This window comes from Schauerella aestuarii (assembly GCF_009866805.1).
GTDB lineage: Bacteria > Pseudomonadota > Gammaproteobacteria > Burkholderiales > Burkholderiaceae_B > Schauerella > Schauerella aestuarii.
Window position 1 is genome coordinate 742,282 of sequence record NZ_SIZW01000041.1, and the last position, 54,499, is coordinate 796,780.

A 54,499-nucleotide genomic window follows, 5' to 3' on the forward strand; every position below is an offset into this window, starting at 1 on the left:
GGCGTATTTCAGCGCCTTGAGTTCATCGGGCAGATTCGATTGCGGGGCTTCGTATTTCTTCTTCGACGATTCGGCCGCCAGTTTGGCCACGTCGTCAAAGGAGAATGCGCTGGCCAGCCCTGGAGCGAGGAGGGCGGTCAATGTTGCGGCGCAAAAGAATCGGGCAAAGCGAAACGATCCGGATGTTTGATATTTAGCGAGCACGTAAATCCCCGTAGCTTTCGGCTGTGAAAGCAGATTTGTTCAACATTCTTGCACAGTGTGGAAACAGAAGTGCCAGGGACCCCTTATCCCTGTCCCTCATTTTGGTATGCGATGTGATCTGGCGTCAGTTTATCGCCACATCCCAGCCAGGTCTGCAACAGGAAGTTGACAGCTTCGGCTTGTTCGAACTGAACCCAGTGGCCGGCGCCTTCAACGATGCGATAGTCGGTCTGCGGCATCTCGGCCGCGAGCGCCGGGGCGATTCTGGCCGGATCGGCAGTCACGTCGTGTTCGCCCCATATTAATAAAGTGGGTCCGCCATAAGCCTTCAAGGCCTCGGCGAGTCCCCCGCCTTGCGAGAGATTCTTACTGCGAAAACGCGTGTGTTGGCACGACAAAAGATGGACGCGCGTGGCCAGATCGTCGACGGCTTTTGACGACGACAGCATGAATACGCTCAAGTTATGCCGCATTGCAGCGTCGAGTTCCGCATCGGTGGCCGCCTCACGCCAGTTCACCATCGGTTCGGCCTGGCGGCGGGGCGATGCGTGCCCACCCGGCCCGAGCAAGGCAAGCCGTTCGACCGGACGCGTGGCAGCCAGGTGGGCGGCGACCAATCCGCCGAAGGAGAAACCGGCCAAGGATATTCGCGTGCGCGGGCCAACCAATTGATTGAGTGTTTTGCCCAGAAACGTGACCAAGGTGTCGAGGGTGTCGCCATCGGGCAGATCGGAGTCGCCGTAGCCCGGCATGTTGGGCACCCACACGGTGTGCCTGGCCGCAAGACTTTCGATATTGCGTACCCAATGCATCCAACTGCCGTGCCCCCCATGCAAGAGCACCAGTGGGGCACCATTGCCGAAACGCCGCCATTGGACGGTTTTGCCTTCGTGCGTCACCGCGTGGCGGGTGGCTCGGGCGTCGAGTACGGCGATCTGCTGTTGTGCGGCAAGGGAATTCGGCATCGATGCGATAAAACGGGACGGTCGATAACGGGACGAGAGGCTACCATTTTCCGCCGTTCTGCCTCGCGAAGAAGCACAAAATTCTTTCCTTTGGGTACCCAAACCAGAAAATGTTGCAACTTTGCTGCGTTGGGTGTCGATACGGGCGACTATTCGCCGCAATGCGAAGGTTTTGTGGCGGTTGTGTGCCTGATGTGTCCGGGCGTCAGGTTGGCATTGTCAGCCGGCAGCGCTCATCGGCGTCGAACGCTGTAGCACGCGGCCTGGAACCAGACCGCTTTTACCGGTCTTGCCATCCCACACCGGTTGCCCATTGACCCAGACCTGTTCGATGCCGGTGCTCACCTGGATCGGCGCTTCGAATGTAGCGTTGTCCGCCACGCGCTCGGCATCGAGCAGGACAAGATCGGCGAAATAGCCGGCCTGCAGCAGGCCGCGCTGGGCGATGCCGTAATTACGGGCCGCCAGACCGGTCATCTTGTGAATGGCGGCTTCGAGTGTCATCACCTGCGATTCACGCACCAGTTTGCGCAGCACTTGGGTGAACGTGCCCCATTGCCGCGGATGGGGATGAGGATCGAACGGCAAGCCGTCGGATCCCACCATGGCGAGCGGATGCGTGATGATGCGTTCCACGTCGCGTTCGTCCATCAGAAAATAGATGGCGCCGGCGGGTGCGAGGCGTTTGAGCGCAGCCTCGTCGTCCAGGGCCAATTCGGCCATGACGTCGCTGAAGTCTCTTCCGGTGGCGGCGGGATAGCCTTTCGACCAGGTGATCATCGTACGGCGCGAGATGCGCACGCGATCCAGCCGCAGCATGGTCGACGTGGCGGGGTAGGGATGGCAGTCGAGGCACACGGGCTGGCGGGCGGCTGCCTGTTCGATCAGGGCCAGCGTTTCTTTCGAGCGGCCATGGTTTTTTTCGCCCGCCAATTTGTGGTGCGAGAACACGACGAGGGCATTCAGGGCGCGGCCGATCGTCAGTGCCTCTTCCATGGCATCGACGATCAGATCGGCTTCGTCGCGCAGGTGGGTGGCATACACGCCGGCATATTCGCGCAGCGGCGCGCCGACGGCGATGATCTCGTCCGTGGTGGCGTGTGCGGCGGGGGGGTAGAACGTACCCGTCGACAGGCCGAAGGCACCCGCGTGCATGGCGTCATCGAGCAGCGCACGCATGCGCGCGATTTCGTTCTCGTCCGCCGGCCGGTCCAGGTCTGCCATGCATTCGACCCGCAGGGTGGTGTGCCCTACCAGGGGAATGACGTTCGTGGCCGCAGGCGTGGCGCGCAGTGCGGCCAACCAGCCCGCAAAGGAATCAAAGCGAAAGAGTGCAGGGGGCCCCAAAAGATCGAGGGGCTGCGGGATGTCGCGTGGGGAAAGGGGGGCGAGGCTGATGCCGCAGTTGCCGGTCACGACCGTGGTAATGCCTTGGGACACCTTTGGCGTCATGTCCGGATGGGCCAGCAGATAACCATCGTCGTGCGTATGGGAGTCGATGAACCCCGGCGCGATGACCAGGCCGGTGGCATCGATGATGTGCGCATCGGACGGCGCATCGAGCGTACCGATGGCGGCGATGCGGTCGCCTTGCACGAACACGTCGGCGCGAAAGGGTGGGGCGCCCGATCCGTCGACCACCATCCCACCGCTCAATATGAAGCTGTTCGCCTCGAGGTTCACGTGCGGCAATGCGGGTGCATGTTGAACTGGCTTGCGTTCTGGCATCGTCCCTACCTTTTCGGTGGTGCGGTAAGCGTTAAGGGTGCGGATTGTCCTGGCTGGCCACGATCCCGGCCCACAGCCGGTTCAGGGCCAGCGCGCCATTGGTTCGATCGCGATAAGCCACCAGCGATAGGGTCATGGACCACTTTTCGTCGCCCAGGGGGGTAAGCAGATCGCCTTTCTGAATCGCCGTGCAGTCCGGGAGCCAAGCAACACCTTGGCCCGACACCGCCACATTGGCCAGCACATCGGCCATGTCGCTTTCGAACACGCCCTGGCCGACCAGGGGCTCCGGCGCGCTTTGCGCTATCAGGTCGACCATGCGGCCCAGGTACGTGCCGGCCGAATACATCAGGAGCGGCGCGGGCGGCTTGCCGCGCACCTTGGTCAACGACCAGTACTCGGCACGATCGGTGGCCACATAGGGCCGCAGGCGTTCGGTGCCGATCACCAGCCGGTCGAAACGGTCGGTGTCGAGATGAATCGGTTGCTGGGCATGATGAAAGCAAAGCAGGACATCGGCTTCGCCTGCCGCCAGCGACGTCACGGTGTCGTGCACATTGCCCGGAACGGCTTGGCAACTCAGCGAGCGGCCGTTCGACCACGTCGCCCACCAGGTTGGCAAGCGTCCCAGCGCCAGCGCGTGCGGCAAGGCGATGCGCACCTTGTCTCGCCGGGAGAGTGAGGGATCGGTCAGGCCCGCCTTGGCCTCCAGCAGCTTTTCAAGAATCTCAGCAGCCTGGCCGCGAAACTGTTCCCCTTCGGGCGTGAGCCGGGTGGGAAACACGCTGCGATCGATCAGCGCCACTCCCAGCCAGGCCTCCAGGGCCTGAATGCGCCGACTGAATGCGGTCTGCGACGTGTGCCGCTCCATGGCGGACCGGGTGAAATTGCCCAGTTCCGCAACCGTCAAAAAGTCTTGCAGCCAGCGCATATCCATCAGGCAGCAGCCTCCATTTCAGGCAGCGGGTGATCCGCAACACGGCCACTCACCGACGCCACGACGCACGCTCGGGCGAGCGCGTCCGTGCAGTCTACTGCCGATGCGCCCATCATCTCGCGTGTGAGCACCACCGGCAACTCGGTGCAGGCAAGCAGGACACGTTCGGCGCCTTGCGCAAAAAGCCGTGCGGCCGCGCGCTGGGCGCTCTCGCGGCCCAGGGCGATGTTGCCGGCCTTCACCGACCAGATCGCGGTATCGATCATTTCTTGCTCGGCCTCGTCCGGCACGATGAATTCGTCGACCTGATGTTCGAGACGCGACTGGTACATCCGCGTGCCAACGGTGCCGCGCGTGCTCATCAGCGCCACCCGCCCGGGAGGCTGGCCCCCGGCAGTGAGGGCGTCGGCGGTGGCTTGCGCAATATGAAGGATCGGCACGCGCGCTGCAGCGGCCAGCCGCTCATGCCAGAAGTGCGCGGTATTGCAGGGGATGGCGATGTAGTCCGCGCCTGCGGCTTCCAGCTTGTGCAGGCCATCGAGCAGCCAGGCGAACGGTTCGTCGGTGCCGGCGCGAATGGCCGTCGAGCGATCGGGGATTTGCGGAATGCAATGCACCAGCATCGGCACATGCTCCTGATCGCAGGCGGCAGAGGTGTGGGCGACGATCTTGGCCATGAAGTCGATCGTGGCGGCAGGGCCCATGCCGCCCAGGATGCCGATGCATCCATATTGATTGGGAGTATTCATGGGCAAAGCATGCCCCAGCGTGTCGCGCATGCCCAATGCAAAATACGCATTGCCTGCGACGGCCCAGCCGCGCAAGAGAAGATGACGAACAACGCAAAAGCGGCGGACGAAAAAAAGCCCCCGGTGAAGGAGGCTTTTTCGACTGCGTTGCTGGATCGGCAATCCAGCAAAAATACTTTGGTGGCCCGGGGCGGAATCGAACCACCGACACAAGGATTTTCAATCCTCTGCTCTACCGACTGAGCTACCGGGCCAACGAGAGAGCCGCATATTACACAAAAAATTGAAGTCGTGCACGCAACGCAGCAAAAAGATCACGCTTTCTGCGTCGTACCGGGGTACGACCGGGACGGATCGGGCCTCAAGCGCTATACTTTAAGTCTAACTTCGTTGCAATCCCTGTTTACGCGTGAACCACGCTGTGTGCAGCACTTACGATGTCGATTGATGTCCTGACCTTCGGTTTGAACCACACGTCTGCGCCCGTTTCGGTGCGCGAGCGGGTGTCCATGCCCGTCGATCTGATCAAGCCGGCCATCGAGGGATTACGCGCGGCCTTCGGCGGTGCGGTACGCGAAGCGGCCATTCTCTCTACCTGTAATCGCACCGAGGTGTACTGTGCGGCCGAGCCGCAAGTCGCCGAGCAATTGCCCGCGTGGCTGGCCGATTACAACAAGATCGAGGCTGGCGCGCTGCAGCCCCATTTGTACCGTCACCAGCAAGGCGATGCCGTGCGTCATGCGTTTCGCGTGGCCAGCGGCCTCGATTCCATGGTGTTGGGCGAGCCGCAGATTCTGGGTCAGATGAAAGACGCCGTCCGCACCGCGGGCGAGGCGGGTTCGTTGGGCACGCTGTTGCATCAGCTCTTCCAGCGCACGTTCTCGGTCGCGAAGGAAGTGCGCTCGCAAACGTCGATCGGCGCGCATTCGGTATCGATGGCTGCGGCGGCGGTGCGTTTGGCCGAGCGGGTGTTTGGCGACATGAGCCAGACGCGTCTGCTCTTCATCGGCGCCGGCGAAATGATCGAGCTCTGTGCCACGCACTTTGCGGCGCAGAAGCCGCGCAGCATGGTGGTGGCCAACCGCACGCTGGCCCGCGCTGAAACGCTGGCCGATCGCTTTTCCGCCCAGACCATGAAGTTGGCCGATCTACCCGATCGTCTGGCCGACTTCGACGTGATCGTCTCCTGTACGGCCAGCTCCTTGCCCATCCTCGGCCTGGGGATGGTCGAGCGGGCGACCAAGCTGCGCCGGCACCGCCCCATCGTCATGGTGGATCTGGCCGTGCCGCGCGACATCGAGCCCGAAGTGGGCCGCCTGGACGACATTTATCTGTATTCGGTCGACGATCTCGGCAAGTTCGTGCAAAGCGGCACCGATGCGCGTCGCGCAGCAGTGGTGCAAGCCGAAGCCATCATCGATACGCGGGTGGACAACTTCATGCACTGGATGCAGTCCCGTGCCGTGGTTCCCGTCATCCGCGATCTGCATCAGTCGGCCGAGGCCTTGCGGGTGCAGGAGCTCGATCGTGCCCGCCGCGCGCTGGCGCGGGGCGAGTCGCCCGAGGCCGTGATGGAGCAGTTGGCCCATGGGCTCACGCAGAAGTACCTGCATGGTCCGCTGGCGGCGCTCAACCGCAGCGAAGCCGGTGAGCGCGAGCAATTGCTGACCTGGGTGCCACGCCTTTTCCCGACCTCCGACTCGCGTCGGTAGCGGCGGTCGCGTCGCAGGTCGCGCGGGATCTTCGCGTGGCGCATCGTCTGGACGTCCTCCGTCCGGTCCTGTCTCCCTTCTGGTTTATTCGTTATGAAATCCTCCATGCGCAGCCGGCTCGAGCAATTGTCTCGCCGTCTGATCGAAGTCGACGCCTTGCTGGCCGATCCGGATGCGGCCAACGATATGGATCGTTTTCGCAAGTTGTCGCGTGAGCGCGCTGAACTCGATCCGGTGGTCGCCGCCTTCAGCACCTACACGCAAGCCGAAGACGATCTGTCGACCGCACAAGAGATGCTTGGCGACCCGGAAATGAAAAGCCTGGCCGAAGAAGAAATTCGTGCCTCGAAGGGCAAGCTCGAAACGTTGGGGGCCGATCTGCAGCGGTTGCTGTTGCCGCGCGATCCCAACGACGGGCGCAGTCTGTTTCTGGAAATCCGCGCCGGCACGGGCGGTGACGAGAGTGCGCTGTTTTCAGGCGATCTGCTGCGCATGTATTCGCGCTATGCCGAAAACCGCGGATGGAAGGTCGAGCTGATGTCGGAAAGTGCGTCGGAGCTGGGCGGCTACAAAGAAGTCATCGTGCGCGTGGATGGCGACGGCGCCTACGGCCGCTTGAAGTTCGAGTCGGGCGCGCACCGCGTGCAGCGGGTGCCAGCGACCGAAGCGCAGGGTCGAATCCACACCTCGGCGTGCACGGTGGCCGTGCTGCCCGAAGCGGATGCGGCGACCGAAATCGTGATCAATCCGTCGGATCTGCGCATCGACACGTTCCGTGCCAGCGGCGCGGGCGGCCAGCACATCAACAAAACCGATTCTGCCGTGCGCATCACGCACTTGCCCACGGGGTTGGTGGTGGAATGCCAGGACGATCGCTCGCAGCATCGCAACAAGGACAAGGCGCTGCAAGTATTGGCCGCGCGGTTGAAAGACGCCGAAATGCGCGAACGCCAAGGCAAGGAAGCCGCCGAGCGCAAATCACTGGTGGGCACGGGCGATCGCTCCGAGCGCATCCGCACATATAACTTTCCGCAGGGCCGTCTTACCGACCACCGCATCAACCTCACGCTCTACAAACTGGGGCAGATCATGGAAGGCGATCTCGAAGAGCTTACCGGCGCCCTGATTGCCGAGCACCAGGCCGAGTTGCTGGCGGCGTTGGGCGACGACGTCTGATCGCCATGACCGACCGCAAAGCGTTCTCGCCGCGCGCGCTTCAGGCGACAAGCGGTCTGCCGCGTCTGGAAGCGCGCATGTTGCTTGAAGCGGCGCTCGATAAACCACGCAGTTGGCTGCTGGCGCACGATACCGACCTGCTGCCCGACGCTGCAGTGCAGGCGTTTACCGCTGCCGCCGCCCGCCGGCTCGCAGGCGAACCCATGGCCTACATTCTGGGTTGGCGCGAGTTCATGGGCCACCGATTCCGCGTGACCCCCGACGTGCTCATTCCGCGTCCGGACACCGAGTTGCTGGTGGAAACGGCGATTGCCGAAGTCGAGGCTGCCGTCGCTCGCCGAGCGCCGTGCGCGGCTGAGCCCGGCAACGCAACACCGGGCACGGCCCAACACGCCACCACGTGGCCATCAGACCGCGTTTCCGTGCTGGATCTGGGCACCGGCAGTGGTGCCATCGCCGTCAGTGTGGCCCTGGCGTGCCCGCACGCGCAGATGGTTGCCGTCGACGAGAGTCCCGCCGCATTGGCCGTGGCGCGCGATAATGGTGCGGCGCTGGGGGCGGCCGTGGAGTGGCTCACCGGATCCTGGTTCGAGCCGCTGGCTGCCGAGCGCCGATTTGACGTTATCGTGTCGAACCCCCCTTACATTGCCGCCGACGATCCCCATCTGCAAGCGGGCGATCTGCGCTTCGAGCCGGCAGGCGCGCTGACGGATCATGCCTGCGGCATGGCCGATCTGATTCAGATCGTGGCCGGTGCCGTGTGGCGATTGAACCCGGGTGGCGCGTTATGGGTCGAACACGGTTGGACCCAGGCTGAGGCCGTGCGGTCGCTGCTTATTGAAAACGGTTTCTCCCGTGTGGAAAGCCGGCGCGATCTGGCTGGAATCGAGCGGATTTCCGGCGGATACCTATAATTGATTCATTCACCAGATTTCGAGGTCACCATGAGCGACGTTCAAACCTTTATCCGTGACACCGTCACGCAACATCCCGTCGTGCTGTTCATGAAGGGCACGGCACAATTTCCGCAGTGCGGCTTCTCCGGCAAGGCCATTCAGATCCTGAAGGGCAATGGCGTGAAGAAACTCGTCACCGTCAACGTGCTGGAAGATGACGATGTCCGTCAGGGCATCAAGGAATTCTCCAGCTGGCCGACCATTCCCCAACTGTATATCTCGGGCGAGTTCGTAGGCGGTTCGGACATCATGAATGAGATGAACGAAAGCGGCGAACTGAAAACGATGCTTGACGGTTCGGGCGCGACGGCCTGATGTCGCTGCCGGAAAAGGCGCCACCGACACGCCGGTTGGTGATCGGCATCACGGGGGCGACCGGCTCCATCTATGCGGTCCGCATGCTGCAGGTGCTGCGGGACGTGCCGGATGTGGAAACGCATGTGATCATCTCGTCGTCCGGCGTGCTGAATATCAAGCATGAGCTGGATATTTCGCGCCACGAGGTGCAGGCGTTGGCCGATCATGTACACAGCGTGCGTGATGTGGGGGCAACCCTGGCAAGCGGCGCCTTCGCAACCGCGGGCATGGTGATCGTGCCGTGCTCGATGCGCACATTGGCGGCCGTGGCGATCGGGCTGTCGGATAACCTGATCACGCGTGCGGCCGATGTCACGTTGAAAGAACGGCGGCGGCTGGTCATGCTGGTGCGCGAAACGCCGTTCAATCTTGCGCATCTACGCAATATGACGGCCGTCACCGAAATGGGCGGCATTATTTTTCCGCCGTTGCCGGCGTTTTACCATCGGCCTCGCACCATCGAAGAGATGGTCGATCACACCGTAAAACGTGTGCTTGAAATGTTCGAGATCGACGTGCCCGGTCCCACCTGGGAAGGGACTTAACGTGTTGTGTGATGGGTCATGAAAGCCTCGAATAATTTCAATCGTCTTGAAAACCGGCTTCAATCCGAAACCGGCAAAGCGATCGCGGCTTTCAACATGATTGAAGACGGCGACACCATCCTGGCGTGCATGAGTGGCGGTAAAGACTCCTACACGATGCTTGCGGTGCTGATGGCCTTGCAAAAGCGCGCGCCGGTCGATTTCAAGATCATCGCGATGAATCTCGATCAGAAGCACCCCGGTTTTCCGGAAGACGTGCTGCCCGATTATCTCGAAGCGGTGGGCGTGCCGTATCGCATCGTCGAGGCCGATACGCATGCGATCGTCAAAGAGAAAGTGCCTGAGGGCAAGACCACCTGTTCGCTATGCTCGCGGCTGCGCCGGGGCGTGATCTATCGCACCGCCAAGGAACTGGGGGCGAACAAGATCGCGCTGGGCCATCATCGCGACGATATCGTCGAAACGTTTTTCCTGAATATGTTTTTCGGCGGCAAGATGAAAGCCATGCCGCCCAAACTCGCCACCGACGATGGTGCGCATGTGGTGATCCGCCCGCTGGCGTTTTGCAAAGAGTCGGACATTGCGACGTACGCCCGTGGCAAAGCGTTTCCGATCATTCCCTGCAATCTGTGCGGCTCGCAGGAAAATCTGCAGCGCCAGAAAGTGAAGGAAATGCTGCATCAGTGGGAGCGCGAGACGCCAGGCCGCGTCGATAACGTATTTCGTGCGCTGTCCAATGTGGTGCCCTCGCATCTCGCCGACACCGATCTGTTCGACTTCAAAGGACTTGCGTCGGATCTGGCCACTGTCAGCGAAGATGCGCTGTTCGGCGACGCGACGTTTGCACCAACACCGCTGGTGTTCGCCGGCGGCACGGAAACGCGCATGTCATTCATTCGTCCCGAGGCGCGTCCCGCGCCGCCATCCGGACTGGCGCCGGAGACGACGCGTGCTGCAGGGCAGGAAGCCGCACGGTAAGCGACGCGCTATACGGCGAGTCGCACCGATGCGCCCTCCACAACCCGCATCGCATTTACTTCGCAGCCGCGTGGGTGGTCACCCACTTCTCGAACGTTGCGAGAATTTTCTCGAGGAACGGCTTGATCGAATCGGACAGCTCGCCTTGCTCATTGAAGAACGTGCCGGCATTGCTCAGATAGGCCTCGGGCTGCTGCATGCAAGGCATATCGAGAAACACCAACGACTGCCGCAAGTGATGATTGGCGCCGAAACCGCCGATTGCGCCGGGCGAGGAGCTGACCACGGCGGCCGGCTTGCCGCTGTACACGCTCTTGCCATAGGGGCGTGAGCCTACGTCGATCGCGTTCTTCAGTGCGCCGGGTACGGAACGGTTGTATTCCGGTGTGACGAACAGCACGGCATCGGCGGCACCCACGCTGTCGCGAAAGGCTTTGTAGGACGCGGGGCCGGGCGTGCCGTCGATATCCTCGTTGTAAAGCGGAAGGTCACCGATTTCGACGATGTCGAGCGACAACGAGGCGGGTGCCAGGCGTTTGAAGGCCAATGCGAGTTTGCGATTGATCGAGTCACGGCGCAAACTGCCCACGAGTACTGCAACCTTGTAAACCTTGCTCATAGCGCTTCCTTATGTGAGAGGGTCAGCGCAAATCCTAACCGATAGATGTGGTTATGAGGGTGAACGTGTGATGAAGGTTTCCACGCCCACCGCCGCGCAGTCGGAAAACGCCATCGGCTTGCTGATCCGGATGCGCACGGCGCGAATCTCGGAAAAATCCCGCATCAGCCGGTCCGCCACCTGCTCGGTCAACGTTTCAATCAAATTGACGTGTGCCTGCGTGCACTCTTCGACAATGGCCTCGCGAATCTGCCGGTAGTCGAGCACGGTATGAATGTCGTGATCGTCGACCTGCCGCTGAATGTCCACATCGATTTCTGCATCGATGTGCAGCGGCTGCGTGGCGCGTCGCTCATGCTCGAGAATGCCGATGCGCGCGTCGAGCGCCAGGCGATTGAAAATGATGCGGCGAGTAGGCATGGCAAAAACACCAGGAACGGAATGAGCGGGCATTGTAAGGCCGTGCGTGAAGGATTCCCTATCGATCGGCGGGGCTTGCCGGGAATGGGATGCGCGCGTCGCTACAATCGGAGCAGTATGAAGGAGTCCCGGTGAGCGATGTCGCCCCTCAAACCAATACGATTCACGACGCCATCATTGTGGGTGGCGGCCCTGCGGGCGCGTCTTGCGCCATTTGGCTCAAGCGGCTTGGCTTTGCGCCCCTCCTGATCGAAACGGCAGGTGCGTTGGGCGGCTTGGCGCGGGTCAACCCGTTTCAAGACGACTGGACGCCGCTGGTGCAAGGCGAGACGGGGCATGAAATCGCCGGGCGCATCGCGCGCGGCGTGGTCGACGCAGGCGTCGCGATGCGATTGCAGAGCGCCGTCAGCGCGGTCGAGCGGCGCGGCAGAACGTTCGAGGTGACCGTGCGCGACGCACAGGGCGTGACCCAAATCTTGCATGCCCATACGGTGGTCATTGCGTCGGGCGTGACCGCGCGCGGTCTGGATGGGGCAGGGCCCACGCCCGTGCCCGGCATCCTGGTCGGCCCCGGTTCGGACGTGGCCGATCGAGATTACCGCGGGCTGCGCGTGGCCATCCTTGGCGGTGGCGACAACGCGTTCGAGAACTATACGTTCGTGCGCGAGCGCGATCCGGCGGTGGTGCATCTCTACGCGCGGCATGTGCGTGCCCAACAGCAATGGATTGACCGCACGCGTCCCGAGGATGTGCGCATCGGGGCCTACGATGTCGATATCAATGCGCGGCGCGTGAATGGGTTGCCGTACGATCTACTGCTGGTCTTTTACGGCTGGGTGCCGCAAGTGCCTTATGCCGAGGGCCTGGGACTCGTGCGCGACGCGCGCGGCTTCGTGCGCACCGCCCGCGAAACGGCCGAAACCAGTGTCGAAGGGATCTACGCTATTGGCGAAGTCGCCCATCGCATGCATCCGTGCGTGGTGACGTCCCTGGCCGATGGCGTCGTGGCCGCGAAAGCGATTCAGGCGCGGCTCGAGCCGCGCCCTTAGGGGGAGGGGCCGTGGATGGGCGGCCTCCAGGCCGCCACCTGCGCCGTCAACTCACAGTCCAGAGCCACCGGTGCTGCGAGCTTCACACGAAAAGCGCGCAATTCGTCGCGACGGAACACATGCACCGTCAACGACGTGCCCGCTTTGTATCGCGCCAGCATCGCGTCCAGCGTGGTGCTCGTGTCCACCCGCAAGCCGTCGATGGCCACCAACACATCGCCGGCCGACAGGCTCGCACGGTGCGCCGCGCCGCCTTCCATCACCGTCGCCAATACCCACTGATCCTGTTGTTTGCGCACGCGCACATCCAGTGTGGGGGCGGGTGTGGTGGCTTTCCAGCGCACATTCACGCCATGCTCGGGCAGCAGGGTGTCGAGCGGCACATCGCTGCGGCCTTCCACATGCCGGGCGATGAAGCGCGTCGTATCCACGCCGGTGGCTTCCTTGATCAAGCCCGCCATGGCATCTTCGGGGATGCCCTGGCCCTGGCCCGTATAGAAGTCGCGGCCATAACGCGTCCACATCAGGCGCATCGCATCGTCCAGCGAGTGGCGGCCGCCTGATTCCTTGCGGATGGTCAGATCCAATCCCAGCGCGACCAGCGCACCTTTGGTGTAGTAACTCACCAAGGCATTGGGCGAATTCTCGTCTTGCTTGTAGTAGCGGGTCCAGGCATCGAAGGCACTTTCGGCAATCGATTGCTTGTGTCGGCCAGGTGTGCGTGCGACGCTGGTGATGGTCTTGCCCAGCATCTTCAAGTAGTGATCGCGCGAAATCACGCCGGATCGCAGCAAGAACAGGTCGTCGTAATACGAGGTAAAGCCTTCGAATACCCACAGCAGGCGCGTCAGGTCCGGCTGGCGCAGATTGTACGGAGCAAAGGCCGCCGGCTTGATGCGCTTGACGTTCCAGGTATGAAAATACTCGTGACTCACAAGACCGAGAAAGGTGCGATAGCCCTCATCCTGTCCGGGCAGTCCCAATACGGGCAGGTCTTTGCGGGACGCCATCAGTGCGGTCGACGCGCGGTGTTCCAGGCCGCCGTAGCTGTCGCCTGTGACCATCGTCATGAACACATACCGATCGCTGCTGTCGAGAAACGGCGCGCGCTTGCTGCGCGGTTCGAAAAACGCAATCTGTGCCTCGCAAATGCGCTGGGTATCGTCGGCAATGCGCACCAGATCCAGCTTGGGAACGACGCCCGTAAACACCATTTCGTGCAGGGCGCCGTGTGCTTCGAATTGCACGACCTGCGGCGTACCCATTTCGACCGGATGATCGATGAGGGCATCGTAGTTGGGCGCGCGGTACAGCCCAAACCCATGGCGGCGCGCGGCGCCGGACTGGCCGCGCGCTTCCGGCAGGCTGGTATAGACCTTCCACTCGGCGTGATCCGGCGGAACCAGATCGAGCAGGCAGGGCCGATCCGTTTGCCCGTGCACACTCAGGAACACGCTGGTGCCGTTGAAAAAGCCGTGCGACTCGTCCAGATGCGCACCGCGCACCGACAGATCCCAGGCGTACACGATGTACTCGACGGTCAATGGGCCTTCGCAGGGCGCGGCCTGCCAAGTGTGGTTGTCGACCTTGACGACGTTCACGCGCCGGGTGCCGCATCGCGCGGACAACGTTTCGACCTGGCGCGAGAAATCGCGGATCAGGTAGCTGCCCGGGATCCAGGCAGGCAGCGAGAGGTGTTGCCCCTGGGGGTCGGGGCGGGCCACTTCGAGTGTGATCCGAAAGCGGTGTCCGGCGACGTCGAAGGGTTCGAGGCGGTAAAGTAGGGCGGTATCGTTCATCGGCTTAGTTTACTTTCGAAGATCAGAGGAGACATTTATGAGTGAAGCTCTCGTATTACAAGAAACGCGCGGTCGCGTCGGCATCCTGACACTGAATCGCCCCAAGGCGCTCAACGCGTTGAACGATGCGCTGATGGACGAGCTGGGGGCAGCCTTGCTTGCCTTCGATGCCAATGACGAGATCGGAGCGATCGTCATTACCGGCAGCGAGAAGGCATTCGCCGCCGGCGCCGATATCGGCGCGATGAAGGACTGGGGTTACATGGATGTTTATCGCAGCGATTACATCACCCGCAACTGGGAAACGCTCAAGCGCGTGCGCAAGCCGGTGATCGCTGCAGTGGCGGGCTACGCACTGGGTGGCGGCTGCGAGTTGGCGATGATGTGCGACATCATCATCGCGGCTGACACGGCGCGTTTCGGCCAACCGGAAATCAAGCTCGGCGTGATTCCCGGCGCCGGCGGCACGCAGCGCCTGCCGCGCGCCGTAGGCAAGGCGAAGGCCATGGATCTCGTGCTTACCGCGCGCATGATGAAGGCCGATGAGGCCGAGCGGTCCGGGCTCGTGTCGCGGGTTGTTGCGGCCGATAAGTTGATGGACGAGGCGCTCGATGCGGCCACGATCATCGCCTCGATGTCGTTGCCTTCGGTGCTGATGGCCAAGGAAACGGTCAATCGTGCTTTCGAATCCGGACTGAACGACGGGCTGCTCTTCGAGCGGCGCGTCTTCCATTCGCTGTTTGCGACCGAAGACCAGAAAGAGGGCATGGCGGCATTTGCCGACAAGCGGCCCGCGCAGTTCAAGCATCGCTGATGGGAGAGCGCCGGGGGTTCCCAAACCCTCGGCGTATGTTCTATGTTCGGCCGAGCGTTGGAGAAACGCGCGGCCGAATACGCGCTATCCGACCTGCGACGATGCCCGCGGCGGCTCGATGATCGAACGAGCTAGCCAGGTGCGCGCAGCGGTCGAAGCGCGTGGCAGTCTGGGGCAGTGCATAGGTCCACAATGAGATCGGCCTTCGATTTATCAAGCATTTCGACTCGGATCGATTTCGTGCCGATGCGCTGATAATTCAGGCTCTTTAACGTCATTTACAAATGCTGCAACGCGCACCCGTGCCCGCAGCAATTGCTGTGCATTGGTTGCGCTTTGACACGCTGATGGAAACGCCCGTTTCACACGTGAGGCCTATCCTGAGCAACTTGGGTGTCGGCGCGTGGGAGTCGCGTTCGACGCCGGTTGAATAACGATAAGGATGGATCCATGCGCAAAACAAACCAATCTCGTCAATGGCCAGTCGCCGTTTTGTCCAGCGCACTGGCGCTGTGCTTCGTGACTGCAGCGCAAGCTCAAACCACGGCGCCGCGTTCCGAGTTGCGCCTGGTGTCCGAAACGCCGATGCAAATGCAGGCGGCGCCTGCACGTGCCGCTGCGCCCGTGACGGCTGCTGAGTTGAATGACATCGCCAGCGATGCCTATGTGTATGCCTATCCGCTGGTGCTGATGGAAATGACGCGCCGCGCCGCGACCGGCGTGGGCTCGGCGGCGAACGGCAAGGCCCCGATGAATCAGTTTTCGCATCACACCGCGTTGCCCGATGCCACGACGGCAGATGCGCGCTGGCCCAGCACGGATGGTGTGAATTCGAACCTCTGGTTTGACGTATCGCGCGCACCGCTCCTGATCGAAGCGCCCGATGCCGGTGAGCGTTACGTCTCGCTGACCCTGTTCGATATGTGGACCGACGTGTTTGCCTCGCGCGGCACGCGCACGGCAGGTGCCGGTCCGCAACGGTTCTTGTTGGTGGGTCCGTACTGGCAAGGTTCGGTGCCGCAGGGCGTTGATGTTGTGCGCAGCCCCACTTCGATGGGATGGTTGATCGCGCGCGCACAGATTACGGGTCAAAACGACTTGGCCGGCGCCAATCAGTTTCAGCAAGGGTTGAAAGCCACGCCGTGGCTGCAGTCCGACGTGCGTCCGACCGCCGGCGATACCGCCCAGGGCAACGTGCGCCCCATGCGCGATGGCCGTGTGAGCAACCCGCGTCCGATGGCCGAGTCGAATCGCGATGCCCGCATGCGTGCCGGTTTGACGCCGGGCGCAGCCGCCGGCGCACAAGGCGCGACGAGCAATCCGCAAGGCGTGTCGCCGTTTGCCGGCGCCATGATCAACAGTGCGCCAACGTACACCTATCAGCCGAATGTGGATCCCAGCCTGACGCCGGCGCAGCAAGTTGCGCAGATGGACGCGGCCACGTTCTTCAGCGTTTTTGCCGACGTAGCGCGCACCAATCCGCCGCACGCCAACGACAACCCGATCCTCGATCGCCTGCGTCGCGTAGGCATCGGTGGCACGTATCGGCCGTTTTCGTTCCCGTCGCTGGATCCGGCGGTCCAGCAAGCGCTTACCAACGCGGCGCCGTTGGCCAGCCGCCGCATTACCGATTCGGCGCAACGTCTTACTGCTCCGGTCAACGGCTGGAATACAGTCACGGGCGGCATCGGAACGTACGGTACGGACTACTCGCGCCGTGCAGCGATCGCAGCCTTGGGCTTGGGCGCCAGCGTGCCTGAAGATGTGATCTATCCGGTCACCATGGTCGACGCCGACGGCGAGTTGCTCGACGCGCGTGAAGACTACGTGCTGCATTTCGACAAAGCCCAACTGCCCCCGGTGGACGGTCATTGGTCGCTCTTCCTGTACAACGCCGATCGTGGTTTTGCGCGCAACGAGGCCAATCGTTATGCGATTTTGAGCACCGACAACCTGACCTACAACAAGGACGGCTCGCTGGATATCTATATCCAGAAGCGCCAGCCGCGTGGTGACAAGCAGGCGAACTGGCTGCCGACCCCGGCGGAAGGCAACTTCATGTTGAACATGCGTCTGTATTCGCCCAAGAATATTGCGCTGGATGGTCTGTGGGCGCCGCCTGCAGTGCGCGAGAATTGATTTTTCGCGGCTGACCCTGCTCCCGTCTACGGGCGCAGGCGCCAAAAGGGACCGCCAGGCGGTCCCTTTTTCATGACCCTTCATAAAGCATTACAATGCGCTGAACGAGATTGCGTAAGCCTGAGCGTCGGCTCATGTGTGCGTGAATGCCACTAACCCGATGGGGCGCGATTGTCAGGTGTTTTCGATTCACGCTATACTCGTTGAGTTTGACGCTTGCGGGATAAAGAAGGCGCGATGGGCGACGTTCAGCTTCGCTTGCCGTGTAGTTTCCTCATGTCGATGCGTCGTGATGAGTCTGTCATGATCAAAGTCGATACCGATACAGCAAGTCCTGTCCAACTTACCGAAGCTCAGCGCAAATCAATGAATGCGCGGGCGGTGCGGGGGATGATGCGGGCGCTGGCGGCACAGGGAGCGATGGCGATTGCGGGGGCAATCATTGCGTGGGCGGTTGGAGGCACTGCGGCGGCGGCATCGGCATTGGCGGGAGCGGGGGCGTACTGGTTGCCCAACGCTGCTTTCGGCCTGCGTCTGATGTTTGGCCTGCTTGCTGGTCGCTCAGCGAGTCCAGTCTTTTTCTTTCTAGGCGAAATGCTCAAGTTGGCTGCAACAGTCTTTCTGTTGTGGTTGCTGTCGCGGTTCGCTAGTGAATGGTTGGTGTGGCCGGCGGTGATCGGGGGGTTGATCCTCACGCTCAAGGGCTACTTTCTTCTGATGATGTTCCGCAAGTTGTCGTAGTCGCACAAAATTAACGTGCATGGTGAACGTCCTGACGTTCTTCATCTAGCAAAAAGGGTAGGATTTTCATGGCAGCCGCCAACGCCGACATTTCGCCTCAGTCCGCTTATATTCAGCACCATCTGGTGCACCTGAATAACACGGGCGAAAAGCAATCGATCATTGCCCAATTCAACATCATCAACTACGACTCGCTGTTCTGGTCGGCACTGATGGGATTGATCGTCGTCGGCGTGCTGGCCTTCGCCGCCCGTCGCGCCACGTCCGGCGTACCGGGCCGCTTCCAGGCGCTGGTCGAGTCGATCGTCGACATGGTCGATCAACAAGCCAAGAGCGTCGTGCCCAATGCCAAGAGCCGCTTGTTCGTCGCCCCGCTCGCCCTGACCGTATTCCTCTGGATCGTGTTGATGAACGCACTCGATCTGGTGCCGGTCGATCTGATGTCCTGGATCTTCATCAATACCGGTGTGGGCGCCGAGCATGGCGATCCGCTCTATTACCACCGCATTCTGCCGACGGCCGATTTGAACGTGCCGATGGGTATGTCGCTGGGCGTGCTGCTCCTGATGTTCTATTACGGCATCAAGATCAAGACCCCGGTCGGCTTTACAAAAGAACTCTTCACCGCGCCTTTCCATGGGCACGGCGTCATGGCCATCATACTGGCACCCGCCAACTTTGCGCTCAACCTGGTCGAATACGCGGCCAAGTCGGTGTCGTTGGGTATGCGGTTGTTCGGCAACATGTTTGCCGGCGAGCTCTTGTTCATGCTTATCGCCTTGATGGGCGGCGCTTGGACAGGTTTCAATGCTTCCAGTATCGGATTGGGCGTAGGCCAAGTCCTGGCGGGATCGGTGTGGGCCATCTTCCACATCATGATCGTGTTGTTGCAAGCCTTTATCTTCATGATGCTGACGCTGGTTTACATCGGCCAGGCTCACGAAGGTCACTAAGGATTTTCCGGTCAGGCGTGCGCGTCTGGCCGGGATGTAAGGCCCTTTTGTAAAGCATGTACGACGTGTACGGCATGTACGACGTGTTTGTCTCTTTCTAATTTTTGCATTTCGATTTTTAATCAAGGAGTTGTCATGACCAACGTTGCTTTCGTTGCTCTCGCTTGCGCTTTCATCATCGGTCTGGGTGCTATCGGCGCTTGCATTGGTATCGGCATCATGGGTGGTAAATACCTCGAGGCTTCGGCTCGTCAACCTGAGCTCATGAACGCTTTGCAAACGAAGATGTTCCTGTTGGCTGGTCTGATCGACGCGGCCTTCCTGATCGGCGTCGGTATCGCCATGCTGTTCGCTTTCGCCAATCCGTTCGTCTGATTGCGCACTGCCCGCAGGCTCGACTTGCGGGCGCTTTCGGCCGTATCGCGTGACGCCCCGTCGGGGCGACATGCTGAGACGGCTACATATTCGTTGACCCCGCCGTACACGTTTGGTGCGGCAGGGTTCCAAGGTATTAGAGGGAAACGACCGTGAATTTAAACGCGACGATCTTTTTCCAGATGCTTGTGTTCTTCGTCTTGGCCTGGTTCACGATGAAATTCGTGTGGCCGCCGCTGACGAAGGCGATGGACGAGCGACGCCAGAAAATCGCCGACGGCTTGTCCGCCGCCGAGAAAGGCCGGGCCGATTTGGCTCAAGCCCAGGCGCGTGTCAGTCTGATCGAAGCTTCTGCGAAATCGGAAACGCATGCTCGCATCGTTGAAGCTGAAAAGCAGGCTGCCGGTTTGATCGACGAAGCTCGTCGTGAAGCCGAAGTCGAACGTGCCCGCATCGTGGCGCAAGCCAAGCAGGAAGCCCAGCAAGAAGCCCAACGTGCGCGTGCCTCGTTGCGCGACGAAGTGGCTGCCTTGGCAGTCAAGGGCGCCGAGCACATCCTCAAGCGCGAGGTTGACGCCTCCGCCCATGCCGAGCTGCTCACCCAGCTCAAGGCGCAGCTTTAATCCGGGAACGTCATGGCTGAATTTTCGACAGTTGCCAGACCCTACGCCGAAGCCTTGTTCGCCGCCGCGCGCGACGACAAGACGCTCGGTACGTCGGGCTGGCTCGACCTGATCAAAGAAATGGATCAGATCGCTGCGCATCCCGATGTGCAGCGCCTTCTGTCCGATCCGAAGGTAAGCGACGCCCAGCGGGCCGAGATTTTCCTTGGTCTGGTCCGGTCGCAGCTGCCGCAATCCGCGCGCAACTTCATTCAGTTGCTGGTCGAGAACGACCGCCTGATGTTGGTGCCCGAGATTGCGACACAGTTCGAGACGCTCAAAAATCGTCACGAAGGCGCCGCCGCGGCCGAGATCACCAGTGCATTCCCGATGTCCGACGCTCAGGTCGCAGATTTGATCACGGCGTTGGAAAAGAAGTTCGGTCTTAAGCTCAAGCCCCACGTTACTGTCGACCCGTCGCTGATCGGCGGCGTGCGCGTGGCAGTGGGCGATCAGGTGCTCGATACATCCGTGCAAGCCCAGTTGGCCCGCATGCGCGACACGCTGGCTGCATAAGCCAGGCACTCAACAGGATTCCAGGAGTCTCCACATGCAACTCAATCCCTCCGAGATCAGCGAACTGCTCAAGAGCCGCATCGAGGGCTTGAGCGCTTCGAATGATATCCGTACGCAAGGCACGGTCGTATCCGTGAGCGACGGTATTACCCGCATCCACGGCCTGTCGGACGTGATGCAGGGCGAAATGCTCGAATTCCCCAACAACCGTTTCGGTCTTGCACTCAACCTCGAGCGCGACTCCGTCGGCGCCGTGATTCTGGGCGACTACACCAGCATTTCGGAAGGCGACCAGGTCAAGACGACCGGCCGCATTCTGGAAGTGCCGGTCGGTCCCGAACTGCGCGGCCGCGTGCTTGACGCACTCGGTACGCCGATCGACGGTAAAGGTCCCTTGGGCAATACCCAAACGGACATCATCGAAAAAGTCGCTCCCGGCGTGATCGCGCGTAAGTCGGTGTCGCAGCCGCTGCAAACGGGTATCAAGGCTATCGATTCGATGGTACCGGTCGGCCGCGGTCAGCGCGAGCTGATCATTGGCGACCGTCAAACCGGCAAGACCGCTGTCGCCGTCGACACGATCATCAGCCAGAAAGGCAAGGGCGTTACCTGCGTGTACGTCGCGATCGGCCAAAAGGCCTCGACGATCAACAACGTGGTGCGCAAGCTCGAAGAACACGGCGCGATGGAATACACCATCGTCGTGGCCGCTTCGGCTTCCGACTCCGCTGCCATGCAGTATCTGTCGGCTTACGCCGGTTGCACGATGGGCGAATATTTCCGCGACCGCGGTGAAGACGCGCTGATCATTTATGACGATCTGACCAAGCAAGCCTGGGCTTATCGCCAAGTGTCGTTGTTGCTGCGTCGTCCCCCGGGCCGCGAAGCGTACCCCGGCGATGTGTTCTATCTCCACTCGCGTCTGCTCGAGCGTGCCGCTCGCGTGAACGAAGAGTACGTTGAGAAGTTCACCAACGGTGCGGTCAAAGGCAAGACCGGTTCGCTGACGGCACTGCCGATCATCGAAACGCAAGCCGGCGACGTGTCCGCCTTCGTGCCGACCAACGTGATTTCGATTACCGACGGCCAGATCTTCCTGGAAACCGACCTCTTCAACGCAGGCGTGCGCCCGGCTATCAACGCCGGTATCTCGGTCTCGCGAGTGGGTGGCGCGGCGCAAACCAAGGTCGTGAAAAAGCTGTCGGGCGGTATTCGTACCGACTTGGCGCAGTACCGTGAATTGGCCGCCTTCGCGCAGTTCGCTTCGGATCTGGACGACTCGACCCGTCGCCAGCTCGAACGCGGCAAGCGCGTGGTCGAACTGCTCAAGCAGCCGCAGTATCAGCCGCTGCAAGTGTGGGAATTGGCCGTTACGCTGTACACCGTCAACAACGGCTATCTGGACGACGTCGAAGTCAGCAAGGTGCTGGCATTCGAAAAGGCGTTCAAGGATCAGTTGAAGTCCAAGCACGCGGCAATGATCGAGCGCATCGAATCCAGCAAAGAACTTTCGAAGGACGACGACGCCGAATTGGCCGCCGCTCTGCAAGAGTTCAAAAAGCACGGTGCGTTTTAAGGCATTCGGACAGCAGTAGGACGTCGGGCAAGCGGGGCCATCCCCGTTTGCTTTACGCACCACACCGGGCGGGGCAGACCGTCAGTCGATCCATCCCGTCCAGCCGTCTCTACAGGAAAGCGTAATGCCCGGAATCAAGGAAATCCGAACCAAGATCAAGAGCGTGCAAAACACGCGCAAGATCACCAAGGCGATGGAAATGGTCGCCGCATCCAAGATGCGCAAAGCGCAGGAACGGATGCGCGCAGGCCGTCCGTATGCCACGAAAGTGCGCGAAATTGCGTCGCACTTGATGCAGGCCAATCCCGAGTACAGCCATCCTTACCTGAAGAACCGCGAGCATCACAAAGCGGTGGGTATCGTCATGGTCACGACGGACAAGGGCTTGTGCGGCGGCTTGAACACCAACATCACGCGTGTGGTGCTCAACAAGCTGAAAGAATTTCAAGCCAGCGGCGTTTCCGTGCAGACGACGGCTTTCGGCAACAAGGGCGTCGGTCTGCTGACGCGTATTGGTGCCAATCTTGTCTCGCAGGAAGTGCAGTTGGGCGACAAGCCTGATCTGACCCGTTTGTTGGGCGCGATCAAGGTGCAGTTGGACGACTACCTCGAAGGGCGTATCGATGCCCTGTACCTGGCCAGCACGCGCTTCGTCAACACGATGCGTCAGGAACCCGTGTTCCTGCGTGTGTTGCCGTTGCCCGATGGTCTGGACGATCCGTTTCAATTGGGCGTGACGGCGGCCGAGAAGAGCACTGAGATCAAGAGCAATTACGGCTGGGACTATATCTACGAGCCTGACGCGAAGTCGGTGATCGACGATCTGCTCCAGCGTTACGTCGAAGGTCTGGTGTTCCAGGCGGTGGCCGAGAATATGGCGTCCGAGCAATCGGCCCGTATGGTCGCGATGAAGTCGGCGTCGGACAACGCCAAGAAGGTGATCGGCGAACTGCAACTGGTCTACAACAAGACCCGTCAGGCTGCGATCACCAAAGAAATTTCAGAAATCGTGGGGGGGGCTGCCGCCGTCTGATGAATCGGACGACGCAGCGACCCTTAGAACGTAATTAAGCAAGGACTCGACATGAGCAACGGAACCATCGTTCAGTGTATTGGCGCCGTGGTGGACATTCAGTTCCCCCGCGATCAAATGCCCAAAATCTATGCGGCACTCAAGCTGGCTGACACTAGCTCGGCGTTCGCTGAGAAAGATCTGACCTTCGAAGTGCAGCAACAGCTGGGTGACGGCGTCGTACGCACGATCGCCATGGGCTCGTCCGACGGCTTGCGCCGCGGCATGTCCGTCTCCGACACGGGCGCGCCCATTTCGGTGCCGGTCGGTGAAGCCACGCTTGGTCGCATCATGGACGTCCTCGGCCGTCCGATCGACGAAGCCGGTCCGATCCCGACCGAAGAACGTCGCAGCATTCACCAGGACGCGCCGCGTTTCGACGAACTCTCGCCTTCGGTCGAGCTGCTCGAAACGGGTATCAAGGTTATCGATCTGGTGTGCCCGTTTGCCAAGGGCGGTAAGGTTGGCCTGTTCGGCGGCGCCGGCGTGGGCAAGACCGTGAACATGCTCGAACTCATCAACAACATCGCCAAGCAACACAGCGGTCTGTCGGTGTTTGCAGGCGTGGGCGAACGCACTCGTGAAGGCAACGACTTCTATCACGAAATGGCCGAAGCCGGCGTTATCAACCTCGATAACATCAAAGAATCGAAAGTGGCGATGGTGTTCGGTCAGATGAACGAACCCCCGGGCAACCGTCTGCGCGTGGCGCTGTCGGGCCTGACGATGGCCGAGAAGTTCCGTGACGAAGGTCGCGATATCCTGTTCTTCGTCGACAACATCTATCGCTACACGCTGGCCGGTACCGAAGTGTCGGCACTGCTGGGCCGTATGCCTTCGGCCGTGGGCTATCAGCCGACGCTGGCTGAAGAAATGGGCAAGCTGCAAGAGCGCATCACGTCCACCAAGACCGGTTCGATCACCTCGATCCAGGCCGTGTACGTGCCGGCGGATGACTTGACCGATCCGTCGCCTGCCACCACCTTCTTGCACTTGGACTCGACCGTCGTGCTGTCGCGTGACATCGCCGCGCTGGGTATCTATCCCGCCGTCGATCCGCTCGACTCGACCAGCCGTCAGCTCGACCCGCAAGTCGTGGGCGAAGAGCACTACGCCGTTGCGCGTGGCGTGCAGCAAACGCTGCAACGCTACAAGGAATTGCGCGACATTATCGCGATTCTGGGCATGGACGAATTGTCGCCCGACGACAAGCAAGCCGTTGCTCGCGCTCGCAAGATCCAGCGCTTCCTGTCGCAGCCTTTCCACGTCGCCGAAGTGTTTACCGGCGCGCCTGGCAAGTATGTGCCGTTGGCCGAAACGATCCGTGGTTTCAAGATGATCGTTGAAGGCGAGTGCGATTCGCTGCCGGAACAAGCGTTCTACATGGTCGGCGCGATCGACGAGGCCTTCGAGAAGGCCAAGAAACTGCAATAAGGACGTATACATATGGCTACCCTGCAAGTAGACGTCGTCAGCGCAGAGGAAGCGATCTTCACCGGTGAGGCGAAGTTCGTGGCTCTGCCTGGCGAGGCGGGTGAACTGGGCATCTTGCCCGGGCACACCCCGCTGATTTCGCGCATCCGGCCTGGTATCGTCAAAGTCACGCGTACCGACGGTACCGAAGAGTCGATCTTCGTGGCCGGCGGCATTCTCGAAGTGCAGCCTGGCATGGTTACCGTGCTGGTCGACACCGCGATTCGTGCTGGCGATCTGGACGAAGCCCGCGCCGAGGAAGCCCGTAAGAAGGCTGAGGAAGCATTGCGCAATGCCAAGGACCGTGCAGACATCGCCCAGGTCGAGGCAGAGCTCGCCATGCTGACGGCAGAGGTTCACGCCGCTCGCTTGCTCAAGGGCAAATCGAGTTCGCACTGAGCGCATCGGCGCCGCATCGCTTGCGGCGACGCTGGAAAAGCAGCCTTCGGGCTGCTTTTTTCATGCCCGTTCGATTTGCATTGGGTAGGGCTGCGCGCTCGGCCGTGGCGCGTCGGGGCCGCCGCTGCCTGTCGCCGCGCACGTAGTTGCCGCAATGTGGCTTGTGCGAATAGTCAGGGCCTCAGGGCTTCCGTAGTCTGAGGTTTTTGCCGCGACAGGAGGCCCCGATGCGAGAGCAATTGGAGTGTGCGTTTCTCTTCGATCCTCATCATCATGACGACCCACTTGCGGCCGTGGATGTCCAGATGCTCGTCATGCAGCGTGTGGCATGGTCGCCGGTGCGTCTGGAGGCGCCAGAGGCCTCCGAGCAGGCGCCCAGTCCTCAACTGCTCGCGCGCCTGGCTACGGCGCTGATGCGATTCGATGTGTGCGTGCTGGCAGTGACGCCGGCCACGTTGGGTTGGGCGCGCACCGCACTGGCGGCCGCGCGCAGCACGCTGCGCACGCCGGTCGTCGGCTATACCCGCGACCTCCGGGCGGTCGGACTGCAGGATCTGTTCGATCTTGGTATGGCCGATTTCATCACTGCGCCGTTCAGTCTGGACGAGTTACGCATGCGTTGGCAGCGGCTGCCGCGCGATATCGGCGGGGCGTTCAACGCGGCCAATGGGATCGGTCATGGCGCGGCGAAAGGCATTGGCATCGCACCCCCGATCACGTCAGGCATTGGTGAGCCGCCAAGGGCTTACGGTGGCGCTGCAGGCGCACTGCCGACACTCATGGGTGCCGGATCCTTCGGCGGGTCGCAGGAGGGCGCTCCGGCGCCGCTGCATGCTCGGGTGCGGGTCAGCAGCAGCGATTTCGATGCCACGCTCCGCGCGTTGTCGCAGGCGCCGCAGGTGCGTGACGATGAGCCGTTCCGTCAGGCAAAATCGCGCGTGGTCGCACAATTCGAGCAAGACTATCTGCGGCTTGCGCTGTCGCGCCACGCCGGCAATGTGGCTCGGGCTGCGCGCGCGTCCGACAAACACCGCAGGGCCTTCTGGGCATTGATGCGCAAGCACGGTATCGATGCCGCCACTTTCCGGCGCGATACCGCTGACGATGCTTTTACCGAACGCGCTGGTCGCAGTCTTGCGTCGAGGCAGTAAAATCCCCCGTTGAAGCTCTTCAAGGATCGCCGTGTCTGCCCCTGTTCTGCAAAATGATGTGTTCTTACGTGCGCTGATGCGCGAACCTGTGCCCTACACGCCGATCTGGCTGATGCGCCAAGCGGGACGCTATCTGCCCGAGTACAACGAAACGCGTGCGCGAGCCGGTTCCTTCATGGAACTTGCGCAGAATCCGCAGTATGCGAGCGAAGTCACGTTGCAGCCGTTGGAGCGTTTCGATCTCGATGCGGCCATTCTGTTTTCCGACATCCTCACCGTTCCGCATGCCATGGGATTGGGGCTCGACTTTGCGATCGGCGAGGGGCCGCGCTTTGCGCATCCCGTGCGCACCGAAGCCGATGTGAAGGCGCTGGCCGTACCCGATATGGACAAGCTGCGCTACGTGTTCGACGCGGTCGCGACCATTCGCCGCGACTTGAACGGCCGTGTCCCGCTCATCGGCTTTGCAGGTAGCCCCTGGACGATCGGTTGCTACATGGTCGAAGGCAAAGGCTCCGACGACTACCGTCTGATCAAGACGATGATGTATTCGCGGCCCGACCTGGTGCATCACATGCTCGAGATCAATGCGCAAGCCACGCAGCAGTACCTCAATGCGCAAATCGAAGCCGGCGCGCAAGCGGTAATGATTTTCGATAGCTGGGGCGGCGTCTTGGGCGAGGGCTTGTTCCAGGAATTCTCGCTCGCCTACACGCGGCGCGTGGTTGCCGGTCTTACGCGCGAGCGCGAAGGCCGCAAGGTGCCGGTGATCGTGTTTACCAAGGGCGGTGGCCTCTGGCTCGAGGATATCGCCGGCTGTGGGTGCGACGCGATGGGGGTCGACTGGACGGTCAACCTGGGTTCGGCACGTAAGCGCGTGCAGGACAAGGTGGCGTTTCAGGGCAATCTGGATCCGATGGCGCTGTTTGGCGGCGAACAGGCCATCCGTCGCGAAGCGCGTCGGGTACTGGACGGTTACGGTCAGGTGGGAGCCGGCGGCCACGTGTTCAATCTCGGTCATGGCATTTCGCGCTTCACACCGCCTGAGTCGGTGGGCGTTCTGGTCGACGAAGTGCACAACTACAGCCGTGCATTTCATGCTTGATCAACCCGGCAAGGGCGTCGATTCGGCTTGACCGCTGTCGCTGCACTGCGTCGTAGCGAATGGACTTGTGCACAAAATTTTAGCTAGTCGGGAAAACCCACAATACATTCGTTACATTTGCCGAAGAGCATCTAAGTCATTGATTTGAATGTTGATTTAAAATATTTTCCCGCTGGTCTGGTATGGTTCGCAAGTTGTGTTATAGGATGGTTTGCGCGCTTTTCCTTTTCTTTTCCCCAAAGTTATCCACAGGCCGGCAGTGAACATTTCCGATTGTCGCTGCCGGTCAGTCGCTTAGCCGCACATTCCAGAAATTACTTTAAGTGCCACATTCGGAATCCGTCGTTCTCGAAGCGGTGACGTCCGTCACCGCTAATGCTTCCTCATTGCCCCCCGAGCAGGAGCGCGCTACGCACGCGCCCGGGGAAAAGGCTGTGCATTGGCTTAACGTGGTGCTGGATGTCCCGCTGCCCGGGCCGTTCGATTACCGGTCGGAAATCCCCGTGCCGGTGGGTACGCGCGTGATCGTGTCTTTCGGCCGCCGGCAGTTGATCGGCGTGGTCGTGGGGCACGCCGACGCACCCGGTGTGGCGCCCGAAACCGTTCGCGCGGTCGAACGCATTCTGGATGATCTGCCCCCATTCTCGGCGCAATGGCTCAAGCTCACGCGCTTTGCAGCGGACTACTATCAACGCCCCTGGGGCGAGGTGATCCTGCCTGCATTGCCGCCGGCGCTGCGCAAGCCCTCCGCCTACGTGGGCGCTCGCTCGGCATCGGGGCCGATCGCACGCCTGGATAAACGCCGCGCGCGACCCGTCGTGGATGTGGCAGCGGATGTCGCCCCCGAGCTCAATGAGCAACAGGCGCTGGCGGTGGCGACGCTGCGTGATCTGGAAGGCTTTTCGCCGGTCTTGCTGCATGGCGTGACTGGCAGCGGCAAGACCGAGGTGTACATGCATGCGGCTGCCGATATCCTGGCGCGGGGCCGGCAGGTGTTGCTGCTCGTGCCTGAAATCAATCTCACACCGCAACTCGAAGCATCGCTGCGGCGCCGGTTGGAGCATGTGGTTGGACCGCATGCGGTTGCCGTGATGCACAGCGGATTATCGGATGGCGAGCGGTTGGCGTCATGGGTAGGTGCGCAACGCGGTGACGTGCGCATGCTGCTGGGCACCCGCATGGCCATTTTCGCGCCGATGGCCGACTTGGGTCTGATCGTGGTCGATGAAGAGCATGAAGCCTCCTACAAGCAGCAGGATGGCCTGCGTTACTCGGCACGCGATCTGGCCGTCTGGCGGGCGCATGAAGCGGGCATTCCCATCATCCTGGGGTCGGCCACGCCATCGCTGGAAACATGGCAGCACGCCGAGCGCGGCCGGTATCGGCGCCTGACCCTGCAAGCGCGCGCCCGGGCGAGCACGCTGCCCACCGTCAGGCTTGTCGACACGCGTCGCGCGTCCCTCAAGCAAGGGTTTTCCGATCAGCTCATCACGGCGATCGGCAAACGATTGGAGGCGGGCGAGCAGTCGTTGGTGTTCATCAATCGGCGCGGCTATTCGCCCGTGCTGCAATGCACGCATTGCGCCTGGGTATCGTCCTGCCCGCGCTGCACGGCATACACCGTATTGCATCGTTTTTCGGGCGGCAGCCATCGGCTGCAGTGCCACCATTGCGGTTTTCAATCGCGGGTGCCCCGCGCGTGCCCGGAGTGTGGTGACCAGGATCTGCAGCCCATGGGCCGCGGCACGCAGCGGGTCGAGGAGCATCTGGCCGAGATCTTCCCGGACGCACGCATTTCGCGTATCGATGCCGACACCACGCGTCGCAAGGGGAGTGCACAGGCGCTGTTCGATCAAGTACACGCCGGCGACGTCGATATTCTCGTGGGCACGCAGATGGTGGCCAAAGGCCACGATTTTGCGCGCTTGGGATTGGTGGGGGTGCTCAACGCCGATGCCATGCTGTTTGCGCATGATTTCCGGGCCCCTGAGCGCTTGTTCGCACAACTGATGCAGGTCGGCGGCCGAGCTGGCCGGCACGCGGGTAACGGCGAGGTGCTGATTCAAACGGGCTATCCCGATCAGTTCATCTACCAGGCGCTCGTGCGACACGATTATGTCGGGTTCGCACGCCACGCGTTGAAGGAGCGCGAAGAGACGGGATTGCCGCCGTTTGCTTTTCAGGCATTGTTGACGGCCGAAGCGCGCGAGTTGCAGCAGGCCATCGGGTTTCTGCAACAGGCGCGCGCGCTGGCCAGTACGCCGGAGCATGTCTGCGGCACGTACGGCGACCATATAACGCTGTACGATCCAGTACCCCTGCGTGTTGTGCGCGTGGCCAATGTCGAGCGGGCACAGTTGCTGATCGAAGCGCAGCATCGTCCCGCCTTACAGGCATTCCTTACCGCCTGGAACGACGCGCTCCCCGCGCTCGCCTCCACGTGTCGCGTTCGCTGGCAACTGGAAGTCGATCCCCTTGAAATCTGAAACGCAGACCATCGCAGCCGGGATGAATCCCGCGCAAGCCGAAGCGATGCTGTACCTCGACGGCCCTTGTCTGGTGTTGGCGGGTGCCGGCAGCGGCAAGACGCGCGTGATCACGCAGAAGATTGCGTATCTGCTGCGCGACTGCGGCTACATGGGGCGCAACGTGGTGGCGCTCACGTTCACCAACAAGGCCGCGCGCGAGATGAACGAGCGTGTGAAGACGTTGGTGGATCGCAAGTTGGCCAAAGGGCTGACTATCAGCACGTTCCACGCCCTGGGCGTGCGGTTTTTGCGCGAAGAGGCTCGGCATGCCAATCTGAAAGCGCAGTTCTCGATTCTCGACTCCGACGATGCCCTGGGCATCGTGCAGGAATTGCTCGCCAGTACCGACAAGGGCAGGCTGCGCAACGTGCAGCAGACCATTTCGCTCTGGAAGAACGGCTTGATCGATCCGGATGAGGCGGCACGCATTGCCGCGACACCGGGTGAGACGGAAGCCGCCACTGTCTATCGCAGTTACGCTGCAACCCTGCAAGCCTATCAAGCCGTCGACTTCGACGATCTGATTCGGCTTCCGGCGCAGATCCTCGCCAGCAATGAAGAGGTGCGCACGCGGTGGCAAAATCGCGTGCGGTATCTGTTGGTGGACGAGTATCAGGACACCAACGTGTGCCAGTACCGTTTGGTGCAACTGCTGACCGGTCCGCGTGCGATGTTTACCGCCGTCGGCGACGACGACCAGGCGATCTACGCCTGGCGCGGCGCCACCATGGAAAATCTTGCGCGGCTTACGACCGACTATCCGTCGATCAAATTGATCAAGCTTGAGCAAAATTACCGTTCGGTGCAACGCATCCTGGCCGCAGCCAATCAGGTGATCGAACGAAATCCCAAGCTGTTCGAGAAAAAGCTGTGGTCCGATCTTGGCGTGGGCGAGCCCATTGTCGTGACGGCAATGGACAGTGAGGAGCTCGAGGCCGAATCGCTGGCGATGAAAGTGTCGGCCGCGCGCGTGGAGCGGCGGGCCGAATGGCGCGATTTCGCGATCCTGTATCGCAGCAATCATCAGGCGCGCATCCTTGAGCAGGCGATGCGCAATCTGAAGATTCCCTACGCGATTTCGGGCGGGCAGAGTTTCTTCGACAAAGCGGAGATTCGCGATGTGCTGTCGTACTTGCGCATCGTCGCCAACGACAGCGATGATCCCGCGTTCATTCGTGCGGCCACCACGCCCAAACGCGGCATCGGTCAGGCCACGTTGCAGGCCTTGGGCACCTACGCGGCCGAGCGCGAGTTGCCGCTGTTCGGTGCCGTATTTGAAACGGGCTTGGAAAGTCGCCTTACCCCCCGTCAGATCGAGCCGTTGCGCACGTTTGTGGAATTTATCCAGCGCATTCAGTGGCGGGCAGGGCGTCGCGACGGCCGGCTCGAAAGCGGCGCCACCGACAGCGCCGGCCAGATTCTGGACGACATGCTCGGCGCCATACAGTACGAACGATATCTGTACGACACGCTTGAAGAGCGGCCCGCGCAAACGCGTTGGCAGAATGTGCTCGAGCTCACCGGCTGGTTGAAGCGCAAGGCCGACGAAGACGGCATGACGCTATTCGAGCTGGTGCAGCACATCGCGTTGGTCACGATGCTGGAACGCGGAGAAGAAGATAATCCCGACGCGGTGAAGCTCTCTACGCTTCATGCGTCCAAAGGCCTGGAGTACCCGCACGTTTATCTGGCGGGTGTGGAAGAGGGCCTGTTGCCACACTTGGGCAAGGACGAGGAAGAAGGCGATCCGGCGCGCGCCGCCGAATCGTTGGCCACGCGCATCGAAGAAGAACGTCGTTTGATGTACGTGGGCATCACGCGCGCGCAGCGCACCTTGCACCTGAGCTGGTGCAAGAAGCGGCGCCGTGCGCGCGAAGATCTGGTGCGCGAGCCGTCGCGGTTTATCGAAGAGATGGGTTTGAGTCAGGTCAAGGTGACCGAGGAAGATACGCATCGTGCGATGAGCCCGAAGGAAAGGCTCGCGATGCTCAAGTCGATGCTGAGCAAGCCGGCGGGATAACCCGCAGAAGCGTGGCTGCAAGTGCAGGCCGTGGCACGTGTCATGAACACGCCTGCGAGCGACGCTCAAGAGGGGCTCGACAGCGCAAGACTATACGGCAGTGATGCACTCATGCACCAATGCGTTGATGCACGGATGCACGGATGCACGGATGCACGGATGCACGGATGTGCCGATGTACCGATGTACCGATCCATTGATGCGGTGATGCATGCGACTAAGCTCGACGCGGACGGCATGATGCCATCGCATCGGATGTCGATCTTCGGAGCAATGGCTTTTTGGAGTGGCGCGTTTGTGAGAACGCGCGGGATGTTGATGCAACGCCGACAGCGGCACATCGTATTGGTGTTGACCCGCAACAGCGAATCAACGGCTGGCATGCCGAACGGCATGCGCGGTAAGTACAGCAACAACAGCGGCTCGCTTGGCCGGCGCCATCAAACAGGCGCCGGATGTGGCTCTGCAATCAGAACCACTGCAACAAACAACCCGACAACATAACGCAACAACACAACAACAGCACAGCAAGTGACGTTGGGACAATCGATACCGGCTATCGACTGCTGATCACTTCAAAGACAGCACATTTCAACATCTCAACGGACTAGATGCTGGCAACACCATTCTCATTCAGTCCGACAAATTGATCGGCAGACCGAAAGCCGTGGCCGCAAGGCCGGGCTGCTTACCACTGAGCGTTGGTGAACTTCGTGCTTTTTTGGCGAGCGTCGTCCATCGAGGCGTTGACGTCACGAACGAACGAGACGAAAGCGCTGAACGCAGCAACAGCAGCCAAGGCACCAGCCTTCAGGGCAGCCATCGGGCGCAGGTCGTTCTGTTGTTGCATCGCACCGCGGAGAAGGTCGCGTTCCAGGGTGTCGGTCAAGCGGATATTTTGGTCGTAAGAGATGCGGTTCATGGTTAACTCCAGTTCATTTCGCGTTCGGGTAAGCCATTATAGGGATAACCCTAGTCGAATAGCAACCGGTTTTTCAGGGTAAACCCTAGTCCGTTGTTTTTGTGCGCTGCAGCGCGAGATATCGACCGAGTCATACCCCCGACATCCTCTTGGCGACCAGAATTCGATCATTCAATCAACGGGTTGAGATTCCGACGACAGCGGACAGGCGCTTGGCCGTACCCCGCCTAACGCGATGACGAGCGAATATTGAGTCGAAAGTAAGCAGTCACTCACTATGACGTGCTTTCAGGCGGGTCTGGCGGGCGAAGTACAGCCTCCAGAACGAGTGCCGATCACCCAGAGCAAGTGCCGATCACCCAGAGCAAGTGCCGATTACCCAGAACGAGTGCCGATTACCCAGAACGAGTGCCGATCATCCACAGCAAGTGCAGAGCATCCAGAAGAGAGGACCATGAAGACGGTTTCAGGATCGAGGTGGGCCGTTCCGCAGTTCGCGTGCGGCATCGGGGAGTTCGCCGGCCGTCATGCCCATTGGTCCGATTCCTCGGCTGGCGAGTAGGTCCGCCGCAGCGCCATGCAGCCACACGGCACCCATCACCGCCTCGCCCATTGGAATGCCCTGCGCGATCAGTGCGCCCATCATGCCTGCCAGGGTGTCGCCCGTTCCGCCTGTCGCCAGACCGGGGTTGCCGGTGTGGTTGATCCGCAAATCGCCTTCAGGAGACGCGATCAGGGTGTTGGCCCCTTTGAGCACAATCCACGTTCCGAATTTGGCGACAAGCGCCCGAGCAGCAGCCGGCCGATCGTGTTGCACCGCCTGGGCGTCGCTGCCCAACAGGCGGCCAGCTTCGGCCGGGTGCGGTGTGAGCACGGTGTGCGTGCTGCGTGGCAGTTGGACGCGGTTGGCTGCAAGCAGGTTCAATCCGTCCGCGTCCAGCACAAGGGGTGTGTCGTTCACTGACGCCATCAGCGTTTCCAGCAGCGCGACGGCTGTGTCGGTTTCGCCCAGCCCGCATCCCGCCACCCAGGTGGTGACCACTTTGGCAGACAACAGCCCACGTGCATCTCGCAGCATCAGCTCGGGGTGCAGCATGTCGCAGGGGAAGGGAAGATCGTCGGTCGGAAAGCCAATGAATACCTTGCCAGCGCCCAACTTCAGCGCAGCGCGCGCAGCCAAGAGCGCGGCGCCAGTCATGCCGGGTCCCCCACCCAATATGCCCACGGCGCCGAAGCTGCCTTTGTTGGTGTCGGCCTCGCGCGGCGCGAACACGGCAGTCAATTCCCTGCGTGCGATGGGTGCGATGGGTTCGCTCGGGGATGCGACGGCAGACGAGGCGGGGTAGCTCACAGCAAATATCCCTTTGAAGACGATCGTGCCGGAGGCCGGTAGGCACAGGTGGCGGCTTATCGCGGATATAGTGCATCAATAGTAGATCGCCGTGTAGGCCTCGAACACGCAAGCGGCATCCACAACCCAAAACGACGCGCGGCACAGATCGCTCGCGCACCCCGCCATCCTCAAGGAGACAACCCCATCGTGTCGGATCGCTACGCTGCTTATACCTCCCTTATCTTTCACCATCATCCTGACGGCATTCTCGAACTGGTGATGCCCGGCAAAGGCGGTCGTGCAGACAGCCTCTCTACCGCCGACGCCAATCTGCATCGCGAACTTGCCGACGTCTGGCGCGACATCGATGCCGATCCCGAGGTGCGCGTCGTCATCATTCGGGGTGAGGGTAAAGGCTTTTCGGGCGGGGGCGATCTGGGTCTCGTGGCGGAGATGGCAGAGGATTTTGCTGTGCGCGCACGGGTCTGGCGCGAAGCGCGCGACCTGGTCTACAACGTGATCAATTGCAGCAAGCCGATCGTGTCGGCCATGCATGGCGCGGCGGTGGGCGCGGGGCTTGTGGTCGGCTTGCTGGCCGACATTTCGATCGCGTCACGTAACGCACGCATCATCGACGGCCATACCCGGCTTGGCGTAGCCGCAGGCGATCATGCCGCGATCGTCTGGCCGTTGTTGTGCGGGATGGCCAAGGCCAAATATCACTTGCTGTTATGCGAGGCCGTGAGCGGCGAGGAGGCCGAGCGGATCGGTCTGGTGTCGTTGTGTGTCGACGAGGCCGATCTCATTCCGCGTGCTTTCGAAGTCGCCGGCAAGCTTGCCCACGGCTCGCAAACTGCGATTCGGTGGACGAAGTACTCGCTCAATAATTGGCTGCGCATGGCGGGCCCGAGTTTCGATGCGTCACTGGCGCTGGAGTTCATGGGGTTCTCCGGCCCGGACGTGCAGGAAGGCATTCAGTCGTTGCGCGAACGCCGGCCGCCGTCCTTCGATCCGAAGAGCCCGTTTTGAACCAGACCGTGCGGGTTCTGCGGCGCATGCTGCGTAGACCGATGTTCTGACGCCCCAGAATTGCCACGGTGCGTGTTGCCCGCTGTGGGTGCCCGCGATATGGGACCACCCTCAATCGCCTCGCACATGCGCCTTGGCATCCTGCGACGACGCCCGTGCCGTGCTCGCCGCGAAGCTGCCCACCCAGCAAGATGCCTGGCACCGCGACCGGCCGCGCTACGCCTTCGCCTTCTTCGTAAAGAACGCCTTGAACGCCGCCTGCGCCTCGTCGGTCTTCAGGCGGGCAGCGAATTGGGTCGCCTCATATTGCAGCGTCTTGTCGACCGCAGCCTGGGCGTCGCGTTTCAACATGTGCTTGGTCAGGCGCAAGGCGTCGCGGGGCTGAGTGGCCCACAGCCGTGCCATGTGCTCAGCGGCCTGCAGCGTTTCGCCAGATGGCGTTGCGGCGGTGATCAAACCGGCCTGCGCCGCTTCGGTACCGTCGAAACGCCGGGCCGACATCAACCAATCGTTCGCACGCATGGCGCCGACGCGTTGCGGCAGCAGCAGGCTCGATCCGCCTTCCGGACACAGCCCAAGCGACACGAAGGGCAACTGCATGACCGTATTCTCGGCGGCAAATACGGCATCGCAATGCAGCAGCATCGTCACGCCGATGCCGATCGCAAAGCCCTCGACCGCCGCGATCACGGGCACTGGCGTGGCCGCGATCGTGCGCAGAAAGCGGATCGCCGGGCTGTCGCCCGACGGGCGCTCAGCCTGGAAGTCGCGCAGATCGTTGCCGGCGGTAAAGCAGCCGCCATCGCCGGTGATCAAAATTACCCGGATGTCGGTGTTGTCAGCTGCATTGCCGATCGCATCGGACAGCGCGTCGTAGAGTGCGCTGTCGAGCGCATTGCGTTGGGCCACCCGACTCAGTGTGAGCCGCAACACGCCGCCGTCGAGGGCGGTGAGAAGCCCGGCGCTCATGCGAACGATGCCTTGGCCAGCGCGGCCTGCGCGGCGCGATACTCGTCGGCCATCGTGGCGACGATGTCGCGTGTGGGCCGCACCTGATCGATCGTGCCCACGCCTTGTCCTGCGCCCCAGACGTCACGCCAGGGCTTGACGCGCGTGCTGCCGAAATTGCTGGCCTGCGGCTCGGGTGCGGGCAGGGCAGTGGGGTCGAGTCCCGATGCGGTGATGCTGCCCGACAGATAGTTGCCGGGGATGCCGGTAAAGAACGGCGTGTACAGCACATCGGCGGCCGATGACGACACGATCATGTCCTTGTAGGCTTGCGCGGCATTGGCCTCTTCGCTGGCGATGAAACGCGTGCCGATATAAGCGAAATCGGCACCCATGGCCTGGGCTGCGAGCACCGCGCGGCCATTAGTGATCGCGCCGGACAGGGCAATCGGGCCGTCGAAGAATTTGCGCACTTCGCCCAGCAAGGCGAAGGGGCTCAACGTGCCGGCATGGCCACCCGCGCCGGCGGCCACGAGGATCAGACCGTCGACGCCGGCTTCGAGTGCTTTCTCGGCATGCCGGATCGTCGTCACATCATGGAATACCTTGCCGCCCCACGCATGCACCGCATCCACCACTTCGCCGGGTGCACGCAGGCTGGTGATGATCAGCGGCACGCGATGCTTGCCGCAGGCCTCCAGATCGAGCGCGAGCCGGTCGTTGCTGTGGTGAATGATCTGATTGACGGCGAAAGGCGCCACGCGTGCGTCGGGCTGCGCCCGTGCCGCGTCGAGCCGTTCGGTGATCTCGTGCAGCCACTCGTCGAGGAGACTTTGCGGGCGGGCGTTGAGCGCAGGGAACGATCCAATCACGCCACTGGTGCACTGCGCGACGACCAGGTTGGGGTTGGATACGATGAACATCGGGGCACAGATGACGGGCAATCGCATCTGTGCGTGCAGTGATGTGGCCAGTTCGTGGGGCATGTGTCTCCTCTGCGATTTATAATGGCCGGCTGGGGTCGCCGGCAACCCGCTTGAAGCGGCGAGGTATAGCTGGTCCAAGCTTAAACCGGAACGCCCTTTTTTTGCAGGTCTCATCGCCCGGACGTGTCGTTTGGTTGTCCGGTTTCGGTCACTTACCACCTCTTGAATAACGAGCCTCATGTCACATCGTCCCCCGCCGCTTGCCGGTCTCCGCGTCCTGGATCTGACCCGCGTGCTCGCGGGTCCGTGGTGCACGCAAAACCTGGCCGATCTCGGCGCCGAAGTGGTGAAGATCGAGCGCCCCAATAGCGGCGACGACACACGTGGATGGGGCCCGCCTTATCTGCGCGACGGCGAAGGGCACGACACCAGCGAAGCGGCCTACTATCTTTCGGCCAACCGCAACAAGATGTCGGTAGCGATCGATATCGCCACACCGGCGGGCGCCGAGCTGGTGCGCCGCCTGGCGGTCGATAGCGACATCTTCGTCGAGAATTTCAAGGTTGGCGGTCTGCGCAAATACGGTCTCGACTACGAGAGTCTGAAGGCCATCAATCCGCGCTTGATTTACTGCTCCATTACCGGCTTCGGTCAGACGGGGCCTTACGCACATCGTCCCGGCTACGACTTCATGATCCAGGGCATGGGCGGCCTGATGAGCATCACCGGCGAGCGCGACGATCTGCCTGGCGGCGGACCGCAGAAGGCGGGCGTTGCGGTGGCCGATCTGATGACGGGCATGTACGCCACGGTGGGCGTATTGGCTGCGGTGCACGAACGCGATCGCAGCGGGCTCGGGCAGCACATCGACATGGCCCTGCTGGACTGCCAGGTGGCCATGCTGGCCAATCAAACCACCAACTATCTCACTTCGGATGTGGCGCCCAAGCGCGCCGGCAACGCGCATCAGAACCTGGTGCCCTATCAGGTGTTTGCGTCGAACGACGGGCACTTGATCGTGGCCGTGGGTAACGACAGTCAGTTCCGCGCGTATAGCCGCGTGATCGGCCGCCCCGAATTGGCCGACGACCCCCGTTTTGCCACCAATCCGCAACGTGTGCGCAATCGCGCCGAGCTCGTGCCGATCCTGGTTGAGCTGATGGGCGGCGGTGCGCGTGATTTCTGGCTGGCCGAGCTGGAGAAAGCCGGCGTGCCGGCCGGTCCGATCAACACGATCGATCAGGTGTTCGAGGATCCGCAGGTCGTCGCGCGCGAAATGCGCCGAGAGCTGCCTCACCCTTTGGCGGGCACGGCACCGGTGGCATCGAGCCCGATCAAGCTGTCCGACAGCCCCGTGCAGTATCGGCATCCTGCGCCCACGCTGGGTCAGCACACACGCGAAGTGCTGCGCGACCGCCTGGGCTTGAGCGACGCCGAGATCGATGCGATTCAGATGGAAGTGTGACGCCGCTTGATTAATGCGCGTACCCGGCGTTGATTCGACGTCGCGACAACAGGGAGACAGGCAGTGAAAGCAATCAATACGATCGGCATCGTCGGCGCCGGCGCCATGGGCCGCGGCATCGTTCAGATCGCCGCGCAAGCAGGGTTGAACGTCAGACTTTTCGACGTGAGCGCAGACGCGGTCACTGCTGCAACGCAAGCCCTGTCGAAGACCTGGGAAACCTTGTCGCAGAAAGGCAAGCTCACGCCCGCCGATGCGCAGGCCGCGTTCGCCCGGATTTCGCCCGCTCAAGCGCTCACCGATCTGGCAGGTTGCGATCTGGTCATCGAAGCCATCGTGGAACGCCTGGAGGTGAAGCGCGCGCTCTTTGCCGACCTGGAAGGCATTGTGGATGCGCAGTGCATTCTGGCCTCCAACACGTCGTCGCTCTCGATCACGGCCATCGCCGCGCAGTGCAAGCATCCCGAGCGCGTGGTGGGATATCACTTCTTCAATCCTGTGCCGCTGATGAAAGTGGTGGAGGTGATCGACGGATTACGCAGCGATCCGGCGGCGGGCGACGCCTTGATGGACCTCGGCCGCCGCATGGGCCACACGGCAGTGCGCGCGCGCGACATGCCTGGCTTCATCGTCAATCACGCCGGGCGCGGCATGAATATCGAAGGCCTGCGCGTGGCGCAAGAGGCGGTTGCACCGTTCGATCAGATCGATGCGTTGATGCGCGACCAGGCCGGCTTTCGCATGGGGCCGTTCGAGTTGCTGGACCTCACTGCGCTGGATGTGTCGCATCCTGTGATGGAGTCGATCTATCGCCAGTTCTACGACGAGCCGCGTTTTCGCCCGTCGCCCATCACCGCGGTGCGCTTGGCCGGGGGCTTGGTGGGGCGCAAGGCAGGCGAAGGGTTTTACACCTACGCCGATGGCAAGAAGCAGGTGCCCGATGAGCCGGCGGTGCCGGCGCTGCAAGCAGGGCTCACGGTGTGGGTCAGCCCGCAACATGGCGATGGGCACGCGCGTGCCGTGTCGCTGATCAAGGCGCTGGGGGCGGATCTCGCGGTGACCGCCAAGCCGCCGGCCGATGCCTTGATCGTCGTCACGCCCTATGGGCAGGACGTGTCGACGGCGGTGCAGTCGCAAGGCCTGGATGCCACGCGTACGGTAGGTCTGGATACGCTGTTTGGCGTTGAAGGGGTCAATCGTCGTTGCATCATGGTTTCGCCAGCGACCGGCGCGGCGTGGCGCGATGCCGCGCATGCGCTGTTCGCCAAGGATGGCGTGCCGGTGAGCGTGATCGAAGATTCGCCGGGCTTCGTGGCGCAGCGTATCGTGGCGGCCATCGTCAACGTCGCAAGCGATATCGCGCAGCAAAAAGTCGCCACGCCCGAGGACATCGACCGCGCCGTCACGCTGGGGCTGGGTTACCCCGCCGGTCCGCTGGCGATGGGCGACAAGCTCGGCGCTGCGACGATCGTGGAAGTGCTGCGCAATCTTCTCGACGTGACTGGCGACCCGCGTTATCGCGCCAGTCTGTGGCTGCAGCGCCGGGCGCAGCTGGGGCTGTCGTTGCTGGCGCCGTCGCAGGCCGGATAGTCGTCACTGAGGCGCTTTGCCTCGGCGCGCAGATGGCGCCAGGCTCAGCAACCCAATAGCGGCGAATAGCGTGCCGACCCACAACGGCGATCGCAATCCATAGCCTGCATCGATGGTCATGCCGCCCGCCCACGTACCCAGAGCGATGCCGGCCGTGATGATCGATGCGTGCATGGTGTTCACGAGCGGGCCGGGAGAGGCCGCACGCATCACCCGCGCCACCATGGCAGGGTTGAGCGACACGCCGCTCAGGCCGATCGCAAGGAAGGCACACACGCCCACCACGGCGTGCTGTGCGGCCAGTGCGAATGTCGCCAGCGCGGTGCCGAGCACCGCCAGCCCCAGCACCAGTATCGGCAGGGTGTAGCGATCGGCGTAGCGGCCCACGACAAGATTGCCGAGGACGTTGGCGCAGCCGTAGATCGCCAGCAGCCAGGGAATGGCGCTGACGGAGAAACCGGTGATTTGCGTGAAAATAGGCGAGAAATAGGTGAACGCGGTAAAGGTGGCGCCGATGATGAGACCACTGGTGGCATAGGCTGCCCAAAGCGAGCCGTTGAACAGGGCACGCACTTCGGGGGCGAGCCTCACCGGATGCTGCGATTCGGTGGCGGGCACGCGTGCGGCCACGATCGCCGTGCACACCAACGCCAGCATCGCCACTGCCCAGAAACTGGCGCGCCAGCCGACGTACTGTTCAATCAATGCGGTGATCGGTACACCCACCACGGGTGCGAGCATGAGGCCACCCAGGACGAAGGAGGCTGCCCGCCCGCGCGCATCCGGTGCCACGAGTGCCGCGCACAGCGTGAGCGACACGCCAATGCACGCCGAACTCGCCACCCCCATGATCACGCGCGCAACGGCCATCGTGAGATAGTCGGGCGCCATTGCCGCCAGCACGGCGCCGGCCACGTTGAGTGCGAGCAGCCATACCAATGCGCGCTTGTGGGGCATGCGCAATGCCAGCAGCAGGGCGGTCAACAAGGGCCCACCAATCGCCATACCCAACGCATACAGCGAAATCAGATAGCCGATCTCGCCGATCGTGACGCCGAGCGCTTGGGCCAGCGACGGCATCATGCCGGCAACCATGAACTCCGCGGTGGTCAGTGAAAAGACGGTGAGGCCGAGCAGGTAGACAACGGAAGGCATGCAAAAAGACGTGAACGGTGCTGAAAATGAAAATCCCCGCCGGTATCGAGGCGGGGATGGGTGTGTACTGGCTCACCAGCCGATGCGTCGAACCGCGCGATTACTTTGCAGCGCTGGCCATGTACTCGACAGCTGCGCGGATGTCCGCTTCGGAGGCATTCATGGCACCGCCCTTGGGCGGCATCGCGCCTTTGCCCTTGAGCGCCACTTGCACCATCGTATCGATACCGGTGGCGATGTAAGGCGCCCACGCGGCCTTGTCGCCAAACTTCGGCGCCCCGGCGATACCGGCGGCGTGGCAGGCCATGCACGCGGACTTGTAGAGTTTCTCGCCGGCCGGATTGACGGCAGCGGTTTGCGTGGGTGCTGCGGCTGCGGGTGCGGCACCCGCAGCCGACTGGGCTTGCGCTTGTTGTGGTGCGGCGGGTGCCGGCGCTGCGGCCGGGGCGGCTGCACCTGCCGCAGGCGCCGCGGCGCTTGCTGCTGCCGGGGCTGCCGGCGCTGCTGCAGCCTGACCCCCTGCAGCCGGTTGCTCGGGCGCTGCCGGTTCTTTCAGATCGCCACCGGATTTATTGGCCATGAAGACAACCGCGCGGGCGACTTCATAGTCGCTCAACGATGGGTTGCCACCCTTGGCGGGCATGCCGCCCTTGCCGGCGATGGCGATCTTCGTCATCTCGTCCAGGCCCGACGCGATGAGCGGTGCCCACGCTGCGTTATCGCCCACCTTGGGCGCGCCGGCGACGCCGGCGGTATGACAGGCCGTACAGACGGCCTGGAACACTTGTTCGCCGGTCTTGAAGACCTTGGGCGCGGTAGCATCGACGAACTCGAAACCGGCCACAGGCGCGACGCGCTTGCTGATCGATTCCGGGGTCGCGGCGTCGGAACCCGAGCCGCCCTTGCTGCCGAACGTGACCATGTTGGCCAACAGAATCAGCACGATGACTGGTATCACAAACGAAAGGACGATCGTCACCACCAACTGCTTCGGCGTCTTGATCGGAGAGCTATGTTCTTCTGAATGATCCTGCGCGTTGCTCATAACCAAATCCTGCGAATCGGGATACTGGGCCGCCGCAAACCAAGCAGCAGTGGACGGGCGACGTGAGGGGACCCCCCGCGTGCAAACGCTGGATTATATATCGGTGCCCGCTATTGGGGCGATAGGCACTAAATAGGTGCATGCCCTAAGATCGTCCGGCACAGATCGAAAAGTCCGGTACAATGCCGCCTCTTGGCGCCCGTAGTTCAATGGATAGAATGTGAGTTTCCGAAGCTCTTGATACAGGTTCGATTCCTGTCGGGCGCACCAGTTTTAAGCGGCTCTCCGGCCATCGCGTGACACTGACGTGACACTTGCTCACGCTTTACGTGCTCACGGTATTGAGTCACCGAATGGTTACTCTGTAGATTCGGCCTGGCTCGGTTGGGTGTTAGTACACTTGGCTTGGGTCAATTCATAGTGAGGTGGCGACATGGCATACACGGCACTCGCGATCGCCAATGCCTTGATCGAACTGGATGAGGAGCGGGGAGGCACCGGCATCACGCCAATGCAGCTGCAGAAGCTGCTCTACTATTCCCACGCTTGGTCGCTTGCCCTGCGCGATGAGCCGCTGATTGTCGAGTCCTTTCAGAAGTGGGACTACGGGCCGGTCGTTCCTTCTGTGTATTATGAATTTCGCCAATATGGCGCACAGCCAATTTTGGAGCCGGGCACGAGGCCATCTAGCAACGATCCAAGCCGCAGCGTTGCACCGACCGTGAAGGGGTCGGACGAGTGGACATGGAATCTGCTGGAACGCGTGTTGGACCAATACGGCAGGCTTAGTGGGGTTGAACTTTCCATTATGTCGCACCGCCCAAGCAGCGCTTGGGCACGTACGGAAGGGTCAAATGCGAAGATTCCAGACTCCCTGATCAAAGAAGAAATAGCTGCGGAGATTCAGGGCGCCATATGAATCAACCTGCGAGTCGCACGCTCCCTATTTTTAAGAGCATTCGGGCAAATTCTCCTACCCCTGACGACGTTGCAAGCGGAAGCGAAGACGCACGCATGGTCGCAGAGGACGAGAAGCGATCGTATGAAGATTTACCAATGGCGCAGGATGTCGAAATCGAAGTTGCGGAGCGGCGTCACGCGTTGGGTATGCGCGGCGATTATGCGGATAAAGCTTATAAGTTTGCAAAGCTGGCTCTCACACTGCTTTTCGCCACAATCGGAGCGCAGATTTTCCTCAAGGCGGTCTTTTTTGCATTTGAACAGTTTTTGTCGTTGATTCATCCGACGCATATATTCCAAAGATTCGATGCGCTTGAGTCCAAAGTCTTGATTGCCCTAATCTCGGGTGTCACGTTGAACGTGATCGCAGTGTTTTTCATCGTGGTTAGAAATCTGTTCCCAGTCGGCAAAATACTTTCGGATCCTCGTGGTGCAGCGTCCCGCAATCGAACAGTCGCTCGAACTAGTAAGTCCAAACAGAGCAAGAACGAGAGCGATGCAAACGGTAGTGGGCGCTCAGCCGTTACCCATGGCGATGTTGAGCAATAGGCTCTTGGCCGCCTTCAGTCGAAGCTGACATCGATGTCCGTGTAAATAGAGCATCCAGCTTCAGTCGTTCCCGATCGCTTGCGTCCGCATCCACCCACTTCGAATAAACCTCGAAAAACATCCGCGCGTTCGTATGCCCCATCTGGCGTGAGATATAGCCAGGGTTCATATTGGCGTGTAGGCACATCGTCGCGAAGGTATGGCGTGTTTGCCGCGCATCTCGATTTCTGATGCCAATGGCTTTCAATGTGGGGCGCCACACCGTGCGCACCGCCGGCGATGTATCCATCAAACGCTCGCCCGTCACCGGATTCGTAAACACATGGCCATCGGCTAAAAATGTGTGCGCCTTCTGCCGCAGCAAAGCGTCCCGCGCCCGGCTCTGAAGGTCGATGTCTCGAGCGGTGTGTGTCTTGGTGTCTTTGTCGATCGATCGCACGCGCGCTGCTTCGATTCGGACTTGCTGCCGCCGGAAGTCGACGCTCTCCCATTTCAGCGCGATCAGTTCGGATGGCCTGCATCCGGTGAAGAAGGCGAATTCGAAGTAGTTCAGCCACTGGGGGTCATAGCGCTCGCGGATTCGATCGAGCACCATATCCATCTCTGTGAGGTCAAGCGGATCCGGCGGCGGCTTCTGCCCGCGTCGGCTGTCGATCTCGCGCGTAATGTCGACTTGCACTCGCTTCGTCTTGATCGCGTAATCGAATACGCGTCTGACGGGCGTCATGATGTTGTTAAAGGTCTTCGCGCTTTTAACATTCAGGCCAGCCATGTAGACAGCCAAGTCTTCATAGGCAATGTCGGCGATTGCCCGATGTCCAAAGAGGGGGAAAAAATACCGCTTCAGGACGTTTTCGTACTCGCGATAAGTCGTCTTCGCGAGCTCGGGGGCGGCGAGGACTAGCCACCTCTCCGCGATCGCCTTGAACGTAGGTTTTGCCGCCGCCACTCCGCTCTTAACGCGGGGTGAATCAGGAAAGTAGGACGCGAAGTCGTCCCATGTGAATTTGTCTATGCGAATCGAAACTAGTATTTCGTCCCGCATGCGGTAAGCGGCGCGCTGGTTGGCTACGGTAGGCGCCAGCGCTACACGCTCACGATACCTTTTGCCTTTCCAGTGAAAGCTGACGAGGATGGACGTCTCCCGCGGGTAGACCCCTTCGAATTGCTCTGTGCGACCCATTCGTCGTACCCCTCAAGATTGATGTGCTTGCGATTGTCGGGTGACCACTTCCAGTGGGTGCCTTCAATCATCTTTCCGTCGCGGATGAGGTGACGAAACGAATCGACTGAGCGGCCGGTTAACTCGGACGCTTTCTCGATCGTGACCCAAACGACGGGTCGAAAGTTGAGGTTCATTGCACCCTCCGGAGATCGGTAGGGTGCGCAGCAGCATTGGGGGCGGCAGCGCACGGACGGGGGTGGAAAACCGAGCACCAGGTGTCGGCCCAGCCGAAGCTGGCCCCGCCCGGCGCCGCCATAGGCGTGCAGGAGCGATGGGCACGAAAAAGCCGCTGCGAATGAACGCGCGGCGCTCGTGCGCCTGGTGCAATCGGGTTTCCACGCCCGTCCACCGTTGTTCCAGTGGAACGCCGATCATAGCGCAGGATCATTCCGGCTCCTTTTCGAATAGGCCTTCAAGCTCGGATCTGGCTGCCTGGGCGCGCCGCATCGCTGCCTGGTGGCGTTTCTCGCCATCTTCAAAAGGGCTTAGCGCTGCCAGCATGTTGCGGGCTTCGCGCAGCGCTTCTTCCCAACCAGCCTCGAACGCACTGATCTCGCCAGACTCACCTGCAGGCGATCGGCGGTTGTATTCGAGTTGGAAGGTGTTGCTTGCGACATTCCGCTTCATGTGCGCATTGCAGCCAGGCCACCGTCGTTCGAGTGCGCGCACCAAGCACGGCCGGCGCAGCGCTTCAAGTTTTAAAAGTGCCTCGCTGATCATTCGACCTCCAATATGACGCGCCGGTAGCGCTGACGGCGAGCCAGGACGAGTTCGTAGGCCGCTCGTACAAGGCTTCGCCCGCGGTATCGAGTTGAGGGGCTAAGACGATTCCAGGCAGTAACGGTGTACTTATTGGCCATTGCGCTCTCCGTGCCGAAACCAACCGCTGACGACCAAATTACGGAGGATTCTTGGAGAGGCGCTGTTCTCCAGCCTTTCTTCGGCTTCTATGTGATCGAAGGCTGCCAATGCTTCGCCCCCGTTCGCAGGCGGGATTACCGCCATAAGCTCAAACGCGTACGTTTCGTGCGCGTATGCCTCCAGAGCGGCGTCATGAGACTCGACTGCATTGCGTAGTTGGTACAGGCTTTTCCAATAGCCTTGGACATGAAGGCAGTCAGAAATAGTGGCCGGCACCAGCGTGTGAACGAGGCCGAACTTTTTTGCCGCTTTCTTTTCATCGTAAAACCACGACTTTCCTCGCTTGACTCCATCGAGCGCCGCCACACATGCAGTTTCTGCTGGCGTGTACGCAAAAAGCTGATCGATAGATCCAAAGCGGGAAAGTGCTTCGTGCTTGCTTGTTGCCCGTTTGATCGCACGCTTGGCACGGAAATTCAAATCACCGAAGTTCATCGTGGCGAGCAGTAGTGTGAAAACGTGCGTGTCCGGGTGCTGCTTCAATAGATTGGAGTAGCGCGTTTCGATCTGCTTCATAGGCGTCGAGATTCGCTTGATTGCTTCCGTGGCTTTTTCGATCAAGGCAGGGTTTCCGGTTTCAACGACTTGATGCAACCACAGGACGGCGTCAATCTCGCGGTCACCCGTCACAATCCGCTGCTGCGGTATTGTGGGGACGGTGATTGCGGTGTCGTGGCTTTCCCGGACTGGTGGAAGCGCGAATAGCGCGCGAAGAGATTGATTGTCTGTTTTCATGCCGCAACCTCTTTAACCACAGTTCCAGCACTGTCCAGCACCGACTGCGCATAGTCCGCCGCTGTCGTAGAGCGCCCAGCGATTCTTCGAGATTGGTTGATCAGCGCTTGTAGAGCTGTCGCAAGCGTTGCTGCGCGCCCCTGCATGTCCACGAATGCAGCCGCCTCAGGGTCAGCGTTTTTCATCAGACCCAATTGGCGAGTCGCCTCCGTAAGCTGGACGAAGAGTTCATCCGCTCGGCGCCGCTCGAAGCGGGTACGGCGTTGCTGCGCGTGGAGTTTTGTCTGAAGGTCGGCCTCTTTTCTCGTGCTCATCATGTCGGGTCTCCAGCGCTACCTTCGTCGCGCATAACCACACTCATGGCATCGTCGGCCATTTCCAGATGTACTGAGCAAACGGTCCTCGCGGCACAAAGCAGCGCATGCGACTGCGCATCGTCGCTTCGCTCACAAAGCGCCTCAAGGCAGCCCATCATCTTCCATAGCCCGTCCCGGGCAGTTTCAAGCGACGCGATCAATTGGCCTCGATTCATTCTTGAGCTCCATTCGATTTCGCCACCATCTCTGCGATCTCCTGCATCTCTTCCGTGATGTATGAGATGTGGTCGCAAAGTGACTCAATCCCACCGAGGAGGGCGTTGACCACGTATGCCGGCAACGGATCAGACCCCGTCGAGTCCGGCGAGGTGACGCTGTTGCCGGCGATTCGCGCGATGGCGTGAATGGCAGTGGTTGCACGATTCACCGATCCGATATGCGACGTCCGAATTGTGCTGAACTCTGGTGCGCCTTCGTGTGCCCAAGGGTCGCTTGTCAGGGGGTGCGTATTGAAGGTCATGACAAGACCCCTTCAGCCGCTGACCAAACTTCGCCATCGGACATCAGTTCGATGTCGAAAGCGATGCCGCTCAGATGAGAATAGAGATTCTCACGTGCAAGATCGCCGAGCTCGTCAATGGTTCCAGCCGGAGCCTCGGTTATGAGCGAGAGAATGACGCGCAACGTGGACGCCGCGGTATTGATTGCCGCCGCGCGGTCTTGAAGGTGGGGGTGTGGGCTGGCGAGCCCGATCCAAGCCTTTTGAGCTTCAAGATGGGTGCGGCCAGCAGTGAAAACGGACTCGGCACTGGATGTATTTACATCTTGTGCGATAGCTGATAAAGTTTCAGGCGTAGAAATACCGTCCGACGAAAGTCGGTTCGATTGCTTGGGCATGGCTTGACTCCATGTGCCAGGTTGAACCAGCAGCGCTAACTGTTGGTTTGATTGATCGGCCTCCACCTGCGCTAACAGGATTGGAGGCCTTTCTTTTTGGCCGGACGCTAATGCGAATGGCGTAGACGAAATTTAAGTTATCTAAATTTCTTTGTCAAGAACTCTAAGCAATCGAAAGTTTTCTATCGCCTAAAAGGCGTGCGCCTCAGATGTACTCACTCTGCTTGTAAACGATGCGGCCAAGTAGGTAGGTGCCTTCATCGCACATCTTCCGGCCAAACCGGATCTGGTCGGGATTATCAGAGGCCAGCCACCAGCGACTACTATCTCGGATCAGCCGCTTCACGGTCAATTCCCCCTCGAAATTAACCGCGTACACCTCTCCATCGCGCCGCTGCACGTCGCCGGTGTCCACTACGGCAATGTCTCCCTCTCGAAGTGACGGCGTCATGCTTTCGCCCTTGACCTCAATGGCATACAACTGCTCTGGTCGAAGGTCTCGCTTCTCCAGCCATTGCTTTGGGAGGAAGACAGGCTTGCCGTCGCCGTTGTCGACATAGTCGACCGCGAAGCCAGCGATGCCGGCGGATATTTTGAACATGACCTTTCGTACTGGCACGAAATCGGACTGCTCAGACTTGGCTTTGTCGTGGTCGGCCATTCGCGGCTCTCCCTTCCCAAGAACTATCCACAGCGGATCGAAGCCAGTAGCTTCACCGATCTTCAGCGCATAGTCGAGCTTGATCGATTTGATCTCCTCGCTCATCCACATGGAAACAGTCGCGCGCGTGACGCCAGCGGCCTTTGCAAGCTCAGTGGCATTGAGGCCTGAGACGTCCAGGATGTGGCGGATACGATCAGAGAGGGCGTTCATGTTCAGGATTCTAATGAAATAGATGTTAAGAAGGCTTGCATTCTACTGTTAAGCGTTCTAAAGTAAAGCCCATCCCACTTAAGGGTTAGGGCATGAACACTGAACACTCCAAACTGATCGACGCGATGGGCGGGACTACTAAGGTCGCGATCATGTGCAACCTCACCAACGCGGCGGTGTCGCTTTGGCGGCGCAATCGTATTCCGCTTGGCTGGTACGCCTTTCTAGCTGAGAAGCACCCCGAATTGTTCCCTGTCGCGGCTTCATCCGAGCATGTGCCTGGCGATACGCGCACGCCCCCAGCACCTGGCGCGATCCAAGTGAGCCCGACCGATGTTTGACGATCGCTACGTCCTCGCCGTGTTTGGTGGCTGTCTGGGCGCAATTGTGGCGCTCATCGCCATTGGCTTGCGCAATGCATGGCGCGATCGCAGCTCAAAGAAAAAAGCCGAGCAAGACCGGCGGTCCGAGCGCGTGCGTACGGCGTCGTACGACCCGAAGGAATTCAGGGGGCGTAAGTGACCTACAAGCAGCATCCTCTCTCGGCGGCATTTCCGCCCATGTCTGCAGATGACTTCCTAACGCTGAAAGACAGCGTTGAGGACATCGGCGTTCAAAATCCGATCACGATCTACGAAGGTATGGTCTTGGACGGCTGGCACCGTTACAGCGCCAGCGTCGAGCTCGGTATGGCGTGCCCGGAAGTAGAGCTTGGTGCCGTCGACCCCGTCGCGTTCGTGCGGGCACAGAACAAAGAGCGCCGGCACCTTAGCGCTGGTGCCTGGGCGCTCATCGAAGTGCAGCTCTGGGACTGGAAGCCGTCACACCGGCCACCGATTGAAAAGGGTGAACCGAGTTCACCCTTTTCCGCGCCGTTAGAGTCGCCCGCCCGTCCCGAGCGATCAAACGCAGACATGGCAAAGGCCGTAGGCGTGACAGGCCGGACCATTCAGCATGCCAAGCAGGTCGAGCAGAATGCTGCTCCCGAGATCAAAGCAGAGGTGAAGAAAGGGGCAATCTCTTTAAAAACAGCGGTCGCTCTGTCCGATCTGCCGCAAGGCGAACAGACCGCGCTTGCAGCCAAAGGCCCGGACGCCCTGCGCCAAGCAGCAAGAGATAAAGCGCCTCGAGCATTGGCTCCAAGAACTGAGTCGGCGCCCGAGATAGAAGAGCTTCGTGCGCGCATCGAAGAGCTAGAGGACATAAAAGCTGCATACGAAGGGCGCAACGCCGAGCTCGAAGAAGAGAACGCGCGGCTTCAGTTGTCCGTTGACCCGGATGTCCTCGCTCGAATTTCTGAACTTCGCACCTACACACAGACTGTAGAGCAGACGCGCGATCACCTGATGAACGAGAACGCGCAGCTGAAGCAGCAGCTCAAGCGCGCCCAGCGTGCGGCCGACAAGAAAGGGGCCGCATGATGGCGCGCGAGATCGAGCTCTATCCGTACCAGCTTCCTTCGGTGGACGCGCTGCACCAAGGGTTTCTTGATGGCCACCGTGCCCAGATTCTCATGGCGCCGACAGGCTTCGGGAAGACGGTAGTAGCAGCGCATCTCCTGAAGCTGACCGCGGCGAACAGGAAGCGATGCGCGATCATGGTCGACCGCGTGAACCTCGTGGATCAGACAAGCAAGTCGCTGGACTTCTACGGTATTGATCACGGCATTATCCAAGGTGGCCACTGGCGCCGGCGCGCTTACGAGCCAATTCAAGTCTGCTCGGCACAAACCCTGGAGAAGCGCGGCTTCTTCCCCGACGATCTCAATCTGTTGATCGTTGACGAGTGCCACGAGATCCGCCGGGCGACTGCTGAGTTCATCAAAAGCCGCCCGAATCTCTACGTGATTGGCTTGTCAGCGACTCCCTTCACCAAAGGACTGACCGAGATCTACAGCAACTTGGTCAACGTGTGCACGACCAACGAGCTCCTAAATACGGGAGACCTAACCCCGCTAAAGATGTACGCAGCGAAGGCTGCAAACATGGAAGGCGCGAAGGTCGTGGCTGGAGAATGGTCTGACAAAGAGGCTGGCGATCGCGGTATCAAAATCGTCGGCGACATCGTCGCTGAATGGCAAAGCAAAACGTACCTGCACTTCGGACGTGCCGTAAAAACTATCGTCTTCTCCGCCACGGTGGCGCACGGCGCCGAACTCTGCCGCCAGTTCAACGCTGCCGGCTACAACTTCCAGCAGATCAGCTACCAGGACACAGACGAAGACGAACGCCGCGCGCTCATCGAAGAGTTTAAGAAGTCGGATAGCGAGATCGACGGTTTGGTGTCGTGCGAAGTGTTCACTAAGGGTTTCGATGTAAAGGACATTCTTTGCGGGATTGCCGCTCGTCCATATCGCAAGAGTCTGTCCAGCCATATCCAGCAGATGGGCCGGGTCATGCGCAAGTCCCCCGGTAAAGAGTTTGGCCTCTGGCTCGACCACTCCGGCAATTTGCTCCGCTTCAAAGACGACGTCGAGAAAGTCTTTGAACACGGTCTTTCAGAATTGAGCAATGGTCAGCTGGACGCTAAGGCCCGCAAGGAGCCAACACCGAAAGAGAAGGAGCAGTGGTCGTGCTCGTGCGGCTACGTATTTCCAAGTCCTATGAGCGCCTGCCCGGCATGCGGCAAGGAGCGCCTTCGGCTCAATATGGTCGAGAACGTTGCAGGTGTGATGGAAGCGGTTGGTCACGAAGCGCCAGTTAAATCGAAAATGCCCGCGTTTCTCGAAGACAAGGAAAGCGTTTGGCGTCAGATCTGCGGCCTGGCTTGGGAGCGGAAGGGGGGCGACTTCGATGCTGCTCGACGCTTCGCGCAGAGTCAGTTCAACAATATCTATGGTCACTTTTCGAAGACCGGGTACTCGACGGACATTGCACTTGAACCCAGTCGGGAAGTGAAGTCTAGAGTTCAGTCGAACATCATCCGCTGGGCAAAGGGCAAGGCGAAGGGCAAGGGGCTAAATCATGCTGTTTCGTGATTTCGCTCGAGCCCATGGCCTATTGATCCGCGATCTGATGGACGACGGCCGTATCCACCGCTGCGCAACCGAATCGCATCCTCGTTCGCGCAACGGTGCCTACAAATGCACGGGCGCATGGGGATGGGTGCAGGACTGGGGGACGCAGGACGCCCCCGAGATGTGGTTCGCCGACGAGAAGAACGAGGTTGTGAAGGCTCAGGCGCGCGTCGATATGGCGGCGCTTATGCAGCAGGAGAGCCACAAGCGTGACGCTGCTGCGTTACGTGCGGCGGAGATCGTCCTGCAGTGCGGAACCGGTTCGCACCCTTACCTCGATCGAAAGGGCTTTCCGAAGGAAACCGCGCTAATCGATTACGACGGCCGCCTGGTTGTGCCAATGCGCAGCGTGGGCAACTACAGCCGCGTGCAGAGCCTGCAATGGATCGATGCGACTGGCGAGAAGAAATTCATGCCTGGGGGCGCGGCTAAAGGTGGCGTGTACATGCTTGGCGCCGGTGACGAATTCTGGCTGTGCGAGGGTTTTGCCACCGGACTCAGCGTCCGCGCCGCCCTCAAATCGATGTATCGCCAAGCGCGAGTAGTCGTCTGCTTCTCTGCGGGCAACCTAGCGCACGTAGCTGGCCAGTTGCAAGGCCGTCGCTATGTCATCGCAGACAACGACGAAAGCGGCACTGGTGAGCGCTACGCCACCCAGACAGGCCTTCCTTGGGCAATGCCATCAACCGTTGGCCAAGATGCCAATGACCTCCATCAGAGCGGCGGTGTGTTCGCGCTCTCCAAGCTTCTACGGACATGCCTCCGATGTTGACCCAATAGCGCGGCCAGCACCATGCCGGTGGGACTTTCATTAACCGCGGCGGCATGGGAAGACGCTCCTACCGTGGGATCAGGTCTGAAACAGGAGCAAGGGTGGCGAAGCTAGCGCCCGAGACCGAACGGCTGGCGGGTCATGACACGGCGACGGTTCATGTGAAGGCCTTCTCAGGGATGGGCTAGGTCTGTCCAGCTCGGGTTCATGCATGGATAGGGTGTTGAGGTAAGTGATGGAACAAAACAACGATCGGGCTTTACCAGCGAAGGTGGAAAAGCGCCTCGCAGAGCTACGCCAGATGCGCGAGCTCAGCGATGCGGAGGTGGAGTACTGCAGGGCCACCTATTGGCATGTCTTCGCTGATGGAAGCGAGCAGCGCCACGAGTGGCACCAGATATTGATCAATTGCTATGAGCGAGCCCAGGAGAGGCAGGCAGCATGATAATCAAACCGATTTTGACGAAGCGCCCGCGCATCCGCCGCTTGGGCAAAGGCGACTGGCAATGCGCATGCACCGACGTTGCGCGGCGCGGCAAAAGCTGGCGCCATGCATGGGATCGCTGGATCGTCGCTGCAGTGCGACATGCGATCGATCGGCTGCCAAAAAATCCAGGCGCGCAGACAGTTGGTTTCGCCCCCTTAGTACCGTTGAAGGCCGTCCCTCTCGCCCGAAAGGTGAAGCTGCGCAGGAAGGCCGGCGGCATCCGCGTGCATCGCATCGAGGATCAGCGATCACCGTCGCCAGCCGCACGCGCTGGCGAGGGGAAGCTGTCGCAAAAGCGGCAAAAGCCCGCTATCGAGCCATATCAAGGCGAGGTTGTCCGCGCGGCCCAGCCCAGCGTTCGCCCCGCATATCGGCTGCCTGCGTCCCTCGCTCTCTTGGCTGCTCGATCGAAGTGCCAGCCCCGCTTAATTTCAATATCGCAGTCGTCCTATCCGGAGTCGAACGTATGAACGCCCCCACGGCAAACTTGAACGAGCCGCTGTTCGCCAGCGCACACGCCGCGATTACTTTTGCGCTGAATTACTCGATGCAGCAATACGATCGTCCCTTGATGAACCGGCTCGCGTACGGCCCGGCCGGTGGCTCTGGAAAAGGGCTTTCTGGCCTTGATGGTGCCGCGCAGGCTGGAATGATCCGCCGGGAGATCAGCGAGCTGTCCCCGCTCGATCAGGCCTTTGTCATTGCTAGCGTCGCGCCACACCAGTTGCCGCGACAGTCTCCGGCCGGCAAAGACGACGCTTGGCGCATCAATCCTGAATGGCACGCCGCGATTCATGCCATCAGCCAGGATGTAGTGTCCAGCGCGCTCGCTGGCTGCATCTCACACCGAGTGCTTCGCTTAGGCATCGTGAGCCGCTGCTTCGGACACAAGGTCGTCCTCGCGGATCTTGCCGAGCGATGCAATGTGGCGCAGAACACAGCAACCAATCACCACCAGCGCGTCCGCCGCTACTTGCATGGCGCACGTGGCGCCCGGATTGACGAAATGTCCATGGGGGCGGTTGAGCGCGCAATGCGCCGAATTGAACGCCGCCTTGAAGCAGCGCAGATGGTTTTCACGGACTGAGCGTCCAATCACAGGAGAAGGTTGTATGAGTAAACAGAAGCAAGCGCGAGTCTTGGTAGTGGGGGCCGTCGATGGGTCACTGACCGATGACGGATCCGGATCGCAAGGATTCGCCAGCGAAGACGCCGCGCTCGAGGTGTTTCCGGATCTGCGGTTAGATGCGGATGGCGAGCGATTCACGCGAGGCCGGGCGGATCCCGATGGATCGATCCGCTTCGAAACGTGGGCGGCCGCTAACGCATTGTCGCGATGATGCGTAAAAATTGACTGTTGTGATTTTTTGCGGCAGAATCACTGTTAATCGATACGGTGCGTAATTGCGCCAACGCACACAAGGCCCACTGCCCACGCAGCGGGCCTTTTGCATTTCTGGGCTGGGGCTTGCATGGTTGTTCTCGAACTTCCCTTTCCGCCCAGCTTGAACTCCTACTATCGATCGCCTAATGTGGGTTCACTGTCAGGTCGTACGCTGATCAGCAAGAAGGGTCGAGAGTATCGACGCAAGGTAATCCTGGCATCTCGGATTGG

General features: G+C 60.9%; 58 protein-coding genes and 2 tRNA genes (2 of these 60 running past the window's edge). 38 read left to right on the forward strand and 22 right to left on the reverse strand.

Annotated elements, in window-relative coordinates:
• The 6 genes from EYW45_RS14280 to EYW45_RS14305 form a co-directional block, all read right to left on the reverse strand.
• Nucleotides 1-141: the beginning of a glucan biosynthesis protein G gene (locus EYW45_RS14280; RefSeq protein WP_161136052.1), read on the reverse strand. The gene continues 1,380 nt to the left of window position 1, outside the view; the window shows 141 of its 1,521 coding nt (coding positions 1-141); its start codon is at nucleotides 139-141; its stop codon lies beyond the left edge, outside the window.
• Nucleotides 142-287: 146 nt separating this feature from the next.
• Nucleotides 288-1,169 carry an alpha/beta fold hydrolase gene (locus EYW45_RS14285; protein WP_161136053.1) on the reverse strand — a complete coding sequence of 294 codons (882 nt, stop codon included), beginning with the start codon at nucleotides 1,167-1,169 and terminating at the stop codon, nucleotides 288-290.
• Between the two features lie 219 nt (nucleotides 1,170-1,388).
• Entirely contained in the window at nucleotides 1,389-2,897 is a 1,509-nt protein-coding gene (locus EYW45_RS14290; protein ID WP_161136054.1) for an N-acyl-D-amino-acid deacylase family protein, read from the reverse strand.
• A 31-nt stretch (nucleotides 2,898-2,928) separates the two neighbouring features.
• Nucleotides 2,929-3,834, reverse strand: a complete 906-nt coding sequence (locus EYW45_RS14295; protein WP_161136055.1) for a LysR family transcriptional regulator — start codon at nucleotides 3,832-3,834, stop codon at nucleotides 2,929-2,931.
• A complete protein-coding gene (gene cuyB / locus EYW45_RS14300; RefSeq protein ID WP_161136056.1) occupies nucleotides 3,834-4,583 on the reverse strand; it encodes a cysteate racemase in 750 nt (249 codons plus the stop codon). Before cuyB ends, EYW45_RS14295 begins: the two co-directional genes overlap by 1 nt.
• A 178-nt stretch (nucleotides 4,584-4,761) precedes the next feature.
• Nucleotides 4,762-4,837 (reverse strand) — tRNA-Phe (locus EYW45_RS14305).
• Nucleotides 4,838-5,020: 183 nt separating this feature from the next.
• On the opposite strand from EYW45_RS14305, the gene hemA reads away from it, so the two are divergent.
• From hemA to ttcA, 6 genes are all read left to right on the forward strand, one after another.
• A complete protein-coding gene (hemA, locus tag EYW45_RS14310; protein WP_161136057.1) occupies nucleotides 5,021-6,295 on the forward strand; it encodes a glutamyl-tRNA reductase in 1,275 nt (424 codons plus the stop codon).
• Between the two features lie 93 nt (nucleotides 6,296-6,388).
• On the forward strand, nucleotides 6,389-7,471 hold the full coding sequence (gene prfA, locus EYW45_RS14315) for a peptide chain release factor 1 (RefSeq protein WP_161136058.1): 1,083 nt from the start codon (nucleotides 6,389-6,391) through the stop codon (nucleotides 7,469-7,471).
• 5 nt (nucleotides 7,472-7,476) lie between these two features.
• Nucleotides 7,477-8,385 carry a peptide chain release factor N(5)-glutamine methyltransferase gene (gene prmC, locus EYW45_RS14320; RefSeq protein WP_161136059.1) on the forward strand — a complete coding sequence of 303 codons (909 nt, stop codon included), beginning with the start codon at nucleotides 7,477-7,479 and terminating at the stop codon, nucleotides 8,383-8,385.
• 30 nt (nucleotides 8,386-8,415) lie between these two features.
• Nucleotides 8,416-8,742: a Grx4 family monothiol glutaredoxin gene (gene grxD, locus EYW45_RS14325; protein WP_161136060.1), complete on the forward strand. Its 327-nt coding sequence runs from the start codon at nucleotides 8,416-8,418 to the stop codon at nucleotides 8,740-8,742.
• Nucleotides 8,742-9,329: a UbiX family flavin prenyltransferase gene (locus tag EYW45_RS14330; RefSeq protein WP_161136061.1), complete on the forward strand. Its 588-nt coding sequence runs from the start codon at nucleotides 8,742-8,744 to the stop codon at nucleotides 9,327-9,329. The genes grxD and EYW45_RS14330 overlap by 1 nt, the downstream gene beginning before the upstream one ends.
• 18 nt (nucleotides 9,330-9,347) lie before the next feature.
• Complete coding sequence (gene ttcA / locus EYW45_RS14335) at nucleotides 9,348-10,307, forward strand: tRNA 2-thiocytidine(32) synthetase TtcA (protein WP_161136062.1); 960 nt, start codon at nucleotides 9,348-9,350, stop codon at nucleotides 10,305-10,307.
• Between the two features lie 55 nt (nucleotides 10,308-10,362).
• On the opposite strand, the gene EYW45_RS14340 is transcribed toward ttcA, so the two are convergent.
• Both EYW45_RS14340 and folB read right to left on the reverse strand, forming a co-directional pair.
• Entirely contained in the window at nucleotides 10,363-10,926 is a 564-nt protein-coding gene (locus EYW45_RS14340) for an NADPH-dependent FMN reductase (RefSeq protein WP_161136063.1), read from the reverse strand.
• A gap of 51 nt (nucleotides 10,927-10,977) precedes the next feature.
• Nucleotides 10,978-11,346: a dihydroneopterin aldolase gene (folB, locus tag EYW45_RS14345; protein WP_161136064.1), complete on the reverse strand. Its 369-nt coding sequence runs from the start codon at nucleotides 11,344-11,346 to the stop codon at nucleotides 10,978-10,980.
• A 131-nt stretch (nucleotides 11,347-11,477) separates the two neighbouring features.
• Here folB and EYW45_RS14350 point away from each other — a divergent pair, with 131 nt between their 5' ends.
• Entirely contained in the window at nucleotides 11,478-12,395 is a 918-nt protein-coding gene (locus EYW45_RS14350) for an NAD(P)/FAD-dependent oxidoreductase (protein ID WP_328703632.1), read from the forward strand.
• Here the strand turns inward: EYW45_RS14350 and EYW45_RS14355 are convergent.
• Nucleotides 12,392-14,194: a M61 family metallopeptidase gene (locus EYW45_RS14355; protein WP_161136066.1), complete on the reverse strand. Its 1,803-nt coding sequence runs from the start codon at nucleotides 14,192-14,194 to the stop codon at nucleotides 12,392-12,394. The two genes, EYW45_RS14350 and EYW45_RS14355, sit on opposite strands and share 4 nt — an antisense overlap.
• Nucleotides 14,195-14,231: 37 nt before the next feature.
• Here EYW45_RS14355 and EYW45_RS14360 point away from each other — a divergent pair, with 37 nt between their 5' ends.
• The 16 genes from EYW45_RS14360 to EYW45_RS14435 all read left to right on the forward strand — a co-directional run bounded on the left by EYW45_RS14360 (nucleotide 14,232) and on the right by EYW45_RS14435 (nucleotide 32,222).
• Nucleotides 14,232-15,008, forward strand: coding sequence for an enoyl-CoA hydratase (locus tag EYW45_RS14360; RefSeq protein WP_161136067.1), 777 nt, complete (start codon nucleotides 14,232-14,234; stop codon nucleotides 15,006-15,008).
• A 450-nt stretch (nucleotides 15,009-15,458) separates the two neighbouring features.
• A complete protein-coding gene (locus tag EYW45_RS14365) occupies nucleotides 15,459-17,147 on the forward strand; it encodes a DUF1254 domain-containing protein (RefSeq protein WP_161136068.1) in 1,689 nt (562 codons plus the stop codon).
• A 303-nt stretch (nucleotides 17,148-17,450) separates the two neighbouring features.
• Nucleotides 17,451-17,888 (forward strand): ATP synthase subunit I, encoded by a 438-nt coding sequence (locus tag EYW45_RS14370; protein ID WP_161136069.1) that lies wholly within the window; start codon nucleotides 17,451-17,453, stop codon nucleotides 17,886-17,888.
• A gap of 68 nt (nucleotides 17,889-17,956) precedes the next feature.
• Entirely contained in the window at nucleotides 17,957-18,841 is an 885-nt protein-coding gene (gene atpB / locus EYW45_RS14375; RefSeq protein ID WP_161136070.1) for a F0F1 ATP synthase subunit A, read from the forward strand.
• Nucleotides 18,842-18,976: 135 nt separating this feature from the next.
• Nucleotides 18,977-19,216 (forward strand): F0F1 ATP synthase subunit C, encoded by a 240-nt coding sequence (gene atpE / locus EYW45_RS14380; RefSeq protein ID WP_068371391.1) that lies wholly within the window; start codon nucleotides 18,977-18,979, stop codon nucleotides 19,214-19,216.
• Nucleotides 19,217-19,368: 152 nt separating this feature from the next.
• Nucleotides 19,369-19,839: a F0F1 ATP synthase subunit B gene (locus EYW45_RS14385; RefSeq protein WP_161136071.1), complete on the forward strand. Its 471-nt coding sequence runs from the start codon at nucleotides 19,369-19,371 to the stop codon at nucleotides 19,837-19,839.
• Nucleotides 19,840-19,851: 12 nt separating this feature from the next.
• The gene (locus EYW45_RS14390; RefSeq protein WP_161136072.1) at nucleotides 19,852-20,394 is read left to right on the forward strand and encodes a F0F1 ATP synthase subunit delta; all 543 of its coding nucleotides are present in this window, start codon (nucleotides 19,852-19,854) and stop codon (nucleotides 20,392-20,394) included.
• Nucleotides 20,395-20,428: 34 nt separating this feature from the next.
• Nucleotides 20,429-21,970 (forward strand): F0F1 ATP synthase subunit alpha, encoded by a 1,542-nt coding sequence (gene atpA, locus EYW45_RS14395; RefSeq protein ID WP_161136073.1) that lies wholly within the window; start codon nucleotides 20,429-20,431, stop codon nucleotides 21,968-21,970.
• A 124-nt stretch (nucleotides 21,971-22,094) separates the two neighbouring features.
• Nucleotides 22,095-23,003, forward strand: a complete 909-nt coding sequence (gene atpG / locus EYW45_RS14400) for a F0F1 ATP synthase subunit gamma (protein WP_161136074.1) — start codon at nucleotides 22,095-22,097, stop codon at nucleotides 23,001-23,003.
• 51 nt (nucleotides 23,004-23,054) lie between these two features.
• A complete protein-coding gene (gene atpD, locus EYW45_RS14405) occupies nucleotides 23,055-24,476 on the forward strand; it encodes a F0F1 ATP synthase subunit beta (protein WP_161136075.1) in 1,422 nt (473 codons plus the stop codon).
• A gap of 12 nt (nucleotides 24,477-24,488) precedes the next feature.
• Complete coding sequence (locus tag EYW45_RS14410) at nucleotides 24,489-24,914, forward strand: F0F1 ATP synthase subunit epsilon (protein ID WP_161136076.1); 426 nt, start codon at nucleotides 24,489-24,491, stop codon at nucleotides 24,912-24,914.
• A gap of 227 nt (nucleotides 24,915-25,141) precedes the next feature.
• Nucleotides 25,142-26,065: a helix-turn-helix domain-containing protein gene (locus EYW45_RS14415; RefSeq protein ID WP_235939037.1), complete on the forward strand. Its 924-nt coding sequence runs from the start codon at nucleotides 25,142-25,144 to the stop codon at nucleotides 26,063-26,065.
• A gap of 31 nt (nucleotides 26,066-26,096) precedes the next feature.
• A complete protein-coding gene (gene hemE / locus EYW45_RS14420) occupies nucleotides 26,097-27,170 on the forward strand; it encodes a uroporphyrinogen decarboxylase (RefSeq protein WP_161136077.1) in 1,074 nt (357 codons plus the stop codon).
• 434 nt (nucleotides 27,171-27,604) lie between these two features.
• Nucleotides 27,605-29,656 (forward strand): primosomal protein N', encoded by a 2,052-nt coding sequence (locus EYW45_RS14425; RefSeq protein WP_328703633.1) that lies wholly within the window; start codon nucleotides 27,605-27,607, stop codon nucleotides 29,654-29,656.
• A 22-nt stretch (nucleotides 29,657-29,678) separates the two neighbouring features.
• Nucleotides 29,679-31,718: a UvrD-helicase domain-containing protein gene (locus EYW45_RS14430; protein ID WP_161136268.1), complete on the forward strand. Its 2,040-nt coding sequence runs from the start codon at nucleotides 29,679-29,681 to the stop codon at nucleotides 31,716-31,718.
• 42 nt (nucleotides 31,719-31,760) lie between these two features.
• Nucleotides 31,761-32,222 (forward strand): hypothetical protein, encoded by a 462-nt coding sequence (locus EYW45_RS14435; protein ID WP_161136078.1) that lies wholly within the window; start codon nucleotides 31,761-31,763, stop codon nucleotides 32,220-32,222.
• 184 nt (nucleotides 32,223-32,406) lie between these two features.
• Here the strand turns inward: EYW45_RS14435 and EYW45_RS14440 are convergent, their stop codons facing one another.
• Nucleotides 32,407-32,640 (reverse strand): hypothetical protein, encoded by a 234-nt coding sequence (locus EYW45_RS14440; protein WP_161136079.1) that lies wholly within the window; start codon nucleotides 32,638-32,640, stop codon nucleotides 32,407-32,409.
• A gap of 466 nt (nucleotides 32,641-33,106) precedes the next feature.
• A complete protein-coding gene (locus EYW45_RS14445; protein ID WP_328703634.1) occupies nucleotides 33,107-33,991 on the reverse strand; it encodes an NAD(P)H-hydrate dehydratase in 885 nt (294 codons plus the stop codon).
• 189 nt (nucleotides 33,992-34,180) lie between these two features.
• Between EYW45_RS14445 and EYW45_RS14450 the strand changes: the two genes are divergently transcribed.
• On the forward strand, nucleotides 34,181-35,002 hold the full coding sequence (locus EYW45_RS14450; protein ID WP_328703635.1) for an enoyl-CoA hydratase/isomerase family protein: 822 nt from the start codon (nucleotides 34,181-34,183) through the stop codon (nucleotides 35,000-35,002).
• A gap of 216 nt (nucleotides 35,003-35,218) precedes the next feature.
• On the opposite strand, the gene EYW45_RS14455 is transcribed toward EYW45_RS14450, so the two are convergent.
• Both EYW45_RS14455 and EYW45_RS14460 read right to left on the reverse strand, forming a co-directional pair.
• Complete coding sequence (locus EYW45_RS14455) at nucleotides 35,219-35,971, reverse strand: enoyl-CoA hydratase-related protein (protein WP_161136080.1); 753 nt, start codon at nucleotides 35,969-35,971, stop codon at nucleotides 35,219-35,221.
• On the reverse strand, nucleotides 35,968-36,936 hold the full coding sequence (locus tag EYW45_RS14460) for an NAD(P)H-dependent flavin oxidoreductase (protein ID WP_161136081.1): 969 nt from the start codon (nucleotides 36,934-36,936) through the stop codon (nucleotides 35,968-35,970). The genes EYW45_RS14455 and EYW45_RS14460 overlap by 4 nt, the downstream gene beginning before the upstream one ends.
• A gap of 178 nt (nucleotides 36,937-37,114) precedes the next feature.
• Between EYW45_RS14460 and EYW45_RS14465 the strand changes: the two genes are divergently transcribed.
• Together EYW45_RS14465 and EYW45_RS14470 are read left to right on the forward strand one after the other, a co-directional pair.
• A complete protein-coding gene (locus EYW45_RS14465; RefSeq protein WP_161136082.1) occupies nucleotides 37,115-38,341 on the forward strand; it encodes a CaiB/BaiF CoA transferase family protein in 1,227 nt (408 codons plus the stop codon).
• A gap of 63 nt (nucleotides 38,342-38,404) precedes the next feature.
• Complete coding sequence (locus tag EYW45_RS14470) at nucleotides 38,405-39,931, forward strand: 3-hydroxyacyl-CoA dehydrogenase (protein WP_161136083.1); 1,527 nt, start codon at nucleotides 38,405-38,407, stop codon at nucleotides 39,929-39,931.
• Nucleotides 39,932-39,934: 3 nt separating this feature from the next.
• Here EYW45_RS14470 and EYW45_RS14475 read toward each other — a convergent pair whose 3' ends face one another.
• Nucleotides 39,935-41,086 (reverse strand): MFS transporter, encoded by a 1,152-nt coding sequence (locus EYW45_RS14475; protein ID WP_161136084.1) that lies wholly within the window; start codon nucleotides 41,084-41,086, stop codon nucleotides 39,935-39,937.
• A 100-nt stretch (nucleotides 41,087-41,186) separates the two neighbouring features.
• Complete coding sequence (locus EYW45_RS14480) at nucleotides 41,187-42,131, reverse strand: c-type cytochrome (RefSeq protein ID WP_161136085.1); 945 nt, start codon at nucleotides 42,129-42,131, stop codon at nucleotides 41,187-41,189.
• Nucleotides 42,132-42,326: 195 nt separating this feature from the next.
• On the opposite strand from EYW45_RS14480, the gene EYW45_RS14485 reads away from it, so the two are divergent.
• The 3 genes from EYW45_RS14485 (at nucleotide 42,327) to EYW45_RS14495 (ending at nucleotide 43,640) form a co-directional block, all read left to right on the forward strand.
• Nucleotides 42,327-42,401, forward strand: a tRNA-Arg gene (locus tag EYW45_RS14485).
• Nucleotides 42,402-42,564: 163 nt separating this feature from the next.
• A complete protein-coding gene (locus EYW45_RS14490) occupies nucleotides 42,565-43,050 on the forward strand; it encodes a Panacea domain-containing protein (RefSeq protein WP_161136086.1) in 486 nt (161 codons plus the stop codon).
• A gap of 95 nt (nucleotides 43,051-43,145) precedes the next feature.
• A complete protein-coding gene (locus tag EYW45_RS14495) occupies nucleotides 43,146-43,640 on the forward strand; it encodes a hypothetical protein (protein ID WP_161136087.1) in 495 nt (164 codons plus the stop codon).
• Here EYW45_RS14495 and EYW45_RS14500 read toward each other — a convergent pair.
• The 7 genes from EYW45_RS14500 to EYW45_RS14530 form a co-directional block, all read right to left on the reverse strand.
• The gene (locus EYW45_RS14500) at nucleotides 43,615-44,823 is read right to left on the reverse strand and encodes a tyrosine-type recombinase/integrase (protein WP_161136088.1); all 1,209 of its coding nucleotides are present in this window, start codon (nucleotides 44,821-44,823) and stop codon (nucleotides 43,615-43,617) included. The genes EYW45_RS14495 and EYW45_RS14500 overlap by 26 nt on opposite strands.
• 426 nt (nucleotides 44,824-45,249) lie before the next feature.
• The gene (locus EYW45_RS14505; RefSeq protein WP_161136089.1) at nucleotides 45,250-45,585 is read right to left on the reverse strand and encodes a hypothetical protein; all 336 of its coding nucleotides are present in this window, start codon (nucleotides 45,583-45,585) and stop codon (nucleotides 45,250-45,252) included.
• Nucleotides 45,586-45,714: 129 nt separating this feature from the next.
• Complete coding sequence (locus tag EYW45_RS14510; protein WP_161136090.1) at nucleotides 45,715-46,521, reverse strand: hypothetical protein; 807 nt, start codon at nucleotides 46,519-46,521, stop codon at nucleotides 45,715-45,717.
• A complete protein-coding gene (locus EYW45_RS14515) occupies nucleotides 46,518-46,838 on the reverse strand; it encodes a hypothetical protein (protein WP_161136091.1) in 321 nt (106 codons plus the stop codon). Before EYW45_RS14515 ends, EYW45_RS14510 begins: the two co-directional genes overlap by 4 nt.
• 211 nt (nucleotides 46,839-47,049) lie before the next feature.
• Complete coding sequence (locus tag EYW45_RS14520; RefSeq protein WP_161136092.1) at nucleotides 47,050-47,358, reverse strand: hypothetical protein; 309 nt, start codon at nucleotides 47,356-47,358, stop codon at nucleotides 47,050-47,052.
• Entirely contained in the window at nucleotides 47,355-47,735 is a 381-nt protein-coding gene (locus EYW45_RS14525; RefSeq protein ID WP_161136093.1) for a hypothetical protein, read from the reverse strand. Before EYW45_RS14525 ends, EYW45_RS14520 begins: the two co-directional genes overlap by 4 nt.
• 205 nt (nucleotides 47,736-47,940) lie before the next feature.
• Nucleotides 47,941-48,609 carry a helix-turn-helix domain-containing protein gene (locus EYW45_RS14530; protein WP_161136094.1) on the reverse strand — a complete coding sequence of 223 codons (669 nt, stop codon included), beginning with the start codon at nucleotides 48,607-48,609 and terminating at the stop codon, nucleotides 47,941-47,943.
• Nucleotides 48,610-48,701: 92 nt separating this feature from the next.
• Between EYW45_RS14530 and EYW45_RS14535 the strand changes: the two genes are divergently transcribed.
• The 9 genes from EYW45_RS14535 to EYW45_RS14575 form a co-directional block, all read left to right on the forward strand.
• On the forward strand, nucleotides 48,702-48,950 hold the full coding sequence (locus tag EYW45_RS14535) for a hypothetical protein (RefSeq protein WP_161136095.1): 249 nt from the start codon (nucleotides 48,702-48,704) through the stop codon (nucleotides 48,948-48,950).
• Nucleotides 48,943-49,131: a hypothetical protein gene (locus EYW45_RS14540; RefSeq protein ID WP_161136096.1), complete on the forward strand. Its 189-nt coding sequence runs from the start codon at nucleotides 48,943-48,945 to the stop codon at nucleotides 49,129-49,131. Before EYW45_RS14535 ends, EYW45_RS14540 begins: the two co-directional genes overlap by 8 nt.
• On the forward strand, nucleotides 49,128-50,030 hold the full coding sequence (locus EYW45_RS14545) for a hypothetical protein (RefSeq protein WP_161136097.1): 903 nt from the start codon (nucleotides 49,128-49,130) through the stop codon (nucleotides 50,028-50,030). The genes EYW45_RS14540 and EYW45_RS14545 overlap by 4 nt, the downstream gene beginning before the upstream one ends.
• Nucleotides 50,027-51,586: a DEAD/DEAH box helicase gene (locus EYW45_RS14550; protein ID WP_235939038.1), complete on the forward strand. Its 1,560-nt coding sequence runs from the start codon at nucleotides 50,027-50,029 to the stop codon at nucleotides 51,584-51,586. Before EYW45_RS14545 ends, EYW45_RS14550 begins: the two co-directional genes overlap by 4 nt.
• On the forward strand, nucleotides 51,573-52,397 hold the full coding sequence (locus tag EYW45_RS14555; RefSeq protein WP_161136098.1) for a toprim domain-containing protein: 825 nt from the start codon (nucleotides 51,573-51,575) through the stop codon (nucleotides 52,395-52,397). Before EYW45_RS14550 ends, EYW45_RS14555 begins: the two co-directional genes overlap by 14 nt.
• A gap of 235 nt (nucleotides 52,398-52,632) precedes the next feature.
• Entirely contained in the window at nucleotides 52,633-52,842 is a 210-nt protein-coding gene (locus EYW45_RS14560; protein WP_161136099.1) for a hypothetical protein, read from the forward strand.
• Between the two features lie 508 nt (nucleotides 52,843-53,350).
• On the forward strand, nucleotides 53,351-53,971 hold the full coding sequence (locus tag EYW45_RS14565; protein WP_161136100.1) for a hypothetical protein: 621 nt from the start codon (nucleotides 53,351-53,353) through the stop codon (nucleotides 53,969-53,971).
• 25 nt (nucleotides 53,972-53,996) lie between these two features.
• A complete protein-coding gene (locus tag EYW45_RS14570) occupies nucleotides 53,997-54,224 on the forward strand; it encodes a hypothetical protein (protein ID WP_161136101.1) in 228 nt (75 codons plus the stop codon).
• A gap of 132 nt (nucleotides 54,225-54,356) precedes the next feature.
• On the forward strand, nucleotides 54,357-54,499 hold the start of the coding sequence (locus tag EYW45_RS14575) for a RusA family crossover junction endodeoxyribonuclease (RefSeq protein WP_161136102.1). 229 nt of this gene lie beyond the right edge of the window; only the first 143 of its 372 coding nucleotides appear in the window; it begins with the start codon at nucleotides 54,357-54,359; the stop codon falls past the right edge of the window.

Excerpts from the sequence above, each read along its gene's own strand:
- EYW45_RS14285 (WP_161136053.1), bottom strand. The coding sequence starts at position 1,169 with ATGCCGAATTCCCTTGCCGCACAACAGCAGATCGCCGTACTCGACGCC.
- EYW45_RS14290 (WP_161136054.1), bottom strand. The coding sequence starts at position 2,897 with ATGCCAGAACGCAAGCCAGTTCAACATGCACCCGCATTGCCGCACGTG.
- EYW45_RS14295 (WP_161136055.1), bottom strand. The coding sequence starts at position 3,834 with ATGGATATGCGCTGGCTGCAAGACTTTTTGACGGTTGCGGAACTGGGC.
- cuyB (WP_161136056.1), bottom strand. The coding sequence starts at position 4,583 with ATGAATACTCCCAATCAATATGGATGCATCGGCATCCTGGGCGGCATG.
- hemA (WP_161136057.1), top strand. The coding sequence starts at position 5,021 with ATGTCGATTGATGTCCTGACCTTCGGTTTGAACCACACGTCTGCGCCC.
- prfA (WP_161136058.1), top strand. The coding sequence starts at position 6,389 with ATGAAATCCTCCATGCGCAGCCGGCTCGAGCAATTGTCTCGCCGTCTG.
- prmC (WP_161136059.1), top strand. The coding sequence starts at position 7,477 with ATGACCGACCGCAAAGCGTTCTCGCCGCGCGCGCTTCAGGCGACAAGC.
- grxD (WP_161136060.1), top strand. The coding sequence starts at position 8,416 with ATGAGCGACGTTCAAACCTTTATCCGTGACACCGTCACGCAACATCCC.
- EYW45_RS14330 (WP_161136061.1), top strand. The coding sequence starts at position 8,742 with ATGTCGCTGCCGGAAAAGGCGCCACCGACACGCCGGTTGGTGATCGGC.
- ttcA (WP_161136062.1), top strand. The coding sequence starts at position 9,348 with ATGAAAGCCTCGAATAATTTCAATCGTCTTGAAAACCGGCTTCAATCC.
- EYW45_RS14340 (WP_161136063.1), bottom strand. The coding sequence starts at position 10,926 with ATGAGCAAGGTTTACAAGGTTGCAGTACTCGTGGGCAGTTTGCGCCGT.
- folB (WP_161136064.1), bottom strand. The coding sequence starts at position 11,346 with ATGCCTACTCGCCGCATCATTTTCAATCGCCTGGCGCTCGACGCGCGC.
- EYW45_RS14355 (WP_161136066.1), bottom strand. The coding sequence starts at position 14,194 with ATGAACGATACCGCCCTACTTTACCGCCTCGAACCCTTCGACGTCGCC.
- EYW45_RS14360 (WP_161136067.1), top strand. The coding sequence starts at position 14,232 with ATGAGTGAAGCTCTCGTATTACAAGAAACGCGCGGTCGCGTCGGCATC.
- EYW45_RS14365 (WP_161136068.1), top strand. The coding sequence starts at position 15,459 with ATGCGCAAAACAAACCAATCTCGTCAATGGCCAGTCGCCGTTTTGTCC.
- EYW45_RS14370 (WP_161136069.1), top strand. The coding sequence starts at position 17,451 with ATGATCAAAGTCGATACCGATACAGCAAGTCCTGTCCAACTTACCGAA.
- atpB (WP_161136070.1), top strand. The coding sequence starts at position 17,957 with ATGGCAGCCGCCAACGCCGACATTTCGCCTCAGTCCGCTTATATTCAG.
- atpE (WP_068371391.1), top strand. The coding sequence starts at position 18,977 with ATGACCAACGTTGCTTTCGTTGCTCTCGCTTGCGCTTTCATCATCGGT.
- EYW45_RS14390 (WP_161136072.1), top strand. The coding sequence starts at position 19,852 with ATGGCTGAATTTTCGACAGTTGCCAGACCCTACGCCGAAGCCTTGTTC.
- atpA (WP_161136073.1), top strand. The coding sequence starts at position 20,429 with ATGCAACTCAATCCCTCCGAGATCAGCGAACTGCTCAAGAGCCGCATC.
- atpG (WP_161136074.1), top strand. The coding sequence starts at position 22,095 with ATGCCCGGAATCAAGGAAATCCGAACCAAGATCAAGAGCGTGCAAAAC.
- atpD (WP_161136075.1), top strand. The coding sequence starts at position 23,055 with ATGAGCAACGGAACCATCGTTCAGTGTATTGGCGCCGTGGTGGACATT.
- EYW45_RS14410 (WP_161136076.1), top strand. The coding sequence starts at position 24,489 with ATGGCTACCCTGCAAGTAGACGTCGTCAGCGCAGAGGAAGCGATCTTC.
- EYW45_RS14415 (WP_235939037.1), top strand. The coding sequence starts at position 25,142 with ATGCGAGAGCAATTGGAGTGTGCGTTTCTCTTCGATCCTCATCATCAT.
- EYW45_RS14430 (WP_161136268.1), top strand. The coding sequence starts at position 29,679 with ATGAATCCCGCGCAAGCCGAAGCGATGCTGTACCTCGACGGCCCTTGT.
- EYW45_RS14435 (WP_161136078.1), top strand. The coding sequence starts at position 31,761 with ATGAACACGCCTGCGAGCGACGCTCAAGAGGGGCTCGACAGCGCAAGA.
- EYW45_RS14440 (WP_161136079.1), bottom strand. The coding sequence starts at position 32,640 with ATGAACCGCATCTCTTACGACCAAAATATCCGCTTGACCGACACCCTG.
- EYW45_RS14455 (WP_161136080.1), bottom strand. The coding sequence starts at position 35,971 with ATGAGCGCCGGGCTTCTCACCGCCCTCGACGGCGGCGTGTTGCGGCTC.
- EYW45_RS14460 (WP_161136081.1), bottom strand. The coding sequence starts at position 36,936 with ATGCCCCACGAACTGGCCACATCACTGCACGCACAGATGCGATTGCCC.
- EYW45_RS14465 (WP_161136082.1), top strand. The coding sequence starts at position 37,115 with ATGTCACATCGTCCCCCGCCGCTTGCCGGTCTCCGCGTCCTGGATCTG.
- EYW45_RS14475 (WP_161136084.1), bottom strand. The coding sequence starts at position 41,086 with ATGCCTTCCGTTGTCTACCTGCTCGGCCTCACCGTCTTTTCACTGACC.
- EYW45_RS14480 (WP_161136085.1), bottom strand. The coding sequence starts at position 42,131 with ATGAGCAACGCGCAGGATCATTCAGAAGAACATAGCTCTCCGATCAAG.
- EYW45_RS14490 (WP_161136086.1), top strand. The coding sequence starts at position 42,565 with ATGGCATACACGGCACTCGCGATCGCCAATGCCTTGATCGAACTGGAT.
- EYW45_RS14495 (WP_161136087.1), top strand. The coding sequence starts at position 43,146 with ATGGTCGCAGAGGACGAGAAGCGATCGTATGAAGATTTACCAATGGCG.
- EYW45_RS14500 (WP_161136088.1), bottom strand. The coding sequence starts at position 44,823 with ATGGGTCGCACAGAGCAATTCGAAGGGGTCTACCCGCGGGAGACGTCC.
- EYW45_RS14505 (WP_161136089.1), bottom strand. The coding sequence starts at position 45,585 with ATGATCAGCGAGGCACTTTTAAAACTTGAAGCGCTGCGCCGGCCGTGC.
- EYW45_RS14510 (WP_161136090.1), bottom strand. The coding sequence starts at position 46,521 with ATGAAAACAGACAATCAATCTCTTCGCGCGCTATTCGCGCTTCCACCA.
- EYW45_RS14515 (WP_161136091.1), bottom strand. The coding sequence starts at position 46,838 with ATGATGAGCACGAGAAAAGAGGCCGACCTTCAGACAAAACTCCACGCG.
- EYW45_RS14520 (WP_161136092.1), bottom strand. The coding sequence starts at position 47,358 with ATGACCTTCAATACGCACCCCCTGACAAGCGACCCTTGGGCACACGAA.
- EYW45_RS14525 (WP_161136093.1), bottom strand. The coding sequence starts at position 47,735 with ATGCCCAAGCAATCGAACCGACTTTCGTCGGACGGTATTTCTACGCCT.
- EYW45_RS14530 (WP_161136094.1), bottom strand. The coding sequence starts at position 48,609 with ATGAACGCCCTCTCTGATCGTATCCGCCACATCCTGGACGTCTCAGGC.
- EYW45_RS14535 (WP_161136095.1), top strand. The coding sequence starts at position 48,702 with ATGAACACTGAACACTCCAAACTGATCGACGCGATGGGCGGGACTACT.
- EYW45_RS14540 (WP_161136096.1), top strand. The coding sequence starts at position 48,943 with ATGTTTGACGATCGCTACGTCCTCGCCGTGTTTGGTGGCTGTCTGGGC.
- EYW45_RS14550 (WP_235939038.1), top strand. The coding sequence starts at position 50,027 with ATGATGGCGCGCGAGATCGAGCTCTATCCGTACCAGCTTCCTTCGGTG.
- EYW45_RS14555 (WP_161136098.1), top strand. The coding sequence starts at position 51,573 with ATGCTGTTTCGTGATTTCGCTCGAGCCCATGGCCTATTGATCCGCGAT.
- EYW45_RS14560 (WP_161136099.1), top strand. The coding sequence starts at position 52,633 with ATGGAACAAAACAACGATCGGGCTTTACCAGCGAAGGTGGAAAAGCGC.
- EYW45_RS14565 (WP_161136100.1), top strand. The coding sequence starts at position 53,351 with ATGAACGCCCCCACGGCAAACTTGAACGAGCCGCTGTTCGCCAGCGCA.
- EYW45_RS14570 (WP_161136101.1), top strand. The coding sequence starts at position 53,997 with ATGAGTAAACAGAAGCAAGCGCGAGTCTTGGTAGTGGGGGCCGTCGAT.